The sequence below is a fragment of the Streptomyces sp. NPDC031426 genome, from assembly GCF_055581585.1.
The window spans coordinates 1-55114 of the sequence record NZ_JBVIJE010000001.1 but is presented as its reverse complement, the minus strand read 5'-3'; the positions used below and the strand labels follow the sequence as shown (position 1 = coordinate 55114).

The window sequence follows — 55114 nt, the reverse complement described above, 5'->3', positions numbered from 1 at the left end:
CAGAGGTCAACCGGAGCGCAGGCTCTTGAGGGTGCGGGGATCGGCTCGGAGAAGGGAACGACACATGCGTATCGGACTGCTGGGGACGGGCCCGTGGGCCCAGGCGGCGTACGCCCCCGCCCTCGCCGGGCACCCCGGCGTGGAGTTCGCCGGGGTGTGGGGCCGCCGTCCGCAGGCCGCCACGTCGCTGGCCGAGCAGTACGACGTACCCGCGTTCGACGACGTGGACGCGCTGCTGGCCGACGTGGACGCCGTCGCCGTGGCCCTGCCGCCGTCCGTGCAGGCCGAGTTGGCGGTGCGCGCCGCGCGGGCGGGCCGTCACCTGCTGCTGGACAAGCCGCTCGCGGTGTCGGTGGCCGAGGGGCGGGCCGTCGTGGCCGCGGTGGAGCGGGCCGGGGTGGCCTCGGTGGTGTTCTTCACCGCGCGCTTCCAGAAGGAGCCGGACGCCTGGATCGAGGAACAGGCGTCCGTGGCGGGCTGGTTCACGGCCCGCGCGCAGTGGCTGGGGGCCGTCTTCACCTCCGACAGCCCGTTCGCGGCCTCGCCGTGGCGGCGGGAGAAGGGCGCACTGTGGGACGTCGGCCCGCACGCCCTGTCGGTGCTGCTGCCGGTCCTCGGCGACGTACGGCAGGTCGTGGCGGCGGGGCACGGTCCGGCGGACACCGTGCACCTGGTCCTCGACCATGCCACCGGCGCGTCGAGCACGCTCACGCTGAGCCTGACCGCGCCGCCGGCGGCGGCCGGGGCCGATGTGGAACTGCGGGGCGAGGCGGGCGTGACGCTGATGCCGGGGAGTTCCGAAGGAGCGGTCCCGGCGCTCTCCCGCGCCACCGACGCCCTGCTCACGGCCGCCCGCACGGGCCGCCCCCATACCTGCGACGCCGCCTTCGGCCTCCGCGTCACCGAGATCCTGGCGACAGCGCAGGCCCACCTGACCGACGCCAGCGATGCGGGGCCGACCGACTGACCGGTGACCGAGGCCGGCGGACTCGCGCCGTCGCCGTCGGTGCCGGTGCTCGGGGTGAGCCGGACCGCTCCGGCTCACCCCGAGCCCAGAACCTGCGGCAGACCACCACTGACGGCCCGCTTGTCACCCGGCGCCGACAACGCCGTCGGCCCAGAAGTTGATGCGCTCCCGTACGACGGGATAGCCGGCCCTGGTGAAGTGTGCGGCCATGGGGAAGTTGGTCCGGTCGGTGGCGGCGGCGATGAAGTCGGCGCCCTGGGCCGCCAGGAAGTGGGTGCACTCGGTGAGCAGGTCATAGGCGTAGCCGTGGCCCCGTTGTTCCGGCACGACGCCGATGAAGCCGACGCAGGGTCCGGACGGATTGCGCGCGGGGATGTGGATGCCGGCGGGCTCGCCCTCGGGGGTGCGGGCGATCTGCCACCAGGCGCGCGGGGACGGAAACCAGTGGAAGAGGTCCAGTTCCTGCCGTGCGGCCAGGTCCGGCCCGCCCTGCGCGACGGCCCGGCGGGCGTGGGCGTCCAGGGTGACCGAGTGGATGCGGCGCAGCAGGTCGTGGAACACGGCGTCGTCCGGTTCGGCGGCGAAGACCAGACGGCCGGGCCGCTCGGGCAGGCCCCGGTCCGGGGTCCAGCGGTACAGGAATCGCTCCACCAGTGGTGCATAGCCGGCCGCGCGTGCGGCGGCGGTCCGGATGTCGACGGCTGCCCGCAGTCCCGGGTCGTCACGCCAGCCGGAGGGCAGGTCGAGTTCCAGTTCCTCGGTCTGCCAGGGCGCCGTCCGCAGGAGTTCGGCTCCGGCCTCCTCCTCGCCCTCGGCCACGTCGAACCAGTTGATCAGGAGCGGCTCGGAGTCCTCGGGACGGCCCCACCAGGCGGCCCGGGCCACGGTGCGGCCGTCGCGCACGGCGATGCGCTGCCAGTCGGGGCGGTAGCGGGTGCTGCGGTGCTTGTCACGGAACGCCAGCGGGTCGGGCATGGTGTCGAAAAGGTGCGCGGTGCTCTCGTCGAGCGCGCGGATGACCAGGGTGGCCATGGATTCCTCCGGGATGCTTGCCGCGGTGCGGCGGCGGGGACGCGCTCCCGGTCAGGCGTGGCACACCCGGGTGACGGGGAGGTGGGAGCGCGGAACGACAGTGGCCATGACGCTCGCCTCCTTCCATCCGTCTCGGGCGTGCCCGCACAGGCTATGCGGGCCGCGCACGGGGCGTCCATCCCTTATCCGACCGCACGAGGGTCGAGGGGTCAGCGGGAGGCCCGGGTGCGGAGGTCGGCGTAGCTTGGGGATGTGAAGTCGGTGCGCGGCAGGTCGTCGCGTCGGGACCGGGAGGATCGCGGCTGGTTGCGGGGCGCGCCGCCGCCGTGGTGGGTACGGGTACTGCCCGTGCTGCTGCTCGCGGCCGTCACGACGGCCACGCTGATCACTCCGGGCGCGCGGGACGCCGGTTTCCTGCTCGGGGCGATTCCGCCGCTGGCGGTCCTGTCGTACGGCCCACTGGCCACCGCGGTCCTCGGTCTCGGGGTGGTCGCGGTGCTGAACGTGCCGGCCACGCATCTGAACCGCCCGGGCAACACCGATCTGCTCAGCATCGTGTTCGTGGCCGCGCTGAGTGTGTTCGTGTCCTATGTGCGCAGTCGGCGGGACGCCCAGCTGGACACGGAGCGGGCGATCGGCGAGGCCGTGCAGCGGGCCGTGATGCCGCTCCTGCCGGAGCGGGTCGGGAACGTGGGCTGCGCGGGCTTCTACCGGGCCGCGCAGGACGGGACGCTGGTGGGCGGGGACTTCTTCGACGTACGGGACGGGCCGTACGGTGTGCGCGCGGTGATGGGGGATGTGCAGGGGCACGGGCTGTCGGCGGTCGCGACGGTGGTGTCGCTGCTGGGCGCGTTCCGGGAGGCGGTGCTGGACGAACCGGGCCTGGAGTCGGTCGCCGCGCGCATGGACCGCAGGCTGGCGGTGGACTCGGCGGACGTGCGGCACGCGGAGCTGTTCGCCACCGGGGTGCTGCTGGAGTTCTCCCCCGACGGGGGTGCGGTGCGGGTGGTGACCTGCGGTCATCCGGTGCCCGTGCTGCTGCACGGGGAGGAGGCACTGGAGGTGACGGTCGTGCCGGGACCGCCGCTGGGGATCGGGCTGGTCGGCGCCGACCCGCCGAAGGAGTGCACCATGGCGCTCGGGCCGGGCGACCGGCTCTTCCTGGCCTCCGACGGGGTGTGGGAGGCGCGGGACGCCGAGGGCGGCTTCTATCCGCTGCCGACGCGGCTGACCGCCCTGAGCGGCACGGCGTCCGCCGAGCTGCCGGGGGCGCTGTGGACGGACCTCCTGCGGCACGGTTACGAGGTCCGGGACGACGTCACCATGCTGATGCTGGCGCCCGCACCGCCGCCCGGCTGACCGCCCGGCCGGTCGACCCGCCTCCCATCAGCCCACGTCCCACAGGAAGCGGTGGGTGTGGATGCCGAAGTACGGGAAGGACTGGATCTCCCGGACGCCTTCCAGCAGCCGTACCACGTCGTTGACGAAGTCCAGCAGGGCCTTCGGGCCGGGCGCGACCACCTCGGCGAACAGATCGAATCCGCCCGAGGTCAGCACCGAGTAGACGACCTCCGGGCGTTCGGCCAGGGCGTCGGCGACGGCGCGGGGGTCGCCGTCGACGCCGATGCCGAGCAGGGCCATGGCCTGGCCGCCCATGGCCATCGGGTCGGTGACCCCGACCACCTGGACGGCCTTCGAGTCCAGCAGGCGCTGCAGCCGCTGCCGCGCCGCCGAGGCGGACAGGCCGACCTTCGGGCCGAGGTCGGCGTAGGCGATCCGGCCGTCGGTCTGCAGCTCGCGCAGGATGGCCCGGTCGATCTCGTCCACGTGTGTCCTTTCGTGTCTGATGCCGTCTCTGTTGCCGTCGTCCCGGTGCGTCAGCCGACCAGCTCGGCGAGGGCGGCGTTGAAGACCTCGGTGTGGGTGTCGACGTCCTGCTCGGTGGTGTCCGGGCACATGAGCGCCATGTTGTGGAACGGGGTCAGCAGGATGCCCCGGTTGGCGAGGTAGAGGTGCAGGAAGTCCTCCAGCTCGGGGTCGGAGACGGCCGCGGACTCGGTGCCGGTGCGCGGCGCCGGGCTGGTGAATCGGTACTCGGTGCGGGCGCCCAGCCGGCTCACGGACCAGGGCAGCCGGTGCGCCTCGATGGCCGCCCCGACGCCCGCCTCGAAGCGCTCGGAGAGCTTGCTCATCCGGGCGAACGCCTCGTCGGTGAGGACGTGTTCGAGGGTGGCCCGCATCGCGGCGACCGACAGCGCGTTGCCGGCGAGGGTGCCGCCGACGCCGCCCATGTCGACCAGGTCCAGGTCGGTGCGGGCCAGCAGCCGCTCGGCGAGTTCGGCGGACAGCCCGTAGGCACCGGCCGGGATGCCGCCGCCGATGGCCTTGCCGATGGTCAGCAGGTCGGGCTCCAGGTCCCAGGCAGCCGTGCAGCCGCCGGGTCCCGCGGAGAAGGTGTGGGTCTCGTCGTTGATGAGCAGGCTGCCGTACCGCCTGGTCAGCTCGCGGACGCCGGCGAGATAGGCGGGCTCCGGCAGGACGATGCCGATGTTGGTGAGGGCGGGCTCCATCAGGACGGCGGCGACGTCACCGTGGGCCAGTTCGCGCTCCAGGCCGGCGAGGTCGTTGAACTCGGCCACCCGGCTGGTCAGGGTCACAGGGCACGGCGCACCGACGTTGCCGGGGCGGGCGGTGCCCGTGCCGTCCGGGCCGACGACGATCAGCGACTCGTCGACGCTGCCGTGGTAGCAGTAGCTGTTCACGAGGATCTTCGGACGCCCGGTGACGGCCCGGGCGAGCCGGATCGCCCAGCGGTTGGCGTCGGTCGCGGTGAGCGAGAAGCTCCAGCGCGCCAGGCCGAACCGGCGGGTCAGCTCGGCGCCGACCCACTCCGCGTCCTGCGTCGGCAGCATCGCCGTGGCCCCGCCCAGCTCGGCGAACCGGCGCTGCACGGCCTCGGTGACCGGTGCGGGCGAGTGGCCGGCCATCGCACCGGTGTCGCCGAGGCAGAAGTCGATGTACTCGTGCCCGTCCACATCGGTGACCCGGGCCCCGCGCGCACCGGCCAGATAGCGGGGAAAGGCACCGGCCGTCTTGTTCATCCAGGTCATCGGCACCCGGCCGAAGAGGTGGTCGGCCCCCGCATAGGCCGCGCGGGAGCGCGGGCCCTGGCGCTCGGCCTCGGCGCTCTCGCGGGCCAGGAGGGTGTGCAGACGCGTGCGGTCCATGGAGTACCTCACTGGAGACGGTGGCGAATACCGTGACTCTACGACTGAAACAGCCGTACTCTCAACAGTAGACGACTGAATCAATCGCCAGCTCGCTTGAATCGAGTGTAGCTCTCGGTGGGGGACCCCGGTCCGGGTGACGCGCCCCCTCGCCCGACTGACGAACTCGCAGCCGGAGTTCGAACGTCCCGGCTCAAACGCCAGGGTTCGCCACCCCTTCCGTCACGTAGAAATATCTACGAGCATGCATATGCCGAGGGCAGGCGGACGAGGACACCCGGAGCGGTGCATGACGAACACGATGTGGATGCGGGGCGTGGAGTGGCTGGCCGCGGCGTCGGCGGACCCGCGCTCCTGCAAGTGGGAATGGGATCACGGCGAGGGCATCGCGCTGCTGGAGGCGGGCCGCTTCTGGGACGTGCTGAGCGTCCCCGAGCGGCTGGGCCTGCTCACCCTCGACCTGCTGTGGCGGCCGGGGCTGCCCGTGCCGGGGCCGACGCTCATTGACACGGCGGCGGGCCGGGTCGGGTTCTTCCTGCCGCCGGACCCCTCCGGCGGCTGGGTGGGAGCCGGTCTGCGGTACGCGACCAAGGGGGCCTGGGTCGCCGTGCCGCCGCCGTACCGTCCCGCGCGTTTCCTGGAGTGGCTCGTGCCGCCGGACGGCTCCGGCGCACTCCATTTCCCGGGCGCCCTGGAGGGGGCGCTGCGGCAGGCCAACGGCACCCTGGCCGTCCTCGCGCCGCTGTGCGGCCCGTGACGGTTCAGGCGCGCTCGCGCGCGGGCCGGGCGCCCGAGCCGGCCGGAGGGAGGGCGGCCGACAGCGCGTCCGGCTCCGCGGGCACGGTGCGGCCCTGCGCCCGCCACTCGGCGACGAGACCGGCGTAGATCGGCTCCCGGGCCCGATCCGTCTGCGCCGGCCGGCCCGCCCTGCGCATCCGGTCGATCCGGTCCATCCAATCCAAACGGTGCGCCGGGTCCAAGCGGTTCATGCCGGGGCAACGCCTGTGGCCCGTCACCGGTACGGCCCACCCGGCAGACTCACCGGGTCGGGTGAGAGCATCGCCCGAACGAGGCCTTCCGCCCGTCGGACAAGCATCCCGCCGACAGGCGACGGGCGGGGCGGCCGCCCGCTCGCCCGACGGGCGCGGCTGGGGGTGCCCTCCTATGCTGGGACGGTCAGGGCTCCGGGGTCCCGCTCATCGCACGCTCACCTCTCATGTGCTTGGAGTCAGTCCATGTCGCATACGTCCGCACGCCTGCTGAGGAAGGCCGCGGTCGCCGTCGCGGTGGGGACTCTGATGGCACCGGTCGCCGCCGGGCCCGCATGGGCGTCCCCGGCCGCAGTGCCGGCCGCCCTCGGCGCCGACGCGCCCAGCCCGAGTCCCTCGGGAGCGGCCGTACGTGACCTCACCCCGGGCGTGACACGCCAACTGGACGCCGCCGTGCGCAAGGTGATGCACGAGGCGGGCGTTCCCGGCGTGACCGTCGGCATCTGGACGCCGGGACGGCCGAGTTACGTCCGCTCCTTCGGGGTCGCCGACAAGAGCACCGGCCGGAAGATGACTCCGGACCTGTACATGCGCATCGGCAGCGAGACCAAGACGTTCACGGTGACCGCGCTGCTGCAGCTGGTGGACCAGAAGAAGGTGGGCCTGGACGACCCGATCGGCAAGTACATCGGCGGCGTACCCAATGAGAACAGGATCACGCTGCGTCAGCTCGCCGACATGCGCAGCGGACTGTTCAACTACTCCGAGGACCCGGACTTCGACAAGGCGCTCACCTCGGACCCGCAACGGCCCTTCACCCCCGAGCAGTTGCTCGCCTACTCCGTCAAGCATCCGGTGATGTTCCAGCCCGGGGAGAAGTTCTCCTACAGCAACACCAACCTCATCCTGCTGGGGCTGGTGGTGGAGCAGGAGAGCGGGCAGCACCTCGGCGACTACATCAAGCAGCACGTCCTCGATCCGGCCGGCATGAAGCACACACTCTTCCCCACCGGCAACGAGTTCCCCGCCCCGCATGCGCACGGGTACACCGTGCAGACGGCGAACGGCGAGGAGGCGGACGCGACCGACTGGAATCCGTCCTGGGGCTGGGCGGCCGGCGCGATGATCTCCGATCTGCGGGAACTGCACACCTGGGCGCGCACGGTCGCCACGGGCCGGTTCCCGGACGGTGGGCGGATGGTGAGCGCCGCCGTCCAGAAGCAGCGGCTGATCACCCCGGGAACCGGCATGATCAAGGGTGCCGGATACGGTCTGGGCATCTTCGACGTCCAGGCCTGGATCGGCCACAACGGCTCCCTGCCGGGCTACCAGACGCTGACCGTCTACCTGCCCGGGACGAGGACGTCGCTCGTCGTGCTGCTCAACACGGACACCGACTACCGGTCACGGGAACCCAGTACCGCGCTGGGCGAGGCGATCACGAAGATCATCTCGCCGGCCCACGTGTACAACCTCCCCGTCACGCGGACCGGATGAGGCACGCGGGGCCGCGACCGGTCCCCCGTTCCGGTCGTGCCCCGCGGACTGCCGAAGGTACGTGCACTGCTGGACGGGGGGTAGTGCACGCGTGCCCGGCAGGGTCCGCACGGGACTCACCACTGCACAGCCGAGTCCGGTTGGTCCGGGTTCGCCGCGCCGGGGCCGGCGGTCACGCCGAGGTCGGGCACGGGCAGTTCGCCGGTGACGAGGTGGGCGAGGACGACCTCGTACAGGTCGGTGCCGCCGGCCGTCAGCCGCCGCTCCAGGACGGCTTCGGCGGCCCGGACGTGTTCGCGCACGGTCTGGGCGTGTACGCCGAGGGCCTGGGCGGCGCGTTCGGCGTGCGCGTCGGCCCCGGCCCAGGCGCACAGGGTGCCACGCAGATCCCGGCCGTCCTCGTCGAGGCGGCCGAGCAGCCCCTCCGCCCAGGAGCGCAGCGCACTCGTCCCGAGCAGCTCGGTGAGCCGGGTCCGGACCAGCGGTCCGGCCGCACCGCCGGACAGGTCGTACGGGCCGTGTGCGGCCTCGGTGTTGAGGGCGGCGTGGGCGAGGGCGCGGACGGGCAGCCGGGACAGGTCGGCGCCGAGCAGCGCGGCGACCCGGTCCATCCGGGCGCGGACCGTGTTGCGGCTGACGCCGAGCACCTTGGCCGCGCTCACGGCGGTGAACTCCAGACCGAGCCGGGTGGTGGCGAGCAGTTCGGCACGCACATGGTGCGGCAGCGCGTCGAGCGGGCGCAGCACGGCGGCGGCCCAGGCCCGCAGCGTCGCGGGGTCCATCAGCTGTGCGGGGCGGGTGCGAGCGGCGTAGACGGCGTACCGGTCGGGCTGGAAGCGGGCCACGGCGAGGGCGGTGACGGCCTGTCCGTAGGCGGTGGCGGTCAGGGCGAGGCGCTGCCGGGGGCTGCCGCCGAGGAAGGTGCCGGACCGGTCGGCGATCAGGGCGCGCAGCCGCTCCCCCACCTCGGCGGACGGGCCCACGACGATGACGTGCTCGTCCACCGCGGGGCAGCGCACGACGAGCGCGCGGCCGTCGGTGGCGGCCACGCACGCGTCGGCGAGCCGGTCGCGTTCCACGGCGGCGTCCTCGAGGACGTAGACGCGGGCGGAGTCCTGTTCCAGCAGGCCCGGCCAGAGTCCGGCGGCGACCCGGCGGGCGGAGACGGTGTCCTCCACCATGAGCAGTTGCAGGATGGCCAGCCGCAGATCGGCCGTGGCCCGCCGCAGCCGCCGCTCTGACTCGGCCGACTCGCGTTGCCCGAGCAGGAGTTCCAGTACGGCGACGGTGTGGCCGAGGATCTCGGTGCCGCGCCGGTCGAAGGGCTCCGGGCGGGCCACGGCGAGGACGGCGCCCGCCGGCTGGCCGGACCCCGGATGCCGTATCCCGACCAGGCGTACGTGCCGTACCCCGTCGTCGAGGGACGCGGCGGAGACCCGGCCCGCGAAGACATCGGCGACGACGGCGGAGTCGAGCGGCAGCGGCTCACCGGCGAGCAGGTCACCGCGGCCGTCCTGGAGGCACACCGCCGCGTTCACGGTCCGGGCGAGCCAGTCGACGAGCCGGCGAAGATCGCGTCCGGCGGGCCGCAGCTGGTCCAGCAACTCCTGCGCCCAGGCGCTGTCCCCGCCGTACGGCTGCTGGAACGCCGGGCCCTCGTCCGGTCGGCCGGCCACGTTCCCCTCTCCTCGCCTCCGTGTTGACCTGGGCATACGTATCGGCACGTTACCCGAAACGGCGCGCTCCCGCCGCCGGACATGGCTCCGCCGGCGGGCCCGGGGGGGTGGGCCACCGGCGGAGACGTCGCGTCCGGGGCGGGGGGATGCCCACGAGCGCTCACGGGTCGCATGCCCCGTAATCCGGGAAGTACGCCCATGAATCGACGGGGCGGTCGGCCGGTAGCGGCTCACTCCGCTGGTACGGAGAGGGGAACGGGGATCCTGAAAGGCGCTGGAACCGGCTTGCCAGGGGTGCCGGTGGCCCGTGGGGTGCGCATGGGGCGTCCGGTACGCATAAGCTCGGTGAATGGCGAAGTACTTCGACGTGCACCCCGAGAACCCGCAGCCGCGCAGCATCGCCCAGATCGCCGACGCGGTGCGCTCGGAAGCACTCATCGCATACCCGACCGACTCCTGTTACGCCCTGGGCTGCCGGCTGGGCAGCCGGGACGGCATGGACCGGATCCGCTCCATCCGCCGTCTGGACGACCGGCACCACTTCACCCTGATGTGCCGGGACTTCGCGCAGCTCGGCCAGTTCGTGCGGGTGGACAACGACGTCTTCCGGGCCGTGAAGGCGTCCACGCCCGGCAGCTACACCTTCATCCTCCCGGCCACCCGCGAGGTGCCGCGCAAGCTGCTGCACCCGAAGAAGAAGACCGTCGGCGTGCGCATCCCCGACCATGTGGTCACCCAGGCGCTGCTGGCGGAGCTGGGCGAGCCGCTGCTGTCCAGCACGCTGCTGCTGCCCGACGAGGAGGAGCCGCTGACGCAGGGCTGGGAGATCAAGGACCGGCTCGACCACGCGGTGGACGCGGTGGTCGACTCCGGCGACTGCGGCACCGAGCCGACGACGGTCGTGGACTTCTCCAGCGGCGAAGCGGAGATCGTACGGCGGGGCGCCGGGGACACCAGCCGTTTCGAGTGAGCGCGCGGCACTCCCGGTACGAGGTTTCGGATCTTGCGTGACAGCATGGGCCGTAGCCGTGGCGTCGTGGGGCCATCGCCGCCCGACGCCCATGTCCCCAGGGAGAATGCCCACCATGACCGATGTCCAGGCAACCGATCTCGACATCACGACCGAGGACGGCGTCGCCGACGCCTACCTCGCCCATCCCGCCGACGGCCGCCCCCGCCCGGGCGTGCTGTTCTACCAGGACGCCTACGGCCTGCGGCCGCACCTGAGGTCGATGGCCGACCGGCTGGCCAGCGCCGGCTACACCGTGCTGGTGCCGAACGTCTTCTACCGCCTCGGCCGCACCCCGGTCGTCGAGCTGCCCGAGTTCATCGACCCGGCCGTCGATCCGGCCATCTGGGAGCGGCTCGGCCCGGTCGTGTCCTCGCTGACCCCCGACCTGATCAAGCGGGACGCGGGCGCCTATCTGCAATGGCTGGCCGACAGCCCGCTGGTCATCGACGGGCCGGTAGCGGTGACCGGGTACTGCATGGGCGCCCGTCTGACCCTGTGGACGGCGGCCGCGCACCCGGACCGGGTCGCGGCCGCGGCCGGCTTCCACGGCGGCGGCCTCGCCACCGACGAGCCGACGAGCCCGCACCTGGGTGCCCCGGACATCACCGCGGAGCTCTACTTCGGGCACGCCGACAACGACCGGTCACTGCCCCCGGAGCAGATCGAGCGCTTCGAGGAGGCCCTGACCGCGGCCGGGGTCCGGCACACCTGCGAGGTCTACCAGGGCGCCCCGCACGGCTACACCCAGGCGGACACCCCGGCGTACGACCGCGAGGCCGACGAACGGCACTGGGCGGCCCTGCTCGACCTGCTCAAGCGCACGTTCTGACACCCGCTCACGGCGCCTGCCGCACGGCGGGCGCCGTGAGCCGGTCTGCTCAGGCATTGACATGCACGCGGCGCAGCACCAGTCTGAGAGCGCTCTCAAACAGGTACGGACCAATATCCGTACGACCCCGACCCCACACGGAGGTAAGGAGAGTGCCTCACACACGCACACACCCGGCGCTGCCCCTGGCGGCCGCCGCGGCCTTGGCCGGCGGAGTGCTCGCCCTCGGTGCCCCGGACCGTGCCGGTGCCGCGGTACCGGACACCATCCCGCTGAGGATCACCAACAATTCGGGCCGCTCCGAGCCGGTCTACGTCTACGACCTCGGCACCCAGCTGTCCTCCGGGCAGCAGGGCTGGGCCGACACGAACGGAAGCTTCCATGCCTGGCCGGCGGGCGGCAACCCGCCGACGCCCGCCCCGGACGCGGCGATCGCCGGCCCGGCCCCCGGACAGTCGACGACCATCCGGATACCGAAGTTCTCCGGCCGGATCTACTTCTCCTACGGCCAGAAGCTCGACTTCCGGCTGACCACCGGCGGCCTGGTGCAGCCGGCCGTGCAGAACCCCTCCGACCCCAACCGGAACATCCTGTTCAACTGGTCCGAGTACACCCTCAACGACTCGGGGCTGTGGCTGAACAGCACCCAGGTGGACATGTTCTCCGCGCCGTACGCGGTCGGCGTACGGCGTTCCGACGGCAGCGTGAGCACCACCGGGCACCTGAAGTCCGGTGGCTACAACGGCTTCTTCAACGCCCTGCGCGGTCAGTCGGGCGGCTGGTCCGGCCTGATCCAGACCCGCTCCGACGGCACGGTGCTGCGTGCCCTGTCACCGCTGTACGGCGTGGAGACCGGCGCCCTGCCGGCGAACGTGATGGACGACTACGTCAACCGGGTCTGGCAGAAGTACTCGACCTCGACGCTGACCGTCACGCCGTTCGCCGACCAGCCGAACACCAAGTACTACGGCCGGGTCTCGGGCGACGTCATGAACTTCACCAACTCCTCGGGCGCGGTCGTCACCAGCTTCCGGAAGCCGGACGCGGACAGCGTCTTCGGCTGCCACAAGCTGCTCGACGCGCCGAACGACAATGTGCGGGGCCCCATCTCCCGTACGCTGTGCGCCGGTTTCAACCGCTCGACCCTGCTGGTGAACCCGAACCAGCCGGACACCTCGACGGCCGCCTTCTACCAGGACACGGTCACGAACCAGTACGCGCGTGCGGTGCATGCGCAGATGGCCGACGGCAAGGCCTACGCGTTCGCCTTCGACGACGTCGGCAACCAGGAGTCGCTGGTCCACGACGGCAGCCCGCAGCAGGCGTATCTGACGCTGGATCCGCTCAGCTGACGTACGAGGTGACATGCGAGGGTCCCGCACCCCGGCCGGCTGCCGGGGTGCGGGACCGTCATGTGTGGGTCAGCCGGTCGTCAGGGCGGTGTCGTCCACGACGAAGCTGGTCTGCAGCGAGGAGTCCTCCACGCCGTTGAACTTCAGGGTGACCGTCTGGCCCGCCAGCGAGGACAGGTCGAAGGTCTTCTGGCTGTAGCCGGAGGCCGCGTTGAGGTTCGAGTAGGTCGCTAGGGTCTTCGAACCCGCGGTCACCGTCAGCTTGTCGTACTGGGTGCTGCTGGTGGTCTCCGAGGTGTCGATGTGCAGGTAGAAGGTCAGGGTGGCCTTGCAGCCCGCGGGGATGGTCACCGACTGGGACAGCGTGTCGGTGTGCGTGGTGCCGTAGCCGTCCAGCCAGGCCTTGTACGAGCCGCCGTGGGCCGCCTCACCGGTGTCGTTGGTGACGACGCCGCTGGTGGCACTCCAGCCGGTGCTTCCGGACTCGAAGCCGGGGTTGCTCAGCAGCTGGGTCGAGGTGCAGCCGCCACCGCCACCGGTACTGACCGTCCAGGTGAAGGTCGCGGTGCCCGTGGCGCCGGTGGAGTCGGTCACCGTCACCGTGGTGTTGTAGGTGCCCGCCGTGGTGGGCGTACCGGTGATCAGTCCGGTGGAGCTGTTGATCGACAGGCCCGCGGGCAGGCCGGAGGCGCTGTAGGACAGGGCTCCGCTGTTCGTGCTGCTCGCCTGGACCTGCAGGCTCACGGCGGTGCCGACGGTCGAGGACTGGCTGCCCGGGTTGGTGACCGTCACTCCGCTGCTCGGCGGGGTGATGTGGCTGCCGACGTTGATACCGGCGAAGGCGTTGCCGACTCCCGCGTACTGCGCGGAGTTGGTGCCGTACAGGGCGGCAGCCGCGTTCAGGGCGGCGGTGCGGGCCCCCGCGTAGTCGGTGCTCGACGTCATGTACGTCGTCAGCGCCTTGTACCAGATCTGCAGCGCCGCGGCCCGGCCGATGCCGGTGACGGCGACGCCGTCGGAGGTCGGGCTGTTGTAGGTCACGCCGTTGATGACCTTGGTGCCGCTGCCCTCGGAGAGCAGGTAGAACATGTGGTTCGCCGGACCCGAGGAGTAGTGCACGTCCAGGTTGCCGACGCCCGAGTACCAACTGTCCGCCGAGGAGCCGTCCTTGCTCGGCTTGTCCATGTAGCGCAGCGGGGTGCCGTCGCCGTTGATGTTGATCTTCTCGCCGATGAGGTAGTCACCGGGATCGGAGCTGTTGTTGGCGTAGAACTCCACGCCGGTGCCGAATATGTCGGAGGTCGCCTCGTTCAGCCCGCCCGACTCACCGGTGTAGTCGAGGCCGGCGGTGTTGGAGGTGACGCCGTGGCTCATCTCGTGGCCGGCCACGTCCAGCGAGGTCAGCGGGTCATTGTTGTTCGTGCCGTCGCCGTAGGTCATGCAGAAGCAGCTGTCGTCCCAGAAGGCGTTGACGTAGTTGCTGCTGTAGTGGACGCGGCTGTAGGCGGCGACGCCGTCGTTGCGGATGCCGCTGCGGCCGAAGGTGTTCTTGTAGAAGTCCCAGGTCTCCTGCGCCCCGTAGTGCGCGTCCGCGCCCGCGGTGGCGGCGTTGGAGTTGGTGCCGTCGCCCCAGGTGTCGTTGCTCTGCGAGAACAGCGTCCCGGTGCCGGAGGTGCCGTGGTTCAGGTTGTAGGTCTTGTGGCCGCCGCGCGACCCGTCGTTCAGCGTGTACGTCGAGCCCGACTGCGTCGTGGTCAGGCTCACCTGCCCGCTGTAGTGGGTGTTGCCCACGCCGGTCTCGATCGCCTGGTACCGGTGCAGCTCCTTGCCCGTGGTGGCATCGGTGATGACGTGCAGCCGGCTGGGCGTGCCGTCGTCCTGGAAGCCGCTGATCACCGTCTCCCAGGCGAGCTTCGGGGTGCCGGTGCCGGCCCAGATCACCTTGCGGGCGCTGTCGGTGGCGGGCTTCTTGGCATCGAGGGACTTGGCGGTCTTCAGGGCCTTGCTCTCGGCGGCCGACTTGCTGAAGGCCGCGGTGGTGGAGGCGACCTTGATCTTGTGCTTGTTGTTGTAGGTGGTGCTCACGGTGCCCGCGGCCAGGGAGGCGGGCGGGGTGTGCACCACGAGGTCGCCGCCGAGGACGGGCAGGCCGGCGTAGGTGCGCTCGTAACGGGTGTGCAGGGTGCCGTCGTTGTCCTTGACGACGTCCTTGACGACCAGCTTCTCCTTGGCGCCGAGGCCAAGGGCGCGGGCCGTCGCGGCGGTCCGCTGCTGGGCGCTCCTGATCAGCGCCTGGTGCTGGGCCGGGCTGAGCCTGGCCTCCAGGCCGCCGGTGCGCAGCGGGCTGGGGTGGGGAGCGGCAGGCTTGGCGGCGGCCGGAGTGGCCTGCATGCCGAGGGTGAGCAAAGCCGCGGTGGAGACCAGGGCGGCTCCGACCGTGGCACGCTTGTGGGGAAGGCGTCTGTGGGGTCTCACTCGTACTCCTCCTGCTGCGGCCGCCGGATCGCGACCGGTGACAGACGGGCAGACGGGTCTGCTGCCCGGGTGAGCTGAGCTGTACGGGACCGTGATCTGTGCACACACCGGGGATGTGAGGTGCGTGGAGGAAGGATTCCAGCCTTGTCTCGCACATGTCAGTCATCTGGAGGTCATTCGAGGGTTTTCCCTATGCCGGTGAGCGGGGGTGGGAAGGGCCGGGATCCTGCGGCGTCGTCGCTGCCAGGTGCCGCCGCAGGAAACGCGCCTGATGCCGCGGCAGGTCGCGTGTGACGTCGGTGCCGATGGGCTGGTGTCCGGCGCCGGGCAGGAGCAGTACCTAGTGCGGCCGACCCGAGGCGAGCAGCACATCGGACAGCCGGAGGGTGTGGGCGGGCGGGACCCTGGGGTCCGCGAGGCCATGGACGAGCAGCAGGGGACGGGTGAGCCGGGGCGCCTCGCGGAGCAGGGAGGCCTCGTACCGCTCGGGGTACGCCTCCGGGTGGCCCAGGAGCCGCTCACGCCAGTGGGCGTCGTAGAGCCGCTGGTCGGTGACGCCCGCCCCGGCCACGGCGGCGCGGAAGACGTCCGGGCGGCGCAGCACGGTGAGCACGGCGAGCGAGCCGCTGAACGACCAGCCACGGATGCCGAGTCGGCGCAGGTCGAGCAGGGGGTGCGCGCGGGCGGCCGCCCGCAGCGCGCTCACCTGGTCGTCGAGCGCGGGCCCGAACAGGTCGCCGGACACCGCGCGTTCCCAGTCCGGCCCGCGCTCCGGGGTGCCCCGGCCGTCGGTCACCAGCACCGCGAAGCGCTCGGCGAACCACTGCGACACCAGCGTCCTCCATCTCACAGACGCACGGTCAGCGCGACGGTCACCTCGTCACCCGGTGCGAGTCCCTCCGGCCGGCGCACGGCGCTCTTGAGCGGCAGCAGATATCCGCCGTCCCTGGGGAAGAGGGACGTGGTGAAGTCCGTGCCGCCGATTCTGGCCTCGACCGGGACCACGCCCCAGCCGTAACTGGCCAGCGCGGCCACGTCACGGATGTCGGCGCACTCCGCGTCCGGCACGGCGACGAAGTAGTACGGCGCCGGACCCCGCCACTCCACGACCCGTCCGGCGAAGGCGAGTTCCACGATCTGCCCCCTTCCGCAAAGGCTCCCCAGCGTACCGGCACACCACCGGAGCCCCGGCTGTTCGGGGTGCCTCGGCGACCCCTGCCGGTCGAGGGCGAGATCGTCGTCCCGCCGAAGTGATCACACGGTTGTCACACCCGCCTGCCAGAATCGGAGAAGGAACCGACGTACGACCGCTGGAGGAGCCCGTGCCGCCCACCGCCCGCCCGCTGCGCAAGCTGGGCTTCCTCACCATCGGCCTGTTCGACCCGGCGGATCCGGCCCGGGGACACGAGTCCACCCTGGAGATCATCGAGCTGGGCGAGCGGCTCGGCTTCGACAGCGCCTGGCTGCGCCACCGCCATCTGCAGTACGGCATCTCCTCACCGGTCGCCGTCCTCGCCGCCGCCTCCCAGCGCACCCGCCGTATCGAGTTGGGCACCGCGGTGACTCCGCTCGGCTGGGAGAACCCGCTGCGCCTCGCCGAGGACCTGGCGACGGTGGACGTCCTGTCCGGGGGCCGGCTGAACCCGGGCGTCAGCGTGGGCCCGCCGATGCACTTCGAGCAGGTCAAGGGCTCCCTGTACCCGGACACGGCCGACGCCGAGGACTTTGGCTACGAGCGGGTGCGACGGCTGCTGGACCTGGTGCGAGGCAAGCCCGCGAGCGACTTCAGCGGGGTCGAGGGATTCGAGGTGTTCAGCGATGCGGTCCAGCCGCACTCCCCCGGACTCGGCCGGCGGATGTGGTACGGCGGCGGGAGCCTCCGCTCGGCGCGCTGGGCGGGCGAGCACGGCATGAACTTCCTGACCAGCAGCGTGGTCAAGGCGGAACAGCCGGACGGCCCATGGGACTTCGCCGAGATCCAGCTCTCCCTCGTCCGGGAGTTCCGCGCCCATCACCCCGACGGCGAGGAGGCCCGGGTCTCCCACGGCCTCGTCGTGATACCCACCGACTCCGCGAGCCCGGAGCAGCGCGCCAAGTACGAGGCGTACGCGGCGAAACGCCTGCCGCGTACGGCCTCCCCGCAGGGTCCGGGCCGACTGCTGTTCGCCCCGGACCTGGTCGGCACCTCGGCGGAGATCGCCGAACGGCTGCGCGCGCACGCCGCGTTCCGGGAGGTGGACGAGGTGGCGTTCGCCCTGCCGTTCACCTTCGAGCACGAGGACTACATACAGATCCTGACGGACATGTCGACGAAGCTGGGGCCGGCGCTGGGGTGGAAGCCGGCGAACTGAGCGCGGTCGGCACCGGCACCGTCCGGCCCCGTCGACCACAGCGGGCGCCCCGGGCCACTAGCCGGCGTCCTGCTCGGCTGTCGCCCTGGGCCCGATTCACCAGCGGCCGGGCTGTGTGCCCACCACCGCCTCCGATCGCCTCCCGTCCACCCCCACCGGTACGTCCCCCGCGAGCATCACCCGGTGCATGATCCGGGGAAAGTCCAGGGGGGCGTTGTCGCTGGGGGCGAGGTGGATGGTGGCCCGGTTGTCCCAGAAGGCGACGCTGCCCGGCTCCCAGCGGAAGCGAACGGTGTACTCGGGGCGCACGGCCTGCTCCAGCAGCATCTCCAGCAGTGCCGCGCTCTCCGGGCGGGAGACAGCGGTGATCTGTTCCAGGTAGTAGCCGTTGACGAACAGCACCCGCTCCCCCGTCTCCGGATGCACCCGGACCAGCGGATGCACCGAGGCCACCTGATGGTCGAGCAGATGCCGCAGGTACGCGTCGTCGCCGGGCCGGGGCTGGTAACCCACGCCGAGTCGGTGCTCGGCGCGCAGCCCGTCCACGAAGGCGCGGACCGGCGCAGACAGGCCGGCATACGCGGCGGCCAGGTTGGCCCAGGTGGTGTCGCCGCCGTAGGGCGGGACGGTCTCGGCACGCAGGATGGTCGCGGCGGGCGGGTCGACCCGGGCGCCGTGGTCGCAGTGCCAGCCGCGCAGCAGGGTGTGCCGACGGCGCCGCAGCCACTCCTCGTGCTCCATGCCGAACCGGCCGCCCAGCTCCAGCCGGTCCGCGGTGGTCTCCACCTCGGGGTGGTCCGCCGGTGAGGCGGTGCCCCGCCGGCCGAGCACGACGGGTTCGCCGAACCGGCGGGCGAAGGCGACATGCCCGGCGTGGTCCAGGTCCTGCCCGCGGAAGAAGACCACCTTCCAGCGCAGCACGGTCTGCCGGATCAGGGCCACCACGGCGTCGTCCAGCGGCCCGGCGAGGTCGACACCGGTGATCTCGGCGCCGATGTGCCCCGCGGCCGGCTTCACCCCCACGCCTGGAACCCTCAGCTCCACACCCTCGGCCCGCTTCGCCTGATCCGCGGTGGCCCTGTGCGTCGTCATGCGCGCTCCCGTGCTCGTCCGAACCGGCCCCACCGAAGATCGTGGCACCCCGGGCCCTCACACGGCGAACTCCCTGATGACCGTGTTCCGGAACACCGCCGGGCCGCCGGCCGCGAAGAGGGCCAACCGGTCGTCCAGCAGGTACGGGAACACCTCGCTGGAGTGCACGTACCTGCCGTCGTCCACGAACATCTCGACCGAGGTGCGGTCCACCAGGATGCGCAGCTTCACCCGGCCGGCGCTCGGGTCGAAGGGCGTGCGGCTCTCCTGCCGGTTGCCGCTGGTGCCGGGGCCCACGGTGCCGCGCCGGTTGAGGAAGGCGTAGTCGCTCCAGACCCCGGCGTCGATGTGCCGCCCACCGTCGGCTGAGCGACGCAACTGCACGCCCGCTCCGGCGAGTTGGGACCAGGTGATCTCCGTCGACAGCTCGTAGGAGATGCCCCTGTAGTCGAGGAGGCGGGAGCCGTCGACGGTCAGATCGCCGAGGTTCACCGTGCGGGAGACGTGGGAGTCGAGCGCGGCAACCGGCCGGGAGGCCAGGTAGTAGCCGCCGGAGGCGGACTTCTTGAGTGTGATCTCGCGGACGATCGAGTCCGTGCCGTTGAAGCCGTCCGCGTCGATCGTGGGTGTGGTGTGGGCGTAGGCCCAGTTGTTGAGCCAGCCGAGGGCGTAGCGTGCGGCCGGGTCCGGTGAGCCGTCCGCCCGCCGTTTCTCGAAGGTGACCGCCGCGTACCAGTCCCAGCCGTGGTCGAGCCACTGCGGGGCCGTGGAATCGGCGGTGAACGAACTGCCGTCGAAGGAGCCGGTCCAGTAGGCGTACGTGTTGGGCTGCCCCGACCCCGTGCCGTCCGCGCTCGCGCCCAGGATCCACTTGGCCGTTCCGTCGTCGGCGGTGATCCTGAACAGGTCGGGGCACTCGAGCACACCGATCCCGTCCTTGACGAAACCGCCCGCGTGCGTCCAGGACTTGAGGTCGGCTGAGTGGTAGAAGCCGATCGTGTTGCGTTCGGCGAGGGCCATCACCCAGCGGTCGTGGTCGTCGTCGCGGATCACCTTCGGGTCGCGGAAGTCGGCGTCCGCGCCCGGACTGGCCAGTACCGGGTCGGTGCCATAGTTGATGAAGGTCCGGCCGCCGTCGGTGGAGTAGTACAGGAACTGCTCCTGGTAGTCGGTGCCGCCGCCTGGTGACATCGTGACGAGCGCGATCACCGCGCCCGCCCCGAAACCGGCCGTGTCGCCGCTGTCGACCACCACCGAGCCCGACCAGACGTCGCCGTTGACGGTGGTGTCCTTGGGTACGGCGATCCCCCGATCGATGAAGGAGACCAGGTCGGTGCTGGTGGCCAGGCGCCAGGCGGTGCCCACCCCGCCGTCGAGGTAGTCGGCGTTGTAGAGGTAGTAGTAGTGGTACTCGCCGTCGATCCAGATCGGGCGCTGGGGGTCGTTCTTCCACTGATCGGGGACGGTGAAGTGATAGCCGGCCCGGTAACTCAGGCAGCTCGACGCCGACTTGGGGTTCGGCTTCGGCCTGGCGGCCGAAGTGGTCGCGGGCAGCAGTGCCGCGCCGGCTCCGGCGGCGGTCGCGGCAAAGAGGGCTCTTCTGGTCGGGCCACGCATCACGCATCGGTCCTCTCGTGACGGTTCATGGCACCAGGACTGTGCGACCTAACTCGTTAAAGGTCAAGCGTTCCCACGCCTTGACAGGGACGTAACACGCTTCACATCATCTGGGGCATCTCAACCTACTAACACGAGTTAGGCACCGTAGATGACCGACTCGCACCTCTCGCGCCGCGCACTGCTGCGGTACGGCGCCTACGGCGCGGGGGCCGCCACCCTCGCCGGTACCGCCGCGAGCTGGGACCGCCTCACCGGAGCGGACATTCCGGGCCGCGACGACGGCTCCCTGGTCGTGGCGACCCTGGGCTCCGCGTTCTCCCCGGACGGAATCCGCGCCCTGGTCGCGGGCTTCCACAGGCTGCACCCCGACATCAAGGTCCGCATCAACGCGGTACAGGCCGTGGACTGGTCGGACTTCTTCGCCAAGATCCTCACGCAGATCGCCGCGGGCACCGCACCCGACCTGGTCTATGTGGCCACCGAGGGAGTTCAGTTGTTCGCCCGGCACCTGGGTGTGCCGCTGGACCGCTGGGTGAAGCGGGACGCGGCGGAACTGAAGGAGTACTTCGCCGACGTCCATCCCTCGCTGGTGGAATCGATGATGTATGAGGGCAGCCTGTATCAACTGCCGATCGAGTTCAACGCGGCCGACATGTACTTCAACACCCAGGTGCTGGAGCGGGCAGGCGCGGACCTCCCGGCGGACGACTGGACCCGGGACGACTTCACCGCGCTGCTGCGCCGGATGAAGAAGGCCAACGACGCGCACTTCACGCCGTACTTCTGGACGAACCGGCTGTGGGGCGGGGTGGTGCCCTGGCTGTTCGCGAACGGCACCAACCTGCTCGCCGAGTCCAAGGCGCCCGGCGGTCGCTGGCTGTGGGACGCCTTCTATCCGGCTGCGCAACGGCAGGGGCGCGGGGGCGGTTTCCGCTGGACGACCCCACAGGCCACGAACGCCCGGGTCGAGGAGGCGTACGACTATCTCGCCGCCCTGATCCAGGAGGGGCTGTGCACCCGGCCGGAGGGCGGCAACGGCCAGAACCTCATCGGCGTCTTCTCCACCGGCCGGGTCGGCGTCACCCCCGCCGGCGGCTTCTGGGCGGGCGGACTGCATCTGGCCGGCATGCGCGACGACGCCTTCGACGTGCGGTACTTCCCGCGCTGGCGCACCCAGCGGCACCAGTTCGGCGCGGCGGGCTACGCGCTGCTGCGCACGTCGAAGAAGCAGGACGCGGCCTGGGAGTTCATCAAGTACTCGGCCCGGCTGGACACGCTGACCGAGCTGTTCTCGACCAACCAGACCACCCCGGCCCGCCGTTCGATGCTGACGGCGGCCCGCTACCGGCAGACCGGGCCGGCGCACTGGCGGGTCTTCTACGACACCCTCGACAAGTTCCCCGACACCGGCCCCATCCCGGCACCGCCGCAGGTCGCCGAGGTGACCCAGGTACTGCTCAAGCACACCGGGACGGCCCTGGCGAGCCCGCGCTCGGTCGAGCCGGCGCTGCGCCGGATGCAGGGCGATCTGGAGAAGGCCATGGAGCGTGACGTATGACGGACACGACGAATGCGACGGACGGGACGACGGACACCCGGTTCTCCGCCGTCCCGGCCCGGGCCGTGACGCCGCGTGCGGCGGACGTGCGGCGCTCGGCCCGCGAACGGGGCACACGGCTCCTGGCGGCGCTGTTCCTGGCGCCCACCGTGGTCGGGATCGTGGTCTTCACGGTCGTACCGATCATCGGCTCGGTCGTGTTGAGCCTGTTCCACTGGAATGTGATCGACTCGCCGAGTTTCGCCGGAACGGCCAACTACCGTGAAGTCTTCACCGATTCGACCGTGTTGGTGTCCTTCCGCAACACGCTCGTCTTCATGGTGCTCGCGGTCGCCGCGCAGCTGCTGATCGCATTGACGCTCGCGCTCACTCTGAACGGGCGGATGCCCGCCTGGCTGCGCTCGGTCTTCCGCTCGGCCTTCTTCTTCCCGCTCGTGCTGTCGGCCGCGTCCATCTCGGTCGTCATGAAGTATCTGTTCAACCAGGACTTCGGAGTGGTCAACTGGCTGATCGGGTTGATCGGGATCGCCCCCGTGCCCTGGCTGACCTCCGAGCACGGCGCGATGGCCACGGTGATCATCGTGTACGTCTGGCAGCAGTTCGGCTTTTCCTTCCTGCTGTTCGTGGGCGGGCTGAACAACATCCCGAAGGAGATCCACGAGGCGGCCGCCCTCGACGGCGCGACCGGTCTGCACAAGCACCTCGCCATCACCCTCCCGCTGCTCTCCCCCACCCTGCTGGTGGCCTCGGTGGTCGGCATCATCAACGCCCTGCAGGTCTTCGAGCAGCCGTATGTGCTCACCGACGGCGGGCCCGGCGACTCCACCCGAACGGTGGTGATGGTCATCTACGAGAAAGCCTTCGAACAGCTGCGGTTCGGCGAGGCGTCCGCAGTGGGCGTGCTGCTGTTCGTGCTGATCATGGCGGTTACCGCCGTCCAGTTCCGGCTCAGCCGGCGTTTCGTCCACTACCAGTGAGCCGGGTGATCCCCTTGAGCCAAGCAACCCTGACGAACCAGGCGGCCCTGACCCTCGGCCGCGCCCGGTACGCGCTCGGGCCGTGGGTGCGGATCGCCGGTCTGACCGTGTGCGCCCTGCTCACGCTCGGTCCGGTCGTCTGGACCGTCTCGACTTCGCTGCGCACGCCGGCGGACTCGTTCAACCTGCCGCCGCGGATCGTTCCGACCCATCCGAGCACGGCCGCGTATCGCGGTGTCTTCGACCAGATCGATGTGTGGCTTCTGGCGCTCAACTCGACCCTCGTGACCGCTTTGATCGCAGTCGGCCAGATGATCACCGCGGGGCTCGCCGGTTACGCGTTCGCCCGGCTCGACTTCCGTTTCAAGAAACCGCTGTTCGGCCTGGTGCTGGCGACCATGATGGTCCCCCTCCAGGTCACGATCGTCCCGGTGTTCCTGGTGCTCAAGTCGATGGGACTGACCGACACGCTCCTCGGTCTGATCATTCCGGCGTTCCCGACCGCGTTCGGCACCTTCCTGATGCGCCAGTACTTCCTCGGCATGCCCAAGGACCTCGGCGAGGCGGCGATGCTGGACGGCGCCGGGCCCTGGCGGATCTTCCGGTCCGTGTACGCGCCGCTTGCCACTCCGGGCCTGGCGATCGTCGGGGTACTCGCCTTCAACTACCACTGGAACGAGTTCTTCCGCCCGCTGATCCTGGAGACCTCCGGCCAGAACTACACGCTCCCGCTGGGCCTGGTGTCCCTGCAGGGCAACCTCGGCACCGGCTCCATCTCCGTCGTCCTCGCCGGTGTCGTGCTGTCGATGATCCCCGCCGTCGCCGTGTTCGTCGTCGGTCAGCGCCCTCTTCGCGAGGGCATCACCTCCGCAGGAGTCAACCGTTGAGCCTCGCACGCCGCACCCCGGACCCGATCGCGCCCCGCTTCCGGGTCCGCCCGCCCGCGGGCTGGATCAACGACCCCAACGGCCCCTTCCGCCGGCACGGCCGCCATCACCTCTTCTACCAGCACAACCCGGCCGCGCCGGTGCACGACAACATCCACTGGGGGCACGTATCCAGCCTCGACCTGGTGCACTGGGAGCACCATCCGATCGCCCTGACCCCGACACCGGGCGGCCCCGACGAGGCGGGCTGCTGGTCGGGCTGCGTGGTGGACGACGGCGGCGTTCCCACGGCCGTGTACACGGGCGTCGACCGCACCCACACCGGCCTCGGCGCCATCTGCCTGGCCCGCGCGGCGGATCCCGACGACGAACGGCTCGTCGAGTGGCGTCCCGTGCCCGAACCCGTGGTCACCGCACCGCCGGCCGGGCTGGACGTGGTGATGTTCCGGGACCCGTTCATCTTCCGGCACGAAGGCCGGCGCTGGGCGCTCGTCGGCGCGGGCCACGCCGACGGCACCCCGTCGGTCCTGCTGTACGACTGCGCGGAGCTGACCGCGTGGCGGTCCGCCGGCGTCCTGCTGGACGGCCACGACCCGGTCGCCGCCGATGCGTTCGGTGACAAGGCGGTCGGCTGGGAGTGCCCGCAGCTGTTCGGGACGAGCGGCGGTGAGCACGTGCTGGTGGTGTCCCTGTGGGACGGGGCTCCCTGCTCCACCGGTTATCTGACGGGCAGTCTGGAGTTGGACGACGACGGCGGCTTGAGGTTCGCAACCCGCGCCGGCGGCCGGCTCGACCAGGGCCGGGACTTCTACGCCCCCGCCGTCCGCCAGGATGACGACCGAGCCCTGATGTGGGGCTGGTCGTGGGAGGCCCGGCAGACGCCGGAGGTGCTCGCGGCGGGCTGGGCGGGCACGCTCACCGCGCCCCGGGTCGTCGACGTGCACCCGGACGGCACCCTACGGGTCGAGCCGGCACCCGAGCTGGAACTCCTGCGCGCCCCGGAGCCGTTCGCGACCGCGCCGGGCCGGGTGCCGCTCCCGGTGTCGTACGACCTCACGGTCACCGCGCACGGTCGTACGACCGTCACTCTGTTGCGGGCGGCGAACCGGGCGCTCACCGTGCGGCTGGACCCTGCGGCGGGCACGGTCGTACTGGACCGCAGTGGCTGGCCCCGCACGGGAGTCGAGGGATCGGCTCCGGTCACGGTGCGGGTGCCTCCCGGCCGGGCCCGCACCGTCCGGGTCCTCGTGGACGGTTCGCTGCTCGAACTGTTCGTCGGGGACCGGGCGACGGTGACCGAGCGGGTCTATCGCCGCCCGGACGACGTCGCGGAGCTGGTGGTCGACGGGGACGCCGAGGTCAGTGCGTGGGAGCAGGTCCCACCGAGGCGCGGCTGACCACGGGGCAGGCCAGCCGCCGTACCGTGGCGGGCGGGGTGCGGCCGGTGCCGATGGCGTCCAGCAGCAGCCGGGCCGCCGCCTCGCCCATCGCCCGGTGCGGCAGCGCGACCGTGGTGAGGGCCGGGGTGAGGAAGGCGGCCATGTGTTCCTGGTCGTCGTAGCCCACCACCGACAGCTCGCCGGGTACGGCGATCCCGAGCCGGGTCGCGGCATGCAGCACGCCTGCCGCGACCCGGTCGTTGTAGCAGAAGACGCCGGTGGGCCGGCGGTGCGGGTCGGTGCCGTCGAGCAGCCGGGCGGCGCCCTCGTGGCCGCCGGTGATCTCGCCTCCGGTGCGCACGACCCACTCCCTGGGCACGGTGACGCCCTCGGCGCGCAGTGCGTCCCGGAAGCCGCGCAGCCGTTCCACGGAGGCGATGTCGTCCTGTCCGCCGACCACGGCGAGCCTGCGGTGCCCGGCCTCCAGCAGCAGCCGCGCGGCCGTGCGCCCGCCGGCCCGCTCGGCGGGGATGACGGCGGGCAGCGAGTCGTCCTCGGGCAGGCAGTTGGCGAGTACGGAGTGGGTGCGGTGCAGGCCCTCGGGGACGCGGACCCGGCGCAGTGACATGGCCGCGTAGATGATGCCGTCGACGCGCCGGTCGAGGAGTTCGGCGACGGCCGCGTCCTCCTTGGCCGGGTCGCCGCCGGAGTCCACGGTGAGCACGAGGTGGTCGCTGTCCCAGGCGGTCTCCATCGCGCCGCGCAGCAGCCGCCCGGCGAACGGGGAGGAGGCGATCTCGTCGGTGACCAGCCCGATCACGGCCGTACGGCGGCGGCGCAGGCCTCGGGCGACCGGGTCGGGCCGGTAACCGAGCTGGGCGGCGGCCTGCCGGATGCGGTCCTGGGTGGCGGGCGAGAGGTTGCCCTCGGCGCGGCCGTTGAAGACGAAGGACACGGCGGTGTGCGAGACGCCGGCGAGCCGCGCGACATCCCGCGAGGTGGGCCGTCCGCCGCCGCCCACGCCGTTGCTGTCCGCGCCGCCGCCCATGCCGTCCGCTGCCCTCTTCCCACCCGTCCGGTTGATCACCGCTCACCCTATCCGTGAGGCTGGAGGGACGACACTGTCGAGGGAAGGTCCCATCGTGAACCGCATTCCGGCGCACACGCTCAACGACGGTACGACGATCCCCGCGATCGGCCTCGGCACCTGGCCACTGGACGACACGGCCGCCGAGCAGGCCGTACGCTCCGCGCTCGACCTGGGCTACCGGCTGGTGGACACCGCGACGAACTATCGCAACGAGACGGGTGTCGGGCGGGCCGTGGCGGGCAGCGGCGTGCCCCGCGAGGAGGTGGTCGTCACCACCAAGCTGCCCGGCCGGCACCACGGCTACGAGGAGACGCTCGCCTCCTTCGAGGAGTCCCGGCGGCGACTCGGCCTGGAGTACGTGGACCTGTATCTGATCCACTGGCCGAATCCCCGGGTCGGCAGGTACGCCGATTCCTGGAAGGCGATGATCAAGCTGCGCGAGGACGGGCTGGTCCGCTCGATCGGGGTCTCGAACTTCACTCCGGAGCACATCACGCGGCTGGAGAAGGAGACCGGGGTGCTGCCCTCGGTGAACCAGATCGAGCTGCACCCGCTGTTCCCACAGGAGGAGCTGCGCGCCTTCCACGCGGACAAGGGCATCGTCACCGAGAGCTGGAGCCCGCTGGGCCGGGGCAGCGATCTGCTGGACGATCCCGCGGTGGCGGAGATCGCCGCGGCGCACGGGGTGACGCCGGGGCAGGTGCTGCTGCGCTGGCATCTCCAGGTCGGCACGCTGCCCATCCCGAAGTCGGCCGATCCGGGCCGGCAGCGCGCCAACCTCGACGTCTTCGGCTTCGAGCTGGACTCCGGCCAGCTCGCGGCGATCGCCCGGCACGCCCCGCACCGGCTCGGCGGCGACCCCGAACGGCACGAGGAGTTCTGAACCGACCGGGCCCCTACTGCTCCTCGATCCGTTCCTGCGCGCTGCCCGGCCGGACACCGTCACCGGCCGGCGCGGCGAGGCTGCCGAGGATGTCGAGCAGTTCGGCGCTGCGGCTGCCGGGCTCGGCGTGGAAGACGACCAGGGTGAGGCCGTCGGTGCCGTCCACGGACAGCTTGTCCGACTGCAGGTCGAGGTCGCCGACCTGCGGATGGGTCAGATGGCTCACCCGGCCGCGGCGGGGCCGTACCTCGTGCCGGGCCCACAGGGTGCGGAAGCGTTCGCTGCGCAGGGACAGCTCGCCGACCAGGTCGCGCAGCCGCGGGTCGTCCGCGTCCGCCCCCGTCTCGGAGCGCAGTACGGCCACGCCCTCCTCGGTGAGGTCCTCCCAGTCCCGGCGCAGCTCGCGCTCGGCCGGGTCGAGGAAGACGGCCCGCAGGAGGTTGACGCCGGGCCGGTAGTTCGGGGTGAGTGCGGTGGCGAGGGCGTTGGCGGCGAGGCAGTCGGTGTAGCGGGTCTGGACGTAGGCGGGGTTGCGCGGCCAGCCGTCGATGAGCTGGAGCAGGCTCGCCGGGACCTGCTGGGTGCGGCGCCCGGAGCGTACGCCTGGGCCGGGCCGGTCCTGGGCGAGGCCGACCAGGTGGGCGGTGGCGTCGGCGTCGAGCCGCAGCACACCGGCGATGGCCTGGAGGACCTGCACGGACGGGTTGCGGTCGCGGCCCTGCTCCAGCCGCAGGTAGTAGTCGGAGCTGATGCCGGCCAGCATCGCGACCTCCTCGCGGCGCAGCCCCGGCACCCGGCGCAGCCCGCCGCCGGGCAGCCCCACCTGCTCGGGCCGCACCAGCGCCCGGCGGGCGCGCAGGAACTCGCCGAGCGCGTTCGTTCGGTCCATGGCCCCACCGTACGGCGGCCCGGCCGGCGGTGACTGGCCCTGCCACTCCCAGGATCGACGGGGCACTGCAACGGCGGGGCCGACGGGCGCAGGGTGGAGAGCGAGGCCGCCGGCAGGTCCGGTGGCCAGGGCATCCTGAGCATCATCTGGAGAGGTACGACATGACTGCACAGCTCGGCGGCACCCTCACTCCGGCCGACGGTCTGGCCCTGACCCGCGTCGGCTACGGCGCCATGCAGCTGGCCGGCCCGCACGTCTTCGGTCCGCCGAAGGACCGTGACCGGGCGGTGGCGGTGCTCCACGCGGTGGTGGAGGCGGGGATCACGCACATCGACACCGCCGACTTCTACGGGCCCGTGGTCGTCAACGAGCTCATCCGGGAGGCGCTGCATCCCTACCCCGAGGAGCTGCACATCGTCACCAAGGTCGGCGCCCGCAGGGGAGCCGACGGCAGCTGGATCCTGTCCCGGCACCCGGAGGACCTGAAGGCGCAGGTCTACGACAACCTGCGGAGCCTCGGCGTGGAGTCGCTGGACGTGGTCAATCTGCGGGTCGGTGACGTGGACACCCCGAACGAGGACTCCCTGGCCGAGCAGTTCGGCGCGCTGGCCGAGTTGCGGGAGCGGGGGCTGATCCGGCATCTGGGGCTGAGCACGGTGACCGCGGCGCAGCTGGACGAGGCGCTGGCGATCGCGCCCGTGGTGACCGTGCAGAACCTGTACAACCTGGCCAACCGGCAGGACGACGCGCTGGTGGAGCGCACGGCGGCCGAGAACATCGCCTTCGTGCCCTACTTCCCGCTCGGCGGCTTCACCCCGCTGCAGTCCGACGCGCTGGCCAAGGTCGCCGCCCGGCTCGGGGCCTCGCCGCAGCAGGTGGCGCTGGCCTGGCTGCTGCGCCGGTCGTCGAACGTCGCGCTGATCCCCGGCACCTCCTCGCCGGAGCACCTGCGGGAGAACATCGCCGCCGCGTCCCTGGTGCTGCCGGACGACGCGGTCGCCGAGCTGGACGGCATCGGGGGCTGAACGGCCCGGTCCGGGGTACCCGGGGGCCCGTGAGACGGTCGTACGGAAGGAGCCTCAGGTGGCAGCGGAGGACCGGCTGCGGACGTACCGCGGCAAGCGCGACTTCGAGCGGACCCGCGAGCCGTCGGGGCAGGAGCCGCGGGCCGGGAGTGACGAGCCGCATTTCGTGGTGCAGATCCATGACGCCAGCCGGATGCACTTCGACTTCCGGCTCCAGTTCGACGACGTCCTGAAGTCCTGGTCGATCCCGAAGGGCCCGTCCACGGATCCCGGGGACAAGCGGATGGCCGTGCCCACCGAGGACCATCCGCTGGAGTACGAGGAGTTCGAGGGCGTGATCCCGAAGGGCGAGTACGGCGGCGGGACCGTGATCGTCTGGGACAACGGCACGTACGAGCCGCTCAGCCACGACCGCAAGGGACGCCCGGTGGACTTCGCTCAGTCGCTGGAGCACGGGCACGCCACCTTCCGGCTGCACGGCAGCAAACTGCGCGGCGAGTACGCCCTGACCCGCTTCCGGGGAGACCAGGGTGAACAGGAGGCCTGGCTGCTGGTGCGCAAGGGGCCGGCGCGGTCGGCCGGGCACGGCACCCCGGATCCCCGGCGGGCCCGCTCGTGCGCACCGGACGCACCCTCGCACAGGTCGCGGCCGACGGCGCGGAGTGAGGGGCGGTGCCGGGGCTGCTGGAGGGGCTGCCGGCCGACCGCCGGGAGCTGTTGCGCCCGGCCGGGCCGGGCACCGAACTCGCCGCGGCCCCGATGCTGGCCACGCTCAGCGACCGGCGGGACTTCGGCGAGGGCTGGCTGTTCGAGCGGAAGCTGGACGGCGTCCGGCTGCTGGCGGTGCGCGAGGGCGACTCGTTGCGGCTGCTCTCGCGCACGGGCCGGCGACTGAACGACACCTACCCGGAGATCGTGGAGGCGCTCGCGGCGCAGGAGTGCACCGACTTCACGGTGGACGGCGAGGTCGTCGCGTTCAGCGGCGGCCGTACCGACTTCGCGCGGCTGCAGCGGCGGTTGGGGCTGACCCGGCGCCGGGACGTCGAGGCGTCCGGAGTCGCGGTGACGTACTACCTCTTCGACCTGCTGCGTCTGGAGGGTACCGACACCCGTCAACTTCCTTTGCGGGTCCGCAAGTCGCTGTTGCGGCGGGCGCTGTCCTTTCGCGCCCCGCTGCGGCTGACCCCGCATCGCAACGCGGGCGGCGCCGAGTTGCTGGCCGAGGCCTGCGGCCGGGGCTGGGAGGGGCTGATCGCCAAGCGGGCCGACGGGCCGTACCGGACGCGCCGGTCCCCGGACTGGCTGAAGCTCAAGTGCTCCCAGGGGCAGGAGTTCGTGATCGGCGGCTTCACCGAACCGGCGGGCAGCCGGGTCGGGTTGGGAGCGCTGCTGCTCGGCTTCTTCGACGGTGACCGGCTGCGGTACGCCGGGAAGGTCGGCACCGGTTTCGACCGGCGCACCCTGCTGGAGCTGCGCGAGCGGCTGGACGGGCTGCGCCGGGACTCCTCGCCCTTCACCGGTGCCGTGCGCGAGGCCCGCGCCCGCTGGGTGCGGCCGGAGCTGGTCGCGCAGATCGCCTTCACCGAGTGGACCCGGGACGGGATGCTGCGGCATCCCCGCTACCTGGGACTGCGCGAGGACAAGCGGCCACGGGACGTGGTCCGGGAGCGCGCGGGGACCTGACACCCGCGATCACGTACGCATACGGATCTTCGAGTTCCGCCCCCAACTCGCCTGCAAGGCGCTTATGTTCACGGCGACACCCCGCTCGCCTCCCGAAAGGGTCCCGCATGCGTACCGCTCTCCGTGCCGCCGTCACCGGCGCGCTGACCGTCGCCACCGTTCTGACCTGCGGCACCGCGCAGGCGACCCCGCCGGGGCCGGGGGTGACGGCCCGGATCATCAGCCAGACCACCATAGGCGGCACCGACTACACCCTGCGGGAGATCACCGTCCCGCCCGGCCAGAGCACCGGTTGGCACTACCACGACGGCCCGCTGTACGGCGTGGTCAGGCAGGGCACCCTCAGCCACTTCGACTCCGGTTGCGCCTCGGACGGCGTGTACCGCACGGGCGCGACGATCCAGGAGCCGGCCGGTGCGGACCATGTCCACATCGGACGGAACCTCGGGGACACCCCGCTCGTGCTCGATGTGCTGTATGTGCTGCCGCACGGCTCCCCGTTCTCGGAGGACGCGCCGAACCCGGGCTGCCCGTTCCAGTGATCGGTGCCGGGCGGACGGTCAGGTGCGGGGCAGCGCCTCCTCGGCCCAGATCGTCTCCGTCGACGTCCCGGTCGCGGTCCTCGACCAGGCCGTCGGTGCAGAGCGCGACGACGGAGCCCCTGGGGCAGTTCCAGCTCCGTCCCCTCGAACGGCAGCCTGCCGGCGCCGAGGGGCGGTCCGGCGCTCATCGGGATGGACCGGGCGGTGCCGCCCGGCAGGACGACGGTAGGGGCCGGATGACCGGCGGCGGGCAGGCTGAGCCGCCGGGAGACACTCGAAGGCCTCGGCGGCCAGGGTGCTGCCGGACGGGCCGGCGGTGAGGACGAAGCCGGTGGGCTCGCCGTCGGCTCCGGTCATGGGGCAGGCGGTGCGGGCCACGTCGATGCGGTGTCCGTCACGGTGGCGCAGCGCGACGGTGCCGGCCCGCGCGGCGAGTGTGTCGTCCGGGATGTCTCCGGCGAGCAGCCCGGCGGCGGGCCGGCCCACGACGTCTTCGGCCGGGTGGCCCGTGTATGCCCATGGATGTTCCGATCGGTCCCGCGCATCGAGCGCGCGGGTGTCCCCGTCCGCCCTGCGGGGCGGGCCCCGTTCAGCCCTGGTGGGCGCGCAGGGCGGCGAGAGCCCGGTCGGCGTGGGTGTTCATGCGCAGTTCGCTGCGGACGACCTCCAGCACCGTGCGGTCCTGGGCGATCACGAAGGTGACGCGCTTGGTGGGGGCGAGGGAGAAGCCGCGCTTGACGCCGAACCGCTCGCGGACCGTGCCGTCGGCGTCGGAGAGCAGCGGCATGCCGAGGCCGTGCCGTCCGGCGAACTCCTGCTGCTTGTCGACGCTGTCGCCGCTGATGCCGACGGGCTGGGCGCCGACGGCGGCGAACTCGGCGGCGAGGTCCCGGAAGTGGCAGGCCTCGGCGGTGCAGCCGGGGGTGAGGGCGGCCGGGTAGAAGAAGAGGACCACCGGCCCCTCGGCCAGCAGCTCGGTGAGCCGGCGGGTGGTGCCGGTCTCGTCGGGCAGGGCGAAGTCCTCGGCCTTGTCCCCGACCTCGATGCGTTCCGTCATGAGCGTCCTTCCTCGTTCCGGGCGACTCCCCGGGCCCACAGCACCAACGGCACCTGCAGCGGCAGCCGTGCGAGGGCGGCGGTCCGCAGCGGCGCGGGCCGGTGCCGCCAGTCCACGGCCATCTGCAGGTTCGCCGGGAGCACCCCGACGAAGAAGGCCGCGGCCGCCTTCGCGGCGACCGCGCGTGTCCGGGGGGCGGCGATCCCGGCCGCCAGGGCCAGCTCCACGGCGCCGCTGCCGTACGTCCATGCCCTGGGCGAGCCCGGCAGCGCACGCGGTACGAGCCCGTCGAAGGGGCGCGGTGCCGCGAAGTGGGCGACCCCCGCCGCGGCCAGCAGGCCGGCGAGCAGCAGGGGCGAGCGTTCGGACCGGGGCACGGTTCCTCCTCTGGTGGCCTGCCGCCGGATACTACTGGACGGTAGGCGCAGGGGTGACCCGTTGCGAAAGGACGCCGGCCGTCACACCGTGGTCACGGCGTCGTCCGCCTCCCGGCCGGAGTCCTCCTCGGTCGTGTAGGCGAGGAAGTCGTCGACCATGCGGTGGAACAGGGTCGCCATCTGCCGCAGATCCTCCGGCCGCCAGTCGGCGAGGGCGAGCTGCATGCCCCGGGCCCCGGCCTCGCGGACCCGGTCGACGGCGTCCCGGCCCGCGTCGGTCAGCTGGATGCGCTGGGCGCGCCGGTCGACGGGGTCCGGGACACGCGTGACGTATCCGGCCCTCTGCAGTTGCTGCACGGTCCGCGTGACATGGGAGGCCTCCACGCCGAGGCGCTGCGCCAGCTCCCCCGGGCGCAGCGCCTCGGAGTCGGCGATCTGCCGCAGCAGGGCCACCGCGGCCCGGTCCAGCGGCACCCCGGCCAGCACCATCAGCCGCTCGTGCTGCCGGGCTCGGGTGCCGAGGTAGGTGATGCGCGTCAGGGCGCGCTCTATCTCGGTGACCTCCGGGGACGCGACGGGCAGGTCGGACAGCGATTCCGCGGGCATGCCCGCAAGTTTACCGGCTCGTTGCGTGAGTCAAGTAAATTCCCCTCCCGGCTCCCGGTCTTCCCACGACGGCCGGCCGCCCGCGGACATGGCCGCGTGTCGTACGGACCTCCCCCGGGCGGGAGCGTGCTGGAATCGGCGAGTCCACCCGCCGAGGAACACCGGAGGAATGCCATGGCCTTCGCCGTCGTCGCCCAGTACGAGTGCGCTCCCGCCGACGCCGACACCGTGCGCGACGCGCTGCGCAAGATGCGCGAACTGGTCCCGTCGGAACCCGCGAACCTCGCCTACGAGGCGCACGAGGTCGTCGACCGGCCAGGAGCGTTCGTGCTGTACGAGCGCTACACGGACCGCGCCGGCTTCGAGGCGCACAAGGAGACGGACCACTTCGCGGAGCTGATCCGGGGAACGGTGTTCCCGCTGCTGAAGGAGCGGAGCATCACGTTCACCGAGACCCTCTGACCGCCACGGATGCCGCGGGTGCCCCCGGGAGACGTCACCCGGACGCGCCGGAGACGGCGGGACGCCTCCCCGCCGCGGACCGGGCGGACCCGCCGGTGCCATGGGCGTCCGTCCCGCGGGACGTCCCGGCCGTCCCTGGGGACGCCGGAACGGCATTCCGGCGGCTTGTCACGGAAACCCTGGCTGTCGTGATCACTGCTCGTGGTCACGCGAACGACAGCCGGAGGTTTCCATGATCCGACGGAGTCTCAAAAGCGGCTTGCTGGCCACGGTGGCGGTGCTCGCGTTCCTGCCCACGGCGGCCGGTGCCGGCACGGCGGACGCCGCCGCACCGCGCCCGGTTCCCAGCGCCACCGCGCACCACACCCACCATGCCCAGCACCGCACCCACCGCACCGGCCGGCGCGTCCACCATCGCAGGCACGTCACCCACCGCCGGCACCACCGCGTCCACCTCCGCACCCACCACAGCCACCGGGTGCACCGGATCCACCGCCTCACCGCCCGGCGGGCGGCGTACCGCTTCATGCCCCAGACCGCGGCCTACCGCCTCGTCATGCACGCGGCGCCGTACCGACTCGCCGCCCACCGGATGCAGTACCGGTTCGCCGCACAGTGGATGGCGCACCGCCACCTTCAGCCACTCACCGGCCGCGTCGCCACCCGCCACGCCCCGCTCAACGTCCGCTCCGGTCCCGGCACCGGCTACCGGGTGATCGGCCACCGGCAGACGGGCCGGCTCCTGGTCCTCACCTGCCGGACGCGCGGCTCCTGGGTGTACGGGAACCGCACCTGGTACCGGCTGCCGCACCACGCGGGCTACGTCTCTGCACACTACGTCCGCGCGGCCCGCCCTCTCCCCTGGTGCTGACGGCCCTTCAGCACAGCACCACCCAGCCGCCGAAGGCCCGTTCGACGACCCCCGAACGGGCCTTCGGTACGCCCACGCCTCACCCTGCTCATACCTCAGCGCGTGTTCCAGTCGCCGTCCTCGCGGGAAGCCATTCCGGCATCAGGGGCGAAACGGCCCATAGCGGAACGGGAGTCGAGGACGCACGATGCGGCACCCCCAACCATCGACCACGCCGGACGAGGCACTGGTGGTGGGACTGCGCGAGCTGAAGGACCGTACGGGGCTGAGCCTGGCGGCGCTGGCCGCGCGGACCCCGTACAGCAAGTCCGCGTGGCACCGCTATCTGTCCGGCGGGACGCCGCCGCCGAGGCCCGCCGTGGAGGCGCTCTGCCGGCTCGCCGGCGCCGATCCCGAGGCCGTACGGGCGTTGTGGGACGCGGCCGGAACGCCCGCACCGGAGGCCGTGCCCGAGGAGCCCGGTCCCGGGCAGCGGCTCGGCCGCCGGCTCGCATCCCGGCTTCCGCGGCGGCTCCCGTCGCGGCTTCCGCTGTCCGTGTTGGCGCTGTTCGGCACGGCTGCCGTGGTGGCCGCCGCCGCTGTCGCCCTGTCCATGTGGCCGGGTACCGCACCCGCCGCGCAGACCCTGCCGGGGGTGCCCCGCTGTCATGGCCGGTCCTGTCAGGGCGAGTTGCCCGACGCCTCGATGTGTGCCCGGGACGCACGGACCACGAGCACGGTCACCGGTCGCTCCTACACCGTCCGGCTGCGCTGGTCGCCGGCCTGCGGGACCGCCTGGTCCGAGGTGTGGCTGCGCTCGCCCGGGGCCCGTGAGGTGTCGGTGCGCGCGGGCCATGACGTGATGTCGGCCGGTTATCCGGCGGACGACTCCGCCGGGGACAGCAGCCCGATGCTCTCGGTGCCCTCGCCGCGAGGCGTGGAGGCGTGCGCCGAGGTGGCCGGGGAGCTGGCCTGCACGGGCCTGGACGTGGAGCCCGACGCGCTGGGATGAAGCCGTGCGCGGGGGCGGCTCAGCCGGCGGTGACGGGTGGCTGACCGGTGCCGCTGGCCTCGGGCGCCGTGCGGAGCGCAGGGCGGCGATGCCGATGCACACGATGGACGGCGAGCAACTGGCCGCCCAGCCACGGCCGAAGACGGCGCCGAAGCGGCCCATGCCCGAGGTCCAGCCGGCGGGGCGCCGATGATCTCGCCGAGTCGGGGCAGCCGATCGCCTGGGCGAGGACGAAGAGTTCTCCCTTTTGCGGCTCGGTGCGCCGCAGAGGTGCGTCTCTGGGGCGCACCGAGCCTCGATGGACGGGTGCGCGCCCGCCCCGCCGCGTGATGTCCGCGCCTTTCGGCCTGGGCCGTCCCGGTCGTCCTGGTCCCTCAGCTCGTGCGGTACAGCTCGCTGAGCAGTTCGAGGACCGCCTGGAGTGCCGGGTGCGGGTCGTCGCGCCACCAGGCGAGCCGTACGGCGACGGGTTCGGCGTCCCGGACCGGCCGGTAGACGACGCCCGGTCGCGGGTACTGGTTCGCGGTCGACTCCGCCGTGACACCGATGCCGCGTCCGGCGGCGATGACGGTGAGCCAGTCGTCGACGTCGTGGGTCTCCTCGACTGCGGGGCGGGAGTCCGCGGGCCACAGCTCGGGGGTGGTGGTGCCGGTGCGCCGGTCCACCCAGAGGGTCCGGCCGGTGAGTTCGGCGAGCCGTACGGACCGGCGGCGGGCGAGCGGATCGTCCGCCGCCATCGCGCACAGGCGCCGCTCCAGGCCCACGATGGCGGTGTCGAACCGCCGGTCCTCCAGCGGCCGGCGCACCACCGCGAGGTCGCAGGCGCCTTCCGCGAGACCGGCGGACGCCGTGTTGACCCGGACGAGGTGCAGATCGGTCCCGGGGTGGGCGGCCGTCCAGCGCCGCTGGAAGGCCACGGTGTGAGGGCCGACGGCCGACCATGCGTAGCCGATCCGCAGCCGGGTGTGCCCCGAGGTGGCCTCCTGGACCAGGACGGCGACGTCCGCCAGCACCCGCCGGGCCTGCGCCACCACCCGCAGCCCGGTCGCCGTCGGGCTCACCTCGCGCGAGGTGCGCCGCAACAGCCTTACGCCCAGGGTTCGTTCGAGCCCCGCCAGGGTGCGGGAGACGGCCGCCTGGGACACCCCGAGGGCGATCGCCGCGTCGGTGAAGGTGCCCTCGTCGACGATGGCGACGAGACAGCGCAGCTGCCGGAGTTCGACCTCATCCATGCCTTCAGCGTATAGATACGGTCGCGCATGCATTTTGCGCAAGCACCGGACGGGCGGACGCTCCTGCCATGCGACGAGTTCTCGGAGACCGCACCGCGACGGTGTCCCCCATGGTCCACGACCCCGCGCCGGGGCGGCTGGCCGGCGTGGCGACGATGTTCGGCAGCGGCCTGTCCAACCAGACCGGCGCGGCGATCGGCGCCCTGGCCTTCCCGGTCCTCGGTCCGCTCGGCGTGGTGGCCGTACGCCAGTACGTCGCCGCACTCGTCCTGGTGGCCGTCGGCCGGCCGCGCCTGCGGGACTTCACCCGGCGCCAGTGGTGGCCGGTGCTGCTGCTCGCCGGGGTCTTCGGCACCATGAACCTGAGCCTGTACAGCGCGATCGACCGGATCGGCCTGGGGCTGGCGGTGACCCTGGAGTTCCTGGGCCCGCTCGCCGTCGCGCTCGCCGCCTCGCGCCGCCGGCTGGACGCGGGGTGCGCGGCGCTGGCGGGGGCCGGAGTCGTGGTGCTGATGCGCCCTCAGCCGTCCACCGACTACGTGGGCATGGGTCTGGGCCTGGTGGCGGCCTGTTGCTGGGCCTCGTACATCCTGCTCAACCGGATCGTCGGGCGGCGCATCCCGGGCGCCCAGGGGTCGGCCGCGTCCGCGTGCCTGTCGGCGCTCACCTTCCTGCCGATCGGGATCGTCGTCGCCGTACGGCATCCGCCGACGGCCGGGGCCCTGCTGTGCGCGGCAGCGGCGGGTGTGCTGTCGTCGGCCGTGCCGTATCTCGCCGATCTGCTCACCCTGCGCAAGGTACCGGCCCAGACTTTCGGCCTTTTCATGAGCGTCAATCCGGTGCTGGCGGCGGTGGTCGGCTGGGTGGTGCTGGGGCAGGGTCTCGGGGTTCCGGAGTGGGCGGGCATCGGGGCGGTGGTGGCCGCGAACGCGGTGAGCATCGCGAGCACGCACCGCTGAGGACCAGCGGTACGGCCGCTCCGCCGCTCGCCCCGGCAGCCGTGTGCGCTCGGCACCGAGTGCGTCGCCGTGCCCGTCTACCGCGGAACACGCCCGGTTCGCTCGGCGTCTCCCTGCCGGCGGAGCGGCGGGCCCGGCTCCAGGAGATCGGGGCACGACTGCTTCCGGTCGCGAGCCGGGTGACCAGGAGACTCTCGCTCACCATCTGACGGTCCCGACGACTTCGTCACCGCCGTGGTCGCCGGACACTCCCGGTCGGGACATCTGGAGATCGTCAACTGCGGACATGCGCCGCCGCCGCTGGTGTCCGGCTCCGGAGAGGTCGGGGCGGTGGAGCCCGCGCATCCCGCTCCGCCTCTCGGGCTGCGCGCCCTGTCGGGCGAGGTTCCCCGGCTGCAGCGGTTGCCCTTCGCGGTCGGAGATCCGCTGCTGCTGTACCCCGACGGGGTCACGGAGGCCCGCGATCACGCGCGTGCGTTCTATCCGCTGGCCGAAGGGGTGGCCCGGCATGTGTGCGACGAGCCGGCGCGCACTCTCACCGCGCTCCACGACGGACTGCTGGCGCGTGTGGGCGGCCGGCTGCCCGACGACGCGGCTCTGCTCCTGCTCCGCAAGACGACCGCGGACCATGCGGCGTACGTGCAGTGACGCTGCGAGGCCACGCTCAAGGTCGAGGAATCCAGGGCGCGACGAGTTCGGCCCAACGGGTGACGCCGTCGAGGTGGGTGTCCATGCCATGGCGAGTCGCCAGGGCGTGGACGATCGCCTCGCCCCTGCCGTGCTCGTCGGGGTCGACCCCGACGAGGGACCGGCACGCCGGAAGGACGGGGCCCGCGTCGGTGACCTCGACGCGCAGGGTGCAGCCACCGTCGCCCTGCACCCACGACAGCCGAAGCACGGCCGGGGGCCGGGCGTGCAGGATGGCGTTGGTGACAAGCTCCGACACCATGAGCAGTGCGTCCTCGACGAGGTACGGACACACCCTCCAGTCGGCGAGGACCGCCGCAGCACGACGGCGTACGGCCGAGACTGCGCCGGCGACAGGCGGAACCGGACACACGTGTTCGCATGCCGTCTGAAGCAGCGTCTTGAGCTGTGCCGCCATGTTCTCTCCCGATGGTGTGACCGACCGGTCCGCGCCGTCGCAACCGCGCGTTTCCGGCTCGCAAGCACGCTATGGAGACAAATCGGGCCGGTCAATGAACGTCGGTCGGCATTACCGAACGCCCGCCCGCCCTCGCCCATGGGCACGGCCTCCGTGCGGGTAATAGGCTCGCTTCATGGCCGGCCCAGTCCAGTCGATCGAACGGGCGGCGGCGATTCTGCGTCTGCTCGCCGGCGGACCCCGTCGACTCGGGCTCGGCGAGGTGGCGGCCTCGCTCGGGCTGGCGAAGGGCACCGCCCACGGCATTCTGCGCACGCTCCAGCACGTGGACTTCGTGGAGCAGGACGCGGCGACCGGGAAGTACCAGCTCGGCGCCGCCCTGTTGCATCTCGGCACCAGCTATCTCGACGTGAACGAGCTGCGCTCGCGCTCGCTCAACTGGGCCGACGCCCTGGCCGCCCGCAGCGGGGAGGCGGTACGCCTGGGCACGCCTCTGGAGGGCAGCGTCCTCGTCGTCCACCACGTCTTCCGGCCGGACGACACCTTCCAGACCCTGGACGTGGGCTCGCTGCTGCCGCTGCACGCCTCCTCGCTCGGCAAGGTGCTGCTGGCGTACGGGACCGCGAGCGTCGAGCCGGCCCAGGGACGGGGGCTGGAGGCGTACACCCGGCACACCCTGGTCGATCCCGAGCGGCTCGCCCGGGCGCTCGCGGAGGTCAGGGAACTCGGATGGGCCGCCGAGATCCAGGAAATGAGCATGGGCGAGGCCGGAATCTCCGCACCCATCCGCGGGCACGGCGGCCTCGTCGTCGGCGCCATCGGGCTGTCCGGGCCGGTCGAGCGGATATGCGACAGCCAGGGCCGCCCCCGCCCGAGTCTGATCATGCTGATCCGCGAAGCGGCCCGGGCGATCTCCAGAGACCTGGGAGCCGCCCGCTGGTAGAGCAGCACAGCCGCCCCTCGATCCGTCGGAAGGCAGACCCGATCATGGCCGAACGGTACGTAATGTCCATCGATCAGGGCACCAACTCGACCCGATGCATCCTGTTCGACCACCGTGGGCGGCTGGTCTCGGTCGCGCAGAAGGAACACCGGCAGCACTTCCCGAGGCCCGGCTGGGTCGAGCACGACGCCATGGAGATATGGCACAACCTGCGGCAGATCCTGCCCGAGGCGCTCTCCGACACCGGTGCCGGCAGGGAGCAGGTCATCGCCGTCGGCCTGGCCAACCAGCGTGAGACGACGGTGCTCTGGGACCGGCGGACGGGCGCCCCGGTGGGCCGGGCGATCGTCTGGCAGGACACCCGCACGGCGCCGCTCGTCGATGAGCTCATGCAGCGCCCCGGGGAGGCGTTCTTCCTGGAGCGGTGCGCCCTGCCGCCCTCGACCTACTTCTCCGCGCTGCGGATCCGGTGGCTGTTCGACCACGTCAAGGGGGTCGAACAGCGCGCCAAGGACGGCGAGGTGCTGTTCGGAACGATGGAGAGCTGGCTGATCTGGAACCTCACCGGGGGCGCCGACAGCGGCCTGCACATCACCGACGCCACCAACGCAAGCCGCACCATGCTGATGAACATCCGCACGCTCACCTGGGACGAGGAGCTGCTGGCCTTCTTCGGGGTGCCCCGTGCGATGCTCCCGGAGATCCGGTCGTCCGCGGAGGCCTACGACGAAGCCCGTGCGGTGCTGCCCGGGGTCTCGATCACGGCCGCCCTCGGCGACCAGCAGGCCGCCCTCTTCGGCCAGACCTGCTTCTCCCCCGGCGAGGCCAAGTGCACCTACGGAACGGGCAGCTTCCTGCTGCTCAACACCGGCGGTGAGCTGGTGCGGTCCCGGCACGGGCTCCTCACGACCGTCGCGTACAAGATCGGGGACCAGGAGCCGGCCTACGCCCTGGAAGGGTCGATCGCCGTCACCGGCGCACTCGTCCAGTGGTTCCGGGACCGCCTGGGGCTGATCAACAGCGCGCCGGAGATCGAGACCCTCGCGCGGACGGTCGAGGACAACGGCGGCTGCTACATCGTTCCCGCGTTCTCGGGCCTGTTCGCGCCCCGCTGGCGCAGCGACGCACGCGGGGTCATCGTCGGCCTCACCTCGTACATCACCAAGGGCCACCTGGCGCGTGCCGTCCTGGAAGCCACCGGATGGCAGACCCGGGAGGTCGTCGACGCCATGAACGCCGACTCCTCGGTCTCCCTTCGGCAGCTCAAGGTGGACGGGGGCATGACCGCGGACAACCTGCTGATGCAGTTCGTGGCCGACGTGCTGGACGTGCCCGTCGTACGGCCCATGGTCGCCGAGACGGTCTCCCTGGGCGCCGCCTACGCGGCCGGGCTCGCCGCCGGCTACTGGCCCGATCTCGAAGTGCTGCGCCGCAACTGGCACCGGGCCGCCCAGTGGCTGCCCGACATGGACCCCGAGCTGCGGGAGTCGGAGTACGACAACTGGCAGCGGGCCGTCGAACGGTCGCTGGGCTGGGTCAGACCACCACGATCCGTCTGAACGCCGGCCCGCCTGGAGGCAGCCGGTATACACGCGGGCATTTTGCTTGCCTGACTCAAGTAAGCCGTCCATGAGCCGGGTGGCCATGAGCGGAAGCCCACCCCCGTGCGCCGCATCCCGTGGGGACGGGGAGCGGCGCCGCCCCGGACCGGTCGCCGAACCGACTCCCCCCCGGCCGGCACCCGTCCGGGGGCACCTCCCGGAGCCGCCCGTGTCCGCGATGATCAACAAGTGCCGTGGTCCGAAGATCACGCTGATGCGGGGGGCGTTGATCGTCGCCGCCGGATACGGCCTGAACATCGTGAGCGAGGTGTGGCAGCTGGTCCTGGTCTCCCGCGTCATCGGCGCCGGCGTCGGCTTCGCCGACGGCGCCATGCCCTGATCACGGGCGCGGTCCCGCCCTCGGAGACGGCCGCCGCGAACAGCCTCCACACGCTGATGCGCTCCATCGGCACGTCGGTGGCCAGCGCGGTCGCCGGGGTGATCCTGGCGCAGCTGACGATCAGCCTCGGCGGCCATGCGCTGCCGTCCGAGAACGGCTTCAAGGCCGTCATGGCGATCGGCGCGGGCGCGGCGATCCTGGCCTTCGCCCTCGCCTCCTTCCTCCCCCGCCACCGCCCGACCACACCGGCCCCGGCACCGGCGTCGGAGCCATCGGCGGAGACGGTCGCCTGAGGGGGCCGGCGGAGACGGGCAGGCCGGGCCGGCCGGGCCGGCCCGGGCCCGTTCAGGGGAACCGGCGGCCGAAGGCGCGTGAGGCCGGCGGAAGCGGTCGAGACCTTCAGCCGTGACCGCCGTGCCCCTGCCGCTCATCGCGCCGATGCTCGCCACTCCAGGCACCCTGCCGCCCGCCGCCCAGGACCAGCGGTGGGCGTACGAGACCAAGCAGGACGGCCAGCGGGTCATGGTCTATCTGCCCGGCGACGGCAGTCTGCTGCTGCGCGCCCGCTCGGGCGAGAACATCACCGCGGCCTATCCCGAACTGCGGCCGCTCGGTGGCGCGCTGGGCACCACCCCCGCCGTACTGGACGGCGAGGTGCTGGCCCTCGACGAACAGGGCCGGGCCGACTTCCAGCTGCTGCAGAGCCGGATGGGCCTGGCGCACGCCCCCGCGCGGGCGGCACGCCGGGCCGCCCAAGTGCCGGTGCATCTGGTGCTGTTCGACGTGCCGTACTGCGAGGAGTCCCTGCTGCGGCAGCCGTACGTACGGCGGCGGGCCCGGCTGACGGAGCTGGGCCTGGCCGGGCCGTACTGGTCGACTCCGGGCGCGGTGACCGGACACGGCGCCGAGGCGCTCGCGGCGACCCGGGAACACGGCCTGGAGGGTCTGGTGTGCAAGCGGCTGGACTCCGTGTACGAGCCCGGGGTCCGCTCCCGTGCCTGGATCAAGATCCGCAACATGCGCGCGGAAGATGTGATCGTCGGCGGCTGGCTGCCCGGCAAAGGGCGGCTGAGCGGACTGCCCGGCGCGGTGCTGGTCGGTCAGCGCGACCAGGACGGCCGACTGCGGTACGTCGGCGGGGTGGGCACCGGCTGGAGCGAGGCCGAGCGGACTCAGCTCGCCGCGCTGCTGCGGGACACCGCGAGCGAGCGGTGCCCCTTCGATCCGGTGCCGCGCGTCCCGGACGCCCGCTGGGTGCTGCCCCGGCTGGTCGGCGAGGTCAGCTACAGCACCCGTACCCGGGCCGGGCTCCTGCGCCAGCCGTCCTGGCTGCGGCTCCGCCCTGACCTCACCCCGGAGGAATCCGCGGCGGACCTGCCGGAGGGCTTCGGCTGAGGAGACACCCCGGTACGCCGCCAAGCCGTACGGTGCGCCCGCTTCCGCCTGCTGCGCCGCAACCTCGCCATGGACGCCCGCGCGCCGCGCGAGCATCATGGCCGGATGGATCTTCACGCGGAGCTGCCCCCGGCCATCGACGCATCCGGACTGCTGGCCCTCGCCGAGGGTCATCACGGCCGTACGGCCCGGGCGCTGGGCGTCCGGGAAGCCGCCGGTCACCTCGTCAAGGTGTACGCGCTGGAGGCACCGGGGCGTACGGTCGGACCGCAGGCCGTGGACACGGCGCTGGACCTTGCCGCGGGCCATCTGAGCCTGGGACGGGTACGCGGATCGCTGGGCCTCGCGGTGCTGATCGTGCACGCCGGCGGCGACGGCGACTACATCCTGGTGCACAGCTGGATCGAGGGACACATGTCCGACCTGGCCGTGTTCACCGGCCCGGCCGGGCGGCCGGCGGAGCTGCGGCCGGGCCGGGCGGGGCTCGCGCCCTGCGTCTGGGAGGCCGCGCTGCTGGCGCACGAGCGGGAGGCGTTCTCCCGGCATGTGCTGGACGGCGACGGCCCGCTTGCCGAGCGGCTGACCGCCTGGAGCGCCGACACCCTGGAGGGCGAGGTCCGGTGACCGGTACTCCCCTGGTGCGGCACGCCGACCGCGCCGATCTGCCGCGCGTGGCCGAACTGGCCGCCCAGCACGCCGACTACGAGCGCGCCGCCCCGCCCGTGCGGGACCTCGCCGCCCGGCTGGCCGGCCTGCTGTTCGACACGCCCGCCCCGCGGCTGCGCTGCCTGGTCGCCGAGGCACCGGACGGCGAGATCGTCGGCTACGCCACCTGCGCGCCCGAACTGTCCACCTGGGACGGGCGGGAGTACCTGCACATGGACTGTCTGTTCCTGGCCCCCGGCCATCGCGGCCTGGGCCTCGGCCCGCTGCTCGTGGACGCGGTGGTCGCCGAGGCCCGGCGGCTCGGCCTCGCGCAGGTGCAGTGGCAGACGCCCACCTGGAACGAGAGGGCGGTCCGGTTCTACGACCGGCTCGGCGCCCGCGCGCAGCAGAAGCTGCGCTACAGCCTCCCCGTCGGCGAAGCCGGCACCTGAGCCTTCACGAGTCCCGGGACGGCGCCGTTCGAGAAGACCGCGGTGTTCGACCGGGTCCTGACCGGGCGTCGGGTCCGAGGGTCTATCGTGTCCCCATGTCCGTCCCGGAATTGGTCCGTATCGTCTCCCGCGACTCACCGATGGCCCTGGCCCAAGTGGAGCGGGTCCGCGCCGAGTTGACTGTGCTGCACCCCGGTGTGCGCACCGAGGTGGTGCCGGTCAAGACCACCGGCGACAAGTGGCTCGGCGATCTGTCCAAGGTCGAGGGCAAGGGGGCGTTCACCAAGGAGGTCGACGCGGCCCTGCTGGCCGGGGAGGCCGATCTCGCGGTGCACTGCGTCAAGGACGTGCCCGCCGACCGGCCGCTGCCCGCCGGGACGGTGTTCGCCGCCTTCCTGAAGCGGGACGACATCCGCGACGCGCTGGTCCACCCGGGCGGACTCACCCTGGACGAGCTGCCGGCCGGCACCCGCATCGGCACCTCCTCGGTGCGCCGGGTGGCCCAACTGGCCGCCACGCACCCGCATCTGGAGTGCGTGGCGTTCCGCGGCAACGCCAACCGCCGGCTGGAGAAGCTGGCCGCCGGCGACGCGGACGCTCTGCTGCTGGCGGTGTCCGGTCTGGAACGGATCGGCCGCACGGACGTGATCAGCGAGGTGCTGTCGACGGAGACGATGATGCCGCCGATCGGCGCGGGCATCCTCGCCCTGCAGTGCCGGGAGGACGACACCGCGCTGATCGACGCCGTCAGCGGGCTCGGCGACCCGGACACCCATCGGGAGGCGACGGCCGAGCGGATGTTCCTGCATGTGCTGCAGGGCCACTGCAACAGCCCGATCGCCGGCTACGCGCACGTGGACCGCGGCGGGGAACTGTCCCTGCGGGCCTGTGTGTTCACCCCGGACGGCAAGACCCGGCTGAACGCCCACGAGTGGGCGGGACGGCTGGATCCGGCCACGCTCGGCACCTCGGTCGCGGTGGCGCTGCTGCGGCAGGGCGCGCGGGAGATCATCGACGGCATCCCGCACTGACCGTACGGCGGCGCCGCCGGCGTCGCCCGTGTCAGGCGGTGGTGCCGGGCTCCGTCTGGTCCTTCAGGAACGCGCTGACCTGGTGGGCCAGGCTGCCCTGCCCGGCCGCCGCGGGGGCGGCCGCCGGGGTCGCGTCCAGGACGCCGATGCCGCCGGTCCACAGCCGGCGGTCGGCCCACTCGTCCTCCACCCGCAGCTGCACCTGCACGTCCACGTGGGCCAGGGCGGCCTCGGGGGCGGCGGCGTAGATCACGGCGGTGGCCCGGCGCAGCGGGTAGACGTCGAAGCCCTCGATGAACTGCGAGTTGCGCCAGTCGATGAACGCGCCCTCGCCGTCGGGGCCGACCCGGACGTCGATCTGGCCGTCCTCCAGGTGGATGCCGTAGTGCCGGGCGCCACGGTTCTCGACCGTCACCCGGACACTGAAGTACGTCAGCCCGTCGGCCGCGTCGTCGCGTCCGCGCGGCGGCTCGGCCGCCTCCAGACGGTGGACGCGGACCCGCAGACCGGCATGCTCGTCGTGCTCGTGCCAGTCCCCGACCACGTTCGGCTCGTACACAGTGCCCCTCTCGACCTTCGAGAGCTGCTGTCTATCTGTGCGCCGAGCGCACTGTCAAATGCGCAGAATGCGCTGTGGCCAGCGGGTTCGCCCGCTTTGATCGGTGATCAAGCGCTGCCCAGGAAAGATGCGTTCGCGGCGCATTCGGCAGGGGGACGGTGCGTGCCGCACATCACGTCCGCGGCAAGATCACCGGGCCAGCCGGCCGAGCAACGAGGAGGCCGTGGTGATGCCGAGGGCGGCGGCCACCGCGAGGACGGCGAAGTCGGCGCCGAGATGCGCGGGCGTGCGGAGCAGGAGGCCGCGCAGGGCGTCGACCTGATAGCTCAGCGGGTTGACCTTGCTGACGGCCTGGAGCCGGCCCGGCATCACCGAGAGGGGGTACAGGGCGTTGGAGCCGAAGAACAGCGGCATGGTGATCGCCTGCCCGAAGCCCATCAGGCGGTCGCGGCTGAGCATGATGCCGACGATGGTCATCGACAGGCAGGAGAAGAACGCGGAGGCGAGTACGACGGCGAGGGCGACGCCGAGCAGCTTCGGCGGGTTCCAGGTGCGGGCGACGCCGAGCAGCTTCGGCGGGTTCCAGGTGCGGGCGACGCCGAGCAGAGTCGCGATGACGATCACGACGATCGCCTGGATCAGCGACTTCACCCCGGCGGCGAACGCCTTGCCGGTGATCAGGGCCGAGCGCGGGGTCGGGGTGACGAGGAGCTTGTTCAGGATGCCCGCGTCGCGTTCCCAGATGATCTGGATGCCGTGGAAGATCGCGATGAACATCGCCGACTGGGCGATGATGCCGGGCGCCATGCAGTCGATGTACGGCACGCCGCCGGTGGGTATCGCCCGGATCCTGGTGAAGGTCTGACCGAAGATCAGCAGCCGCAGGGCGGGCTGGACCGCGCGGGTGTACAACTCGGTGCGGTCGTGGCGCAGCTTCTGCAGCTCCACGGCGCACATGGCGACGACCCGCGCGGGCAGCAACCGGCGCGGCACGGGCGGGCTGAGCAGCAGGGCGGTGTCGCTGCGGGAGGTGCGGTCAGCCGACTCGGCGCGCGGTGCGGCGGGTGCTGCGGACATCGCGGCAACCTCCTCCGGAGTGGTCGTCGAGGCCGCTGCCGGCGACGTCGCGGAAGACGTCCTCCAGCGTGGGCAGGGTGTCGGTGCCCAGGCGTTCGGCGAGGCCGCGGCGCAGCTCGGCCGGGGTGCCGAGGGCGCGGATGCGGCCGCGGTGCATCAGGCCGACCGGTCGCAGTACTGGTCGGCCTAGTGGGTGGTGACGAGGGCGGTCGTCCCGGTCGCCGCGCGGACGGCGTTGATGTGCTCCCAGACGCCGGTGCGGGCGATCGGGTCGAGGCCGGTGGTCGGCTCGTCGAGGGTCAGCAGCCGGGGCGCGCTGACATACACCTGGGCCAGTTCCAGGCGGCGGACCATGCCGCCGGAGTAGGTCCCGGCGAGCCGGTCGGCGGCGTCCGCGAGGCCGACGGCGGCCAGCGCCTGGCTGACCCGTTCGGCACGCTCGCGGCGGGGCATGTCGAAGACACGGGCGAACAGGGCGACATTCTCCCGGCCGGTCAGCCCACTGTCGGCGGACAGCTGCTGCGGGACGTAGCCGAGCAGCCGGCGCACCGCCATCCGCTCGTTGGCGGCGTCGTGCCCGAAGACGCCGACCATGCCGGCGGGGACGGGCAGCAGGGTGGTGATGCAGCGGATGGCGGTGGTCTTCCCGGCGCCATTGGGCCCGAGCAATCCGAACACCTTCCCCTCCCGGACACCCAGATCGAGCCCGTCGACGGCATTGGTCTCACCGAAGGCGTAGACGAGCCGGTCACGACTGACGGCGTCGACGACCGGGGCGGGGCCGGGCACGCTGCGCGCGGCTTCGGCAGCCGTACCGACGGCGTCGGTGTCCGAGGCGAGGCCGGGCGCGCGTCGCACAGCTCCGGCCACCGAACCAACGGCGTCCGCGTCCGGGGCGGGGGCAACCCCGCGACCTACGGCCTCGGCACCTGAACCGACGACGTCGGCGTCCGCGGCGGGGGCGATCCCAGGACGCGCGGGTTCGGCGGCTGCGCCCACGGCATCGGCGGGTTCGCGGGCAGCGCTGACGGTCCCGGTGGTGCCGCCGGCTGTGGTGGGACCACCGGGTTTCGCGTCGGCCTCGACGGCTGCGGCGGGTGCGTCGGCGGCTGCGGCGGCAGCGGAGTCGCCGGGGCTGCCGGCAGTGTTCACGGCGCCGCCGGCAGTCTCGGTGGTGGCCGCTGCGTCGCCGGGACAGTCAGCGGTGTCCGCGCAGCGCCAGGCCTGCCGGCGGTGTTCACGGCGCCGCCGGCAGTGTCGATGGTGACCGCTGCGTCGCCGAGACCGTCGGCGACGTCCACGCCGTCACCAGGCCGGTCAGCGGTGCCGGCGGCGTCGCCAGGGATGTCCGCGGAATCGGCGGAGCCGGCGGCCGTGCCGGCGGCGTTACCCGGGTGCTCGGTGCCGTCCCTCCTCATGGCCTCTGGGCCTCGTCATGGTCGTCGGTCTGCGTCATGACTCCTCGGCCTCTTCGTGCAGGCCGGCCGCCGGCCTGCGCAGCGCCGGCAGGGCCGCGCGCAGGGCCTCCCCGGTCGGTGTCGTCGAGCCGGGACACGTGCCGGCCGACCAGTTCGGTCCGGCGCCGCTTCCAGTCGTCCAGCCGCTTCCCGGCGGCAGCGGCCAGCGGCAGCCGGGCCGCGCGCCGGTCGGCGGGGTCGGTCTCGCGGAGCAGGTATCCGTCCCGGACGAGCTGGTTGACCAGGGGCGACACGAAGTTGCCCGCCAGGTACAGCGCCCACGCCGCGTCCGAGCTGCCGATGGCGGGCCGGGACTCGACCAGCCGGAGCAGTTCCACCTCGGCGCCGCGCAACCGCCGCCGGATCAGCCGCTGGATGCGCACCAGCGCGTCCGCCAACTCCTCCGGGAAGGTCTCGGAATCCCTTGCCGCTCACCGCGCCGTCTCGGTTTCCACACCAGAAGATCACCCCTGTTACAGAGGTAATGCGCGCCAAGGAAAGGTCAAGGATCGACCTGGTTGCGTCCCATTTGCACTTAATTGTTTTGCGATGTCCGGGAGCGGGAAAAGGGTGGACAGTGCTTCGGACCGGAGGCACGTCCGTGGGAGTCGGCTCCTTGCCGCCGCCCCGCTTTCCCCTTCCCCGGTCCGAGCGCGCCTCCCACGGTGTCTGTACTTCCAGCACCTGCTGAGAGAGGTGCGCACCATGTCCGTCACCGGCAGTACGACCTCACACCCCCACGACGACGCCCCCGACACGGTGGAGTCCTTCGAACGGCTCGCGAAGCTGTCCGACGGCCCCGAGCGGCGGGCGCTGCGTGATGAACTGGTCCGCTTGTGGCTGCCCATGGCCGAGCGGATCGCCGTGCGGTTCCGTGGCCGCGGGGAGACCCTGGAAGACCTGTACCAGGTCGCCGCGCTGGGTCTGGTGAAGGCCGTCGACCACTACGACCCCGAGCGTGGCCGCGCCTTCGAGGCGTATGCCGTGCCCACCATCACAGGTGAGATCAAGCGCCACTTCCGCGACCACATGTGGACCCTGCACGTGCCGCGCCGGGTGCAGGACCTGCGCAACCGGGTCCGCTCCGCCGGCAAGGAACTGGCCCAGAGCACCTCGGGACGCCCGCCCACCGTGGCGGAGATCGCCGCCCACACGCGGCTCAGCGAGGACGAGGTGCGCACCGGCATGGAGGCGCTGGAGTGCTTCTCCGCGCTGTCCCTGGACGCCGAGGTGGCCGGCACCGACGGCTACGCCCTCGGGGACTCCCTCGGCGGCCCCGACCCCGGCTACGACCTCGTGGTCGACCGGGCCGCCGTCAAGCCCTGTCTAGCGGCACTGCCGGAACGCGAGCGCGTCATCCTCTATCTGCGGTTCTTCCGCGGGATGACCCAGAGCCGGATCGCCCAGCAGCTGGGCATCTCGCAGATGCATGTCTCCCGGCTGCTCAGCAGCTGCTTCGAGCGGCTGCGCGAGGAACTGCTCGCCGAAGCCCGCTGAATCCGCCGGGAAGCCCGCTGAATCCGCTGAATCCGCCGGTCCCTGGCACGGCCGGCGAAGCCCCCTGCCGCTCATTCCTCCGAGGACCCGGGCACCTGCGTCGGGCCGTACCGGTCCAGGGCGTCCTCCAGTTCGGCGCGGACATCGGGCGGGATGTCGCCCCGGCGCCCCCAGATGAGGATCAGCTCCGCGATGTTGCGCAGCTTGATGTTGGTGTGCTGGGAGACGTCCCGCAGCACCTCCCAGCCCTCGTCCGGGGTCACCCTGCCCAGGGCCACCACCATCCCGATCGCCTGGTCGACGACCGCGTGGGAGGCCACGGCCTCCTTCATCTGGTCGACCTCGGCCTGCAGCGCGGAGAGCCTGTCGGGCTCGTTCGCTCCCATGTCCCCATCGTGCTCGCCGGCCTGGACCGCTGCCACCGGGGGTACTCGACAGGCAGCCGACCCCCTTCCGGTTGGACACTGGTGCGAGAGCGGTGGCCGCCCGGCCCCGAGAGCAGGACGCGACGGACATGAACCACAACAACCCCGTCAGTGGTGGACCGCGCAGGCGAGACGTCGTCTCCACCCACTCCGTTTTCGGCGCCCCGTGCTGGGTGAGCCTGACCAGCCGTGACCTGGAGGCCACCCAGGACTTCTACACGGCCGTCCTGGGCTGGCGGTGGCGCGGCGCGAAACTCGGCGAGCACTTCCGGATCGCGCTGGCGGACGGAGTGCCGGTGGCGGGGATCGCCGCCGTCGCCGCCATGTGGCAGATGGCCGTGGCCTGGACGCCGTACTTCGCGGTGCCGGACGCCGACGTGGCGGTGTCCCGGGTCCGCGAGCGCGGCGGTACGGCGGCCGTCGGGCCGCTGTCCTTCCCGCCGGGCCGGGCCGCGCTGCTCGCCGACCGGGACGGGGCCACCTTCGGCATCTGGCAGGGGGAACTGGTCGCCAACTGGGAGGCGTGGCGGCGGGCGTCACCGACGTTCATCCGGCTGCACACCCGCGACGCCTTCGACGCCGCGATGTTCTACGGCGAGGTCCTCGACTGGGCGTCCGGGCTGCCGGGCTGCTGCGAGGTGGAGTACGAGGGCGGCGAGGTGGTGCTGCGCAGCCAGGGCGACATCGTGGCGCGCATCGACTCGGGCGCGGTGGAGTCGGCACCGGATCCCTCCGTCCGGCCGCACTGGCAGATCCACTTCGCCGTCGCGGACGTCACGGACTGCGCCCGGGCGGCGGAGAAGCACGGCGGCAGCGTGCTGAGCGAGGACGAGAACGAGGCGATCCTGCGGGACGCGGACGGCGCCCAGTTCACGGTGACGTCAGGCCGAATGCGCTGAACCCGGACAGCCGCTCAGTTCGCGACCCGCGACGGACGCGACAGCAGGATCAGACTGCGGGCCTCCACGCGAAGCCGCGTGCCGGCCTTGCGTTCGCGCTCGTCGGGGATGCCCTCCGGGTCGGCTGTGTCGATCAGGGTTGTCCAGCGCTCGCCGAACGCGTCGTCGGGCAGCCGGAAGTCGACCGGTTCCCAGTAGCCGTTGACGAGCAGCAGAAAGGAGTCGTCGACCATCCGGCGACCATGGGCGTCGCGTTCGGCGATGGCGTCGCCGTTGAGGAACACTCCCACCGAGTGCGCGTCGTCGCGCTGCCAGTCCCGGCCGGTCATCTCGCGGGCGTCGGGCCTGAGCCACATCAGGTCGGGCAGCGGTTGCCTGGCATGGGTCGCGGTCTCACCGCGGAAGAAGCGGCGGCGCCGCAGCACGGGATGCGCGGCGCGCAGGGCGATCAGGCGCCGGGTGAACTCCGCGAGGCCGCGCTGCTCCCCCGCCAGTTCCCAGTCGACCCAGGAGATCTCGTTGTCCTGGCAGTAGGCGTTGTTGTTGCCCTGCTGGGTGCGGCCGAACTCGTCGCCGTGGCAGAGCATCGGGATGCCCTGCGAGAGCAGCAGCGTGGCCAGCAGATTGCGCTGCTGCCGGGCGCGCAGTTCGAGGACGGCCGGGTCCCTGGTGGTGCCCTCGACGCCGCAGTTCCAGGACCGGTTGTGGCTCTCGCCGTCCCGGTTGTCCTCGCCGTTGGCCTCGTTGTGCTTGTCGTTGTACGACACCAGGTCGCGCAGGGTGAAACCGTCGTGCGCGGTGACGAAGTTGACGCTCGCGCGCGGCCGTCGTCTGCTGTGCTGGTACAGGTCGGAGGAGCCGGTCAGCCGGGAGGCGAACTCGCCGAGCGAACCCGGCTCGCCCCGCCAGAAGTCCCGTACGGCGTCCCGGTACTTGCCGTTCCACTCCGACCACAGCGGCGGGAAGTTGCCCACCTGGTAGCCGCCCTCCCCCACGTCCCAGGGCTCGGCGATGAGCTTGACGCGGCTGATCACCGGGTCCTGCTGGATGAGGTCGAAGAACGCCGAGAGCCGGTCCACCTCGTGGAACTGTCGGGCCAGCGTGGCCGCGAGGTCGAAGCGGAAGCCGTCGACACGCATCTCGGTGACCCAGTACCGCAGCGAGTCCATGATCAGCTGGAGCACGTAAGGGTGCCGCATCAGCAGGCTGTTGCCGGTGCCGGTGGTGTCGTAGTAGTGCGCCCAGTCGCCGTCGACCAGGCGGTAGTAGGAGGCGTTGTCGATGCCCCGGAAGGACAGCGTGGGGCCCATCTCGTTGCCCTCGGCGGTGTGGTTGTAGACCACGTCGAGGATGACTTCGAGGCCGGCCGCGTGCAGCGCCTTCACCATGGCCTTGAACTCGTTGACCTGCTGGCCGAGGGTGCCGAAGGCGGCGTAGGCGTTGTGCGGCGCGAAGAAGCCGATGGTGTTGTAGCCCCAGTAGTTGGACAGGCCGCGGTCCTGGAGCACGCCGTCCTGCACGAACTGGTGCACCGGCATCAGTTCCACCGCGGTCACGCCGAGCGAGGTCAGGTGCTCGATGACGGCGGGGTGGGCGAGGCCGGCGTAGGTGCCGCGCAGCCGCTCCGGGACGTCGGGGTGGGTGCGGGTCATGCCGCGCACATGGGCCTCGTAGATCACCGAGTCCGAGTACGGCGTCCGGGGCGGCCGGTCGTCGCCCCAGTCGAAGTACGGGTCGGTGACCACGCCCAGCATGGAGTGCCCGGCGCTGTCGGCGGGGGCGGGGCCGTCCGGGTTGCGTTCGTACAGCGAGGCGTGGTTGTCGATCTGGCCGTCCACGGCGCGGGCGTACGGGTCGAGCAGCAGCTTCGCGGGATTGCACCGGTGGCCGAGCGAGGGCTGCCAGGGGCCGTGCACCCGGTAACCGTAGCGCTGGCCCGGCGCGATGCCGGGCAGATAGGCATGCCAGACGAATCCGTCGACCTCGTGCAGCCGGACCGGGGTCCCGGTGCCGGCGTCGTCGACGAGGATCAGCTCGACCCGCTCGGCCACCTCACTGAACAGCGCGAAGTTGGTGCCCTGTCCGTCGAACGCGGCACCCAACGGGTAGGGCTGCCCGCTCCACACGGGCAGCCCTTTCCTGGTTCTGCGGGCGGTCACCGGCTGCCCTCCAGGGCGCCGTCCGAAGCAGCCGCCACGGCGGCCGGCGCCGCGAGCATGTCGTCCATGGCTCCGGCCGGCGCGGCCAGCACCACCACCGGCGTCTCGCGCGGCACCTGCAGCCCCTGCCGCAGGGTCGGCGCGGGGGCTGTCGGCACCAGCGGGACGCGCTGACCGGCACGGGCCCGCTGCGAGAACCAGATGATCTTGCTGCCGGTGTCCGAGGCGCAGCAGCCCCAGCCGTCACTCATGGCGGCGATGTCCGCCAGGCAGGACCGCAGGTCCAGGTCGGGGCGCAGGTCCGGGTCGTCGTCGCCGAAGGCGGTGATGAGGTGCTGGCCGTTCCACCACATCTCGATGGAGGTGTGCTTGTCCTTCGCATGCTCGTCGATCGCCCGCAGCAGCAGTTCGGCGCCGCGGCAGACGGGGACCGCGAGGTTCTCGAGGTCCCAGTAGCGGAGGTGGGCGGCCAGGATGCGGCTGACCTGTCCCACCCGTTCAGGGCTGACTTCCACGTCGAGGTGGTAGTAGCAGGGCACTGCGGTCTTCATCGTCGCTTGCTCCTCACCGGCGAAGCTCTCGCTCCCCTCGCCCGTCCGGGAGAGGTCCCGGATGCCCGTCCGGGAGGGATCCCGGACACACAGCGTGAGCGCTGATCGCTTCTGAGTCACCTCTACGTTGACCGCACTACGCCATTCGTGCAACACGAGGGCCCGACACACATCGTCGTTGAAGATCCAACAAGACGCTGCGTCGTCATCCGTGCACCATAAGTGAAAGCCTCGATCGCCGTAACGGTGCCGTGCCCTTCCGTGCGCGGACACCACCCGACCGTCGGGAACGCGCCCAGTCGAGAGCGTGGAAGGTGAAGAGGGCAATGCTGCTACCCGCCAAGGCCGAAGTGGCCCGGGCGTTGCGGCGTTACCGGGCGTGGGAGCGCGTCATGCTCGCCTCGCCCCACGACCGCACGGTCCGGGCCACCTTCGAGGACTCGGGCTACACGCTGTGCGTACTGATGGGCAAACGCTGCGCCCGCGAGGCCGCGGACGCCGCCGAACGCTATCTGCGCACGAGTCTGGTCACCTACCTGCGCGAGCAGGACGGACGGCCACGGCCGCGCCGATCGGCCAGAAGAGCGCCGCCATCGGAGCGGCGTTCCACGGCGCCAAGCCCCTGAGCTGGCACCGTACAAGGCGTTCCCCCGGGGCCGGCGTGAGTCGGCCCCTCTCGGATCGCGAAGCCGGGCCGGGTGCCCGGCTTCGCGCACGGCGGAGGTGAGATACATGCGCAGGACCCCGGCCATCGGCCGTGTACCGGTACGCGACGTCCGGCCGGCCGTGGAGTGCGGCAGGCGCCCGGCGAAAGCGGTGGCCGGGGAGACCTTCCAGGTCACGGCCACCGTGTTCCGTGAAGGGCACGATGCCGTGGGTGCCAATGTGGTCCTGCGCGATCCGAAGGGCCGCCGTGGCCCGTGGACGCCGATGCGGGAGCTGTCCCCCGGCAGTGACCTGTGGGGCGCGGACGTCACCCCGGACGCGACGGGCCTCTGGACCTTCCGGGTGGAGGCCTGGAGTCATCCGTTGGCGACCTGGCGGCACACCGCCTCCGTCAAGGTGCCGGCCGGGATGGACATCGGGCTGGTGCTGGAGGAGGGCGCCGAGCTGTACGAGCGGGCGGCCGCCGGAGTGCCGAAGGGGCCGGAGCGAAACGTTGTCCTCGCCGCCGCACAGGCCCTCGGCGACGACACCCTGTCGGTGCACGAGCGCCTGAAGTCCGCCCTGTCGCCCGAGGTGGACGCGCTGCTGACCCGCTATCCGCTGCGGGAGCTGGTCACCGCCTCCGACCCGATGCCGCTGCTGGTGGAGCGGGAGCGGGCCCTGTACGGCTCCTGGTACGAGTTCTTCCCGCGCTCGGAGGGCACGGCCGAGCAGCCGCACGGCAC

The 55114-nt window shown here is 72.1% G+C and carries 53 protein-coding genes and 6 pseudogenes (1 of these 59 cut by a window edge); 34 read left to right on the top strand and 25 right to left on the bottom strand.

The genetic code is table 11. The annotated features are described in order from the left end of the window. Together tgmB and ACZ5NH_RS00290 are read left to right on the top strand one after the other, a co-directional pair. Window positions 1–29, top strand: the end of a protein-coding gene (gene tgmB / locus ACZ5NH_RS00295) for an ATP-grasp ribosomal peptide maturase (protein ID WP_468772036.1). The gene continues 955 nt to the left of window position 1, outside the view; the window shows 29 of its 984 coding nt (coding positions 956–984); its start codon lies beyond the left edge, outside the window; it ends in the stop codon at window positions 27–29. A gap of 35 nt (window positions 30–64) precedes the next feature. Continuing rightward, window positions 65–967: a Gfo/Idh/MocA family protein gene (locus ACZ5NH_RS00290; RefSeq protein WP_468772035.1), complete on the top strand. Its 903-nt coding sequence runs from the start codon at window positions 65–67 to the stop codon at window positions 965–967. A 123-nt stretch (window positions 968–1090) separates the two neighbouring features. Here ACZ5NH_RS00290 and ACZ5NH_RS00285 read toward each other — a convergent pair whose 3' ends face one another. Further along, window positions 1091–1999 (bottom strand): GNAT family N-acetyltransferase, encoded by a 909-nt coding sequence (locus ACZ5NH_RS00285; RefSeq protein ID WP_468772033.1) that lies wholly within the window; start codon window positions 1997–1999, stop codon window positions 1091–1093. A gap of 252 nt (window positions 2000–2251) precedes the next feature. On the opposite strand from ACZ5NH_RS00285, the gene ACZ5NH_RS00280 reads away from it, so the two are divergent. After that, complete coding sequence (locus tag ACZ5NH_RS00280) at window positions 2252–3358, top strand: PP2C family protein-serine/threonine phosphatase (RefSeq protein ID WP_468772031.1); 1107 nt, start codon at window positions 2252–2254, stop codon at window positions 3356–3358. Window positions 3359–3385: 27 nt separating this feature from the next. On the opposite strand, the gene ACZ5NH_RS00275 is transcribed toward ACZ5NH_RS00280, so the two are convergent. Together ACZ5NH_RS00275 and ACZ5NH_RS00270 are read right to left on the bottom strand one after the other, a co-directional pair. Continuing rightward, complete coding sequence (locus tag ACZ5NH_RS00275; RefSeq protein ID WP_388629410.1) at window positions 3386–3826, bottom strand: Lrp/AsnC family transcriptional regulator; 441 nt, start codon at window positions 3824–3826, stop codon at window positions 3386–3388. Window positions 3827–3876: 50 nt separating this feature from the next. Next, window positions 3877–5226 carry a transaminase gene (locus ACZ5NH_RS00270; RefSeq protein WP_468772029.1) on the bottom strand — a complete coding sequence of 450 codons (1350 nt, stop codon included), beginning with the start codon at window positions 5224–5226 and terminating at the stop codon, window positions 3877–3879. 289 nt (window positions 5227–5515) lie between these two features. Between ACZ5NH_RS00270 and ACZ5NH_RS00265 the strand changes: the two genes are divergently transcribed. Beyond that, window positions 5516–5983 (top strand): hypothetical protein, encoded by a 468-nt coding sequence (locus tag ACZ5NH_RS00265; protein ID WP_388629404.1) that lies wholly within the window; start codon window positions 5516–5518, stop codon window positions 5981–5983. A gap of 4 nt (window positions 5984–5987) precedes the next feature. On the opposite strand, the gene ACZ5NH_RS00260 is transcribed toward ACZ5NH_RS00265, so the two are convergent. Then, a complete protein-coding gene (locus ACZ5NH_RS00260) occupies window positions 5988–6179 on the bottom strand; it encodes a hypothetical protein (protein ID WP_468772027.1) in 192 nt (63 codons plus the stop codon). 282 nt (window positions 6180–6461) lie between these two features. Here ACZ5NH_RS00260 and ACZ5NH_RS00255 point away from each other — a divergent pair, with 282 nt between their 5' ends. Further along, window positions 6462–7712 (top strand): serine hydrolase domain-containing protein, encoded by a 1251-nt coding sequence (locus ACZ5NH_RS00255; RefSeq protein WP_468772026.1) that lies wholly within the window; start codon window positions 6462–6464, stop codon window positions 7710–7712. 116 nt (window positions 7713–7828) lie between these two features. On the opposite strand, the gene ACZ5NH_RS00250 is transcribed toward ACZ5NH_RS00255, so the two are convergent. Beyond that, a complete protein-coding gene (locus ACZ5NH_RS00250) occupies window positions 7829–9388 on the bottom strand; it encodes a PucR family transcriptional regulator (protein ID WP_468772024.1) in 1560 nt (519 codons plus the stop codon). A gap of 349 nt (window positions 9389–9737) precedes the next feature. Here ACZ5NH_RS00250 and ACZ5NH_RS00245 point away from each other — a divergent pair, with 349 nt between their 5' ends. The 3 genes from ACZ5NH_RS00245 to ACZ5NH_RS00235 all read left to right on the top strand — a co-directional run bounded on the left by ACZ5NH_RS00245 (window position 9738) and on the right by ACZ5NH_RS00235 (window position 12581). Continuing rightward, a complete protein-coding gene (locus tag ACZ5NH_RS00245; RefSeq protein ID WP_388629393.1) occupies window positions 9738–10358 on the top strand; it encodes an L-threonylcarbamoyladenylate synthase in 621 nt (206 codons plus the stop codon). Between the two features lie 115 nt (window positions 10359–10473). Further along, window positions 10474–11229 carry a dienelactone hydrolase family protein gene (locus ACZ5NH_RS00240; RefSeq protein WP_468772021.1) on the top strand — a complete coding sequence of 252 codons (756 nt, stop codon included), beginning with the start codon at window positions 10474–10476 and terminating at the stop codon, window positions 11227–11229. 152 nt (window positions 11230–11381) lie between these two features. Continuing rightward, entirely contained in the window at window positions 11382–12581 is a 1200-nt protein-coding gene (locus ACZ5NH_RS00235; protein ID WP_468772019.1) for a glycoside hydrolase family 64 protein, read from the top strand. A gap of 69 nt (window positions 12582–12650) precedes the next feature. On the opposite strand, the gene ACZ5NH_RS00230 is transcribed toward ACZ5NH_RS00235, so the two are convergent. From ACZ5NH_RS00230 to ACZ5NH_RS00220, 3 genes are all read right to left on the bottom strand, one after another. Next, window positions 12651–15056: a M4 family metallopeptidase gene (locus ACZ5NH_RS00230; protein ID WP_468772018.1), complete on the bottom strand. Its 2406-nt coding sequence runs from the start codon at window positions 15054–15056 to the stop codon at window positions 12651–12653. Window positions 15057–15396: 340 nt separating this feature from the next. After that, window positions 15397–15906 carry a prolyl oligopeptidase family serine peptidase gene (locus tag ACZ5NH_RS00225; RefSeq protein WP_468772016.1) on the bottom strand — a complete coding sequence of 170 codons (510 nt, stop codon included), beginning with the start codon at window positions 15904–15906 and terminating at the stop codon, window positions 15397–15399. After that, the gene (locus ACZ5NH_RS00220; protein ID WP_388629378.1) at window positions 15903–16190 is read right to left on the bottom strand and encodes a DUF1905 domain-containing protein; all 288 of its coding nucleotides are present in this window, start codon (window positions 16188–16190) and stop codon (window positions 15903–15905) included. Before ACZ5NH_RS00220 ends, ACZ5NH_RS00225 begins: the two co-directional genes overlap by 4 nt. Window positions 16191–16378: 188 nt before the next feature. On the opposite strand from ACZ5NH_RS00220, the gene ACZ5NH_RS00215 reads away from it, so the two are divergent. Next, complete coding sequence (locus ACZ5NH_RS00215) at window positions 16379–17407, top strand: LLM class flavin-dependent oxidoreductase (protein WP_468772014.1); 1029 nt, start codon at window positions 16379–16381, stop codon at window positions 17405–17407. A gap of 96 nt (window positions 17408–17503) precedes the next feature. On the opposite strand, the gene ACZ5NH_RS00210 is transcribed toward ACZ5NH_RS00215, so the two are convergent. Together ACZ5NH_RS00210 and ACZ5NH_RS00205 are read right to left on the bottom strand one after the other, a co-directional pair. Continuing rightward, complete coding sequence (locus tag ACZ5NH_RS00210) at window positions 17504–18499, bottom strand: TauD/TfdA dioxygenase family protein (protein ID WP_468772012.1); 996 nt, start codon at window positions 18497–18499, stop codon at window positions 17504–17506. A 57-nt stretch (window positions 18500–18556) separates the two neighbouring features. Next, window positions 18557–20116, bottom strand: coding sequence for a glycoside hydrolase family 32 protein (locus ACZ5NH_RS00205; RefSeq protein WP_468772010.1), 1560 nt, complete (start codon window positions 20114–20116; stop codon window positions 18557–18559). Window positions 20117–20267: 151 nt separating this feature from the next. Between ACZ5NH_RS00205 and ACZ5NH_RS00200 the strand changes: the two genes are divergently transcribed. Genes ACZ5NH_RS00200 through ACZ5NH_RS00185 form a run of 4 tightly spaced genes read left to right on the top strand, consistent with a single transcriptional unit; the run spans window position 20268 to window position 24938 of the window. Continuing rightward, window positions 20268–21677 (top strand): extracellular solute-binding protein, encoded by a 1410-nt coding sequence (locus ACZ5NH_RS00200; RefSeq protein WP_468772009.1) that lies wholly within the window; start codon window positions 20268–20270, stop codon window positions 21675–21677. Further along, the gene (locus ACZ5NH_RS00195; protein WP_468772008.1) at window positions 21674–22654 is read left to right on the top strand and encodes a carbohydrate ABC transporter permease; all 981 of its coding nucleotides are present in this window, start codon (window positions 21674–21676) and stop codon (window positions 22652–22654) included. The genes ACZ5NH_RS00200 and ACZ5NH_RS00195 overlap by 4 nt, the downstream gene beginning before the upstream one ends. Window positions 22655–22668: 14 nt before the next feature. Then, the gene (locus ACZ5NH_RS00190; protein ID WP_468772006.1) at window positions 22669–23541 is read left to right on the top strand and encodes a carbohydrate ABC transporter permease; all 873 of its coding nucleotides are present in this window, start codon (window positions 22669–22671) and stop codon (window positions 23539–23541) included. Then, window positions 23538–24938 (top strand): glycoside hydrolase family 32 protein, encoded by a 1401-nt coding sequence (locus tag ACZ5NH_RS00185; RefSeq protein ID WP_468772004.1) that lies wholly within the window; start codon window positions 23538–23540, stop codon window positions 24936–24938. Before ACZ5NH_RS00190 ends, ACZ5NH_RS00185 begins: the two co-directional genes overlap by 4 nt. Here the strand turns inward: ACZ5NH_RS00185 and ACZ5NH_RS00180 are convergent. After that, window positions 24901–25968, bottom strand: a complete 1068-nt coding sequence (locus ACZ5NH_RS00180) for a LacI family DNA-binding transcriptional regulator (protein ID WP_468772648.1) — start codon at window positions 25966–25968, stop codon at window positions 24901–24903. The two genes, ACZ5NH_RS00185 and ACZ5NH_RS00180, sit on opposite strands and share 38 nt — an antisense overlap. A gap of 94 nt (window positions 25969–26062) precedes the next feature. On the opposite strand from ACZ5NH_RS00180, the gene ACZ5NH_RS00175 reads away from it, so the two are divergent. Further along, window positions 26063–26893: an aldo/keto reductase gene (locus tag ACZ5NH_RS00175; protein ID WP_468772003.1), complete on the top strand. Its 831-nt coding sequence runs from the start codon at window positions 26063–26065 to the stop codon at window positions 26891–26893. A 13-nt stretch (window positions 26894–26906) separates the two neighbouring features. Here ACZ5NH_RS00175 and ACZ5NH_RS00170 read toward each other — a convergent pair whose 3' ends face one another. Next, window positions 26907–27782, bottom strand: coding sequence for a helix-turn-helix domain-containing protein (locus tag ACZ5NH_RS00170; protein WP_468772001.1), 876 nt, complete (start codon window positions 27780–27782; stop codon window positions 26907–26909). A gap of 161 nt (window positions 27783–27943) precedes the next feature. On the opposite strand from ACZ5NH_RS00170, the gene ACZ5NH_RS00165 reads away from it, so the two are divergent. The 4 genes and pseudogenes from ACZ5NH_RS00165 to ACZ5NH_RS00150 all read left to right on the top strand — a co-directional run bounded on the left by ACZ5NH_RS00165 (window position 27944) and on the right by ACZ5NH_RS00150 (window position 31032). Continuing rightward, window positions 27944–28807, top strand: coding sequence for an oxidoreductase (locus tag ACZ5NH_RS00165; RefSeq protein ID WP_468772000.1), 864 nt, complete (start codon window positions 27944–27946; stop codon window positions 28805–28807). A gap of 58 nt (window positions 28808–28865) precedes the next feature. Next, a pseudogene (locus ACZ5NH_RS00160) lies at window positions 28866–29473 on the top strand (DNA polymerase ligase N-terminal domain-containing protein). Between the two features lie 6 nt (window positions 29474–29479). Beyond that, window positions 29480–30490 carry a non-homologous end-joining DNA ligase gene (gene ligD, locus ACZ5NH_RS00155; RefSeq protein ID WP_468771998.1) on the top strand — a complete coding sequence of 337 codons (1011 nt, stop codon included), beginning with the start codon at window positions 29480–29482 and terminating at the stop codon, window positions 30488–30490. Between the two features lie 107 nt (window positions 30491–30597). Continuing rightward, on the top strand, window positions 30598–31032 hold the full coding sequence (locus ACZ5NH_RS00150) for a cupin domain-containing protein (RefSeq protein WP_468771996.1): 435 nt from the start codon (window positions 30598–30600) through the stop codon (window positions 31030–31032). A 58-nt stretch (window positions 31033–31090) separates the two neighbouring features. On the opposite strand, the pseudogene ACZ5NH_RS00145 reads toward ACZ5NH_RS00150, so the two are convergent. From ACZ5NH_RS00145 to ACZ5NH_RS00130, 4 genes and pseudogenes are all read right to left on the bottom strand, one after another. Then, window positions 31091–31304 (bottom strand): annotated as a pseudogene (locus ACZ5NH_RS00145) (SpoIIE family protein phosphatase); the annotation flags it as partial. 317 nt (window positions 31305–31621) lie between these two features. Then, window positions 31622–32089, bottom strand: a complete 468-nt coding sequence (locus tag ACZ5NH_RS00140) for a peroxiredoxin (protein WP_468771994.1) — start codon at window positions 32087–32089, stop codon at window positions 31622–31624. After that, on the bottom strand, window positions 32086–32466 hold the full coding sequence (locus tag ACZ5NH_RS00135) for a DoxX family protein (RefSeq protein ID WP_388629353.1): 381 nt from the start codon (window positions 32464–32466) through the stop codon (window positions 32086–32088). Before ACZ5NH_RS00135 ends, ACZ5NH_RS00140 begins: the two co-directional genes overlap by 4 nt. An 81-nt stretch (window positions 32467–32547) precedes the next feature. Further along, a complete protein-coding gene (locus tag ACZ5NH_RS00130) occupies window positions 32548–33072 on the bottom strand; it encodes a MarR family winged helix-turn-helix transcriptional regulator (protein ID WP_468771992.1) in 525 nt (174 codons plus the stop codon). Between the two features lie 174 nt (window positions 33073–33246). Between ACZ5NH_RS00130 and ACZ5NH_RS00125 the strand changes: the two genes are divergently transcribed. The 3 genes from ACZ5NH_RS00125 to ACZ5NH_RS00115 all read left to right on the top strand — a co-directional run bounded on the left by ACZ5NH_RS00125 (window position 33247) and on the right by ACZ5NH_RS00115 (window position 35396). Further along, window positions 33247–33534 (top strand): putative quinol monooxygenase, encoded by a 288-nt coding sequence (locus tag ACZ5NH_RS00125; protein ID WP_388629348.1) that lies wholly within the window; start codon window positions 33247–33249, stop codon window positions 33532–33534. Window positions 33535–33766: 232 nt separating this feature from the next. Continuing rightward, a complete protein-coding gene (locus ACZ5NH_RS00120; RefSeq protein ID WP_468771990.1) occupies window positions 33767–34405 on the top strand; it encodes a hypothetical protein in 639 nt (212 codons plus the stop codon). 187 nt (window positions 34406–34592) lie between these two features. Further along, complete coding sequence (locus ACZ5NH_RS00115; protein ID WP_468771989.1) at window positions 34593–35396, top strand: XRE family transcriptional regulator; 804 nt, start codon at window positions 34593–34595, stop codon at window positions 35394–35396. Window positions 35397–35770: 374 nt separating this feature from the next. Here ACZ5NH_RS00115 and ACZ5NH_RS00110 read toward each other — a convergent pair whose 3' ends face one another. After that, window positions 35771–36628 carry a LysR family transcriptional regulator gene (locus ACZ5NH_RS00110; RefSeq protein ID WP_468771988.1) on the bottom strand — a complete coding sequence of 286 codons (858 nt, stop codon included), beginning with the start codon at window positions 36626–36628 and terminating at the stop codon, window positions 35771–35773. A gap of 110 nt (window positions 36629–36738) precedes the next feature. On the opposite strand from ACZ5NH_RS00110, the gene ACZ5NH_RS00105 reads away from it, so the two are divergent. Beyond that, window positions 36739–37587 (top strand): EamA family transporter, encoded by an 849-nt coding sequence (locus ACZ5NH_RS00105; protein WP_468772647.1) that lies wholly within the window; start codon window positions 36739–36741, stop codon window positions 37585–37587. A 210-nt stretch (window positions 37588–37797) separates the two neighbouring features. Beyond that, a pseudogene (locus ACZ5NH_RS00100) lies at window positions 37798–38235 on the top strand (SpoIIE family protein phosphatase); the annotation flags it as partial. A gap of 16 nt (window positions 38236–38251) precedes the next feature. On the opposite strand, the gene ACZ5NH_RS00095 reads toward ACZ5NH_RS00100, so the two are convergent. Then, entirely contained in the window at window positions 38252–38692 is a 441-nt protein-coding gene (locus tag ACZ5NH_RS00095) for an ATP-binding protein (RefSeq protein WP_468771987.1), read from the bottom strand. 175 nt (window positions 38693–38867) lie between these two features. Here ACZ5NH_RS00095 and ACZ5NH_RS00090 point away from each other — a divergent pair, with 175 nt between their 5' ends. From ACZ5NH_RS00090 to hemC, 7 genes and pseudogenes are all read left to right on the top strand, one after another. Further along, a complete protein-coding gene (locus tag ACZ5NH_RS00090; protein WP_468771986.1) occupies window positions 38868–39635 on the top strand; it encodes an IclR family transcriptional regulator in 768 nt (255 codons plus the stop codon). 44 nt (window positions 39636–39679) lie between these two features. Beyond that, window positions 39680–41194 (top strand): glycerol kinase GlpK, encoded by a 1515-nt coding sequence (gene glpK, locus ACZ5NH_RS00085; RefSeq protein ID WP_468771984.1) that lies wholly within the window; start codon window positions 39680–39682, stop codon window positions 41192–41194. A gap of 208 nt (window positions 41195–41402) precedes the next feature. After that, window positions 41403–41869 (top strand): annotated as a pseudogene (locus tag ACZ5NH_RS00080) (MFS transporter); the annotation flags it as partial. Between the two features lie 121 nt (window positions 41870–41990). After that, window positions 41991–42971: an ATP-dependent DNA ligase gene (locus ACZ5NH_RS00075; protein WP_468772645.1), complete on the top strand. Its 981-nt coding sequence runs from the start codon at window positions 41991–41993 to the stop codon at window positions 42969–42971. A 105-nt stretch (window positions 42972–43076) separates the two neighbouring features. Then, window positions 43077–43595: a hypothetical protein gene (locus ACZ5NH_RS00070; RefSeq protein ID WP_468771983.1), complete on the top strand. Its 519-nt coding sequence runs from the start codon at window positions 43077–43079 to the stop codon at window positions 43593–43595. Further along, window positions 43592–44068, top strand: coding sequence for a GNAT family N-acetyltransferase (locus ACZ5NH_RS00065; protein ID WP_468771982.1), 477 nt, complete (start codon window positions 43592–43594; stop codon window positions 44066–44068). The genes ACZ5NH_RS00070 and ACZ5NH_RS00065 overlap by 4 nt, the downstream gene beginning before the upstream one ends. Window positions 44069–44163: 95 nt before the next feature. Further along, window positions 44164–45099, top strand: coding sequence for a hydroxymethylbilane synthase (gene hemC / locus ACZ5NH_RS00060; protein WP_388629322.1), 936 nt, complete (start codon window positions 44164–44166; stop codon window positions 45097–45099). A 31-nt stretch (window positions 45100–45130) separates the two neighbouring features. On the opposite strand, the gene ACZ5NH_RS00055 is transcribed toward hemC, so the two are convergent. The 4 genes and pseudogenes from ACZ5NH_RS00055 to ACZ5NH_RS00040 form a co-directional block, all read right to left on the bottom strand. Further along, complete coding sequence (locus ACZ5NH_RS00055) at window positions 45131–45658, bottom strand: hypothetical protein (protein ID WP_468771980.1); 528 nt, start codon at window positions 45656–45658, stop codon at window positions 45131–45133. Between the two features lie 189 nt (window positions 45659–45847). Beyond that, the gene (locus ACZ5NH_RS00050; protein WP_468771978.1) at window positions 45848–46735 is read right to left on the bottom strand and encodes an ABC transporter permease; all 888 of its coding nucleotides are present in this window, start codon (window positions 46733–46735) and stop codon (window positions 45848–45850) included. Beyond that, a pseudogene (locus tag ACZ5NH_RS00045) lies at window positions 46695–47524 on the bottom strand (ATP-binding cassette domain-containing protein). The gene ACZ5NH_RS00050 and the pseudogene ACZ5NH_RS00045 overlap by 41 nt, the downstream one beginning before the upstream one ends. Before the next feature lie 663 nt (window positions 47525–48187). Next, a pseudogene (locus tag ACZ5NH_RS00040) lies at window positions 48188–48590 on the bottom strand (MarR family transcriptional regulator). 307 nt (window positions 48591–48897) lie between these two features. Here ACZ5NH_RS00040 and ACZ5NH_RS00035 point away from each other — a divergent pair. After that, window positions 48898–49689, top strand: coding sequence for an RNA polymerase sigma factor SigF (locus ACZ5NH_RS00035; RefSeq protein ID WP_468771977.1), 792 nt, complete (start codon window positions 48898–48900; stop codon window positions 49687–49689). 71 nt (window positions 49690–49760) lie between these two features. Here the strand turns inward: ACZ5NH_RS00035 and ACZ5NH_RS00030 are convergent, their stop codons facing one another. Further along, entirely contained in the window at window positions 49761–50075 is a 315-nt protein-coding gene (locus ACZ5NH_RS00030) for an ANTAR domain-containing protein (protein ID WP_451557107.1), read from the bottom strand. A 128-nt stretch (window positions 50076–50203) separates the two neighbouring features. Here ACZ5NH_RS00030 and ACZ5NH_RS00025 point away from each other — a divergent pair, with 128 nt between their 5' ends. Further along, window positions 50204–51013 (top strand): VOC family protein, encoded by an 810-nt coding sequence (locus ACZ5NH_RS00025; RefSeq protein ID WP_468771975.1) that lies wholly within the window; start codon window positions 50204–50206, stop codon window positions 51011–51013. A gap of 14 nt (window positions 51014–51027) precedes the next feature. Here ACZ5NH_RS00025 and glgX read toward each other — a convergent pair whose 3' ends face one another. Continuing rightward, entirely contained in the window at window positions 51028–53172 is a 2145-nt protein-coding gene (gene glgX / locus ACZ5NH_RS00020; RefSeq protein ID WP_468771973.1) for a glycogen debranching protein GlgX, read from the bottom strand. Continuing rightward, window positions 53169–53723 carry a pep a2 gene (locus ACZ5NH_RS00015; RefSeq protein WP_451557110.1) on the bottom strand — a complete coding sequence of 185 codons (555 nt, stop codon included), beginning with the start codon at window positions 53721–53723 and terminating at the stop codon, window positions 53169–53171. The genes glgX and ACZ5NH_RS00015 overlap by 4 nt, the downstream gene beginning before the upstream one ends. A gap of 326 nt (window positions 53724–54049) precedes the next feature. Here ACZ5NH_RS00015 and ACZ5NH_RS00010 point away from each other — a divergent pair, with 326 nt between their 5' ends. Both ACZ5NH_RS00010 and ACZ5NH_RS00005 read left to right on the top strand, forming a co-directional pair. Then, window positions 54050–54349, top strand: a complete 300-nt coding sequence (locus tag ACZ5NH_RS00010) for a DUF5133 domain-containing protein (protein ID WP_468771972.1) — start codon at window positions 54050–54052, stop codon at window positions 54347–54349. 106 nt (window positions 54350–54455) lie between these two features. After that, a partial coding sequence (locus ACZ5NH_RS00005; protein WP_468771971.1) for a maltotransferase domain-containing protein occupies window positions 54456–55114 on the top strand: 659 nt, incomplete at its 3' end.

Excerpts from the sequence above, each read along its gene's own strand:
- ACZ5NH_RS00290 (WP_468772035.1), top strand. The coding sequence starts at position 65 with ATGCGTATCGGACTGCTGGGGACGGGCCCGTGGGCCCAGGCGGCGTAC.
- ACZ5NH_RS00285 (WP_468772033.1), bottom strand. The coding sequence starts at position 1,999 with ATGGCCACCCTGGTCATCCGCGCGCTCGACGAGAGCACCGCGCACCTT.
- ACZ5NH_RS00270 (WP_468772029.1), bottom strand. The coding sequence starts at position 5,226 with ATGGACCGCACGCGTCTGCACACCCTCCTGGCCCGCGAGAGCGCCGAG.
- ACZ5NH_RS00265 (WP_388629404.1), top strand. The coding sequence starts at position 5,516 with ATGACGAACACGATGTGGATGCGGGGCGTGGAGTGGCTGGCCGCGGCG.
- ACZ5NH_RS00260 (WP_468772027.1), bottom strand. The coding sequence starts at position 6,179 with ATGGACCGGATCGACCGGATGCGCAGGGCGGGCCGGCCGGCGCAGACG.
- ACZ5NH_RS00255 (WP_468772026.1), top strand. The coding sequence starts at position 6,462 with ATGTCGCATACGTCCGCACGCCTGCTGAGGAAGGCCGCGGTCGCCGTC.
- ACZ5NH_RS00245 (WP_388629393.1), top strand. The coding sequence starts at position 9,738 with ATGGCGAAGTACTTCGACGTGCACCCCGAGAACCCGCAGCCGCGCAGC.
- ACZ5NH_RS00240 (WP_468772021.1), top strand. The coding sequence starts at position 10,474 with ATGACCGATGTCCAGGCAACCGATCTCGACATCACGACCGAGGACGGC.
- ACZ5NH_RS00210 (WP_468772012.1), bottom strand. The coding sequence starts at position 18,499 with ATGACGACGCACAGGGCCACCGCGGATCAGGCGAAGCGGGCCGAGGGT.
- ACZ5NH_RS00205 (WP_468772010.1), bottom strand. The coding sequence starts at position 20,116 with ATGCGTGGCCCGACCAGAAGAGCCCTCTTTGCCGCGACCGCCGCCGGA.
- ACZ5NH_RS00200 (WP_468772009.1), top strand. The coding sequence starts at position 20,268 with ATGACCGACTCGCACCTCTCGCGCCGCGCACTGCTGCGGTACGGCGCC.
- ACZ5NH_RS00195 (WP_468772008.1), top strand. The coding sequence starts at position 21,674 with ATGACGGACACGACGAATGCGACGGACGGGACGACGGACACCCGGTTC.
- ACZ5NH_RS00180 (WP_468772648.1), bottom strand. The coding sequence starts at position 25,968 with ATGGGCGGCGGCGCGGACAGCAACGGCGTGGGCGGCGGCGGACGGCCC.
- ACZ5NH_RS00170 (WP_468772001.1), bottom strand. The coding sequence starts at position 27,782 with ATGGACCGAACGAACGCGCTCGGCGAGTTCCTGCGCGCCCGCCGGGCG.
- ACZ5NH_RS00165 (WP_468772000.1), top strand. The coding sequence starts at position 27,944 with ATGACTGCACAGCTCGGCGGCACCCTCACTCCGGCCGACGGTCTGGCC.
- ACZ5NH_RS00150 (WP_468771996.1), top strand. The coding sequence starts at position 30,598 with ATGCGTACCGCTCTCCGTGCCGCCGTCACCGGCGCGCTGACCGTCGCC.
- ACZ5NH_RS00140 (WP_468771994.1), bottom strand. The coding sequence starts at position 32,089 with ATGACGGAACGCATCGAGGTCGGGGACAAGGCCGAGGACTTCGCCCTG.
- ACZ5NH_RS00130 (WP_468771992.1), bottom strand. The coding sequence starts at position 33,072 with ATGCCCGCGGAATCGCTGTCCGACCTGCCCGTCGCGTCCCCGGAGGTC.
- ACZ5NH_RS00125 (WP_388629348.1), top strand. The coding sequence starts at position 33,247 with ATGGCCTTCGCCGTCGTCGCCCAGTACGAGTGCGCTCCCGCCGACGCC.
- ACZ5NH_RS00120 (WP_468771990.1), top strand. The coding sequence starts at position 33,767 with ATGATCCGACGGAGTCTCAAAAGCGGCTTGCTGGCCACGGTGGCGGTG.
- ACZ5NH_RS00115 (WP_468771989.1), top strand. The coding sequence starts at position 34,593 with ATGCGGCACCCCCAACCATCGACCACGCCGGACGAGGCACTGGTGGTG.
- ACZ5NH_RS00110 (WP_468771988.1), bottom strand. The coding sequence starts at position 36,628 with ATGGATGAGGTCGAACTCCGGCAGCTGCGCTGTCTCGTCGCCATCGTC.
- ACZ5NH_RS00105 (WP_468772647.1), top strand. The coding sequence starts at position 36,739 with ATGGTCCACGACCCCGCGCCGGGGCGGCTGGCCGGCGTGGCGACGATG.
- ACZ5NH_RS00095 (WP_468771987.1), bottom strand. The coding sequence starts at position 38,692 with ATGGCGGCACAGCTCAAGACGCTGCTTCAGACGGCATGCGAACACGTG.
- ACZ5NH_RS00090 (WP_468771986.1), top strand. The coding sequence starts at position 38,868 with ATGGCCGGCCCAGTCCAGTCGATCGAACGGGCGGCGGCGATTCTGCGT.
- glpK (WP_468771984.1), top strand. The coding sequence starts at position 39,680 with ATGGCCGAACGGTACGTAATGTCCATCGATCAGGGCACCAACTCGACC.
- ACZ5NH_RS00070 (WP_468771983.1), top strand. The coding sequence starts at position 43,077 with ATGGATCTTCACGCGGAGCTGCCCCCGGCCATCGACGCATCCGGACTG.
- hemC (WP_388629322.1), top strand. The coding sequence starts at position 44,164 with ATGTCCGTCCCGGAATTGGTCCGTATCGTCTCCCGCGACTCACCGATG.
- ACZ5NH_RS00050 (WP_468771978.1), bottom strand. The coding sequence starts at position 46,735 with ATGTCCGCAGCACCCGCCGCACCGCGCGCCGAGTCGGCTGACCGCACC.
- ACZ5NH_RS00035 (WP_468771977.1), top strand. The coding sequence starts at position 48,898 with ATGTCCGTCACCGGCAGTACGACCTCACACCCCCACGACGACGCCCCC.
- ACZ5NH_RS00030 (WP_451557107.1), bottom strand. The coding sequence starts at position 50,075 with ATGGGAGCGAACGAGCCCGACAGGCTCTCCGCGCTGCAGGCCGAGGTC.
- ACZ5NH_RS00025 (WP_468771975.1), top strand. The coding sequence starts at position 50,204 with ATGAACCACAACAACCCCGTCAGTGGTGGACCGCGCAGGCGAGACGTC.
- ACZ5NH_RS00015 (WP_451557110.1), bottom strand. The coding sequence starts at position 53,723 with ATGAAGACCGCAGTGCCCTGCTACTACCACCTCGACGTGGAAGTCAGC.
- ACZ5NH_RS00010 (WP_468771972.1), top strand. The coding sequence starts at position 54,050 with ATGCTGCTACCCGCCAAGGCCGAAGTGGCCCGGGCGTTGCGGCGTTAC.